Source organism: Kitasatospora sp. NPDC048545 (assembly GCF_040651155.1).
Classification (GTDB): Bacteria; Actinomycetota; Actinomycetes; order Streptomycetales; family Streptomycetaceae; genus Kitasatospora.
The window spans coordinates 1-57,671 of sequence record NZ_JBEZIQ010000058.1 but is presented as its reverse complement, the minus strand read 5'-3'; the positions used below and the strand labels follow the sequence as shown (position 1 = coordinate 57,671).

Genomic DNA, 57,671 nt, shown 5'->3' with positions numbered 1-57,671 from the left:
CGGTGAACTCGACCATGGAGATCCTAAACCTCGAACTGTCCGGCGAGCTGCTCGATCTTGACGATCACGAATTCCGCGGGCTTGAGTGGCGCGAATCCGACCACGACGTTCACCACACCGCGATTGATGTCGTCCTGCGTGGTGGTGTCCTTGTCGCACTTGACGAAATAGGCCGAGCGCGCCGACGTGCCCTGGAACGCGCCCTGCTGGAACAGCGAGTGCAGGAACGCGCCCACGTTCAGCCGGATCTGCGCCCACAGCCGCTCGTCGTTGGGCTCGAACACGACCCATTTGGTACCGCGGTAGAGGCTCTCCTCCAGCATCAGCGCCAGGCGCCGCACCGGGACGTACTTCCACTGCGAGCTGAGCGCGTCGGCGCCCGCCATGGTCCGCGCGCCCCACGCCACCGGGCCCACCACCGGGAACGTCCGCAGGCAGTTCACCGCGAGCGGGTTCAGCAGGCCGTTCTCCCGGTCCGTCAGCGGGACGGTCAGCGCGCGTACCCCGGGCAGCCCGGCCTCGGTGCCCGCGGGTGCCTTCCACACGCCCCGCTGGCCGTCCGTGCGCGCCATCACGCCGGCGATGGTGCCCGACGGCGGGAAGCTGCGCAGCCGGCCGGTGAGCGGGTCGACCAGCTCCAGGTGCGGGAAGTACAGCGCGGCGTGGTCGTTGCGCACCGAGTCGAAGGCGGACAGGCCCGCCCGGGCGGCGTCCAGCGTCGTCCACGCCTGCGGCGAGTCGACGATCAGGAACATCCGCTGCTCCACGCAGAGTGCCTGGGCGGCCGAGACGACCGTGACGGCGTCGTCCACGCTGGCGTAGCCGGCCAGTTCCGGCAGCACCAGCAGGTTGACGTCCGGCACGTCGCGCAGGGCCTGGATGCCGGTCTTGCCGGCCTCGCTACCGATCAGGTCCGTCATGCCGGGGGCTCCGCCGTCCTGGCCGCCGGCGAGGGCGAGGACCGGCGGGTTGACCGAGCCCTCCAGTCCGAGGTTGTTGGCGGCCTCACCGAGGAAGCGCACCACGTCGGCCGGGTCGGTGGAGCCGGCGACGACCTGGAGCTGCCGCCCGAACACGCTCACCCGGGTGCCCGCGAAGGCCCGCTTGCCCGGGGCGTCGGGCAGGGCCCGCAGCTTGCGCTCCAGTAGCAGGGCGAGTTCGGGGACGGTGGTCGGCGCGATGCCGTCCGCGGCCGGGTCGTAGATCTTGACGGTCCGCGAGACGTCGGCGATCTTCACCTGGATCTCGTGGGTGAGGTCCGGCAGGGTGGCCGCGAAGGGCTTGGAGACGGTGCCCACCGGATCCGGCCGGCTCTCCGCGAGCACCTTGACCCGGACGACGGTCGAGCCGCTGTTCACCACCGTCTCGGCGAACCGGGGGCTGGCAGCCCGGACCGACAGGTCCGCGAAGGACTCCCGGACGGCGCCGGAGGTGTCGAAGACCTGGAGGTTGAAGGTCTCGGCCGGGGTCGGCGTCCGGTAGTCCACGGCGACCCGCAGCCCCCCGCCCCAGAGCCCCGGCTCGACGGCCGTGACCTCCAGGGACGGGGTGGCGGTGGAGGTCTCCGTCGAGGTGAGCGTGACGCCCGCGGCGGCGCCGGTGCCGGCCGCCGCGACCCGGACCACGATCCCGACCGAGCCCCCGTTGAGGAAGAACTGCTGGACGGCGTAGCTGACCGGGCTCTGACTCGCGAGTCCGCCGAAACGGCGTTCGAAGTCCGCGAAACTGGTGATGGTGACCGGCTGGTCGAGCGGGCCGCGCCGGGTGGCCCCGACGAAGGCGGTCACCGAGGTGCTCACCGCGGTGATGGTACGGACGCCGCTGGGAAGCTCTTCGATGTAGACGCCCGGGTAGGTCGGTGTCGTCGGCAATTCCCCCTCCGTTCACTTCGTGCATCACGAGGCCGTTGAATGGGATCCGGATGCATTGGTGGCAGACTCAGTTTCGGATTCAGGTGACAATTCGTCAAGGCCTGAACGGGAAAGGCTAATTGTATTACCGGGTCTTTTCGGGGGTTTCGGAATTTGGCATTCCACAACCCCTGTGCCGGTGCCCGTCAGCCGCCTTCGGGCAGGTTCCGGTAGTCGGGTCGGGCCGGCGTGGGGTCCGGCGGCGTCGGTGCGGGTGCGGGTGCGGGTGCGGGCTCAGGAGCTGGCGCGGGCTCAGGCGCCGGCGCGGGCGCAGGCGTGGGTGCAGGTGCGGACGGCGCAGGCGTAGGTGCGGCAGGCGTAGGTGCAGGTGTGGCCGGCGTGGGCGTGGGCGCGGGGACCGGCGGCTGGTAGGACGGCGGCCGGGCGGCCCCCAGGAACCATCCCCAGCTCGCGCCGAACCGGTGCTCCAGGAACCGGAACGCGGCGTAGTAGACCGTGCCGAAGCCGGTGACCAGGGCGGAGGTGACGGAGGCGTTGTCCAGGTGGATGCCGAGCCGCGCGGCCTGCACCACGAGGAACGCCACGATGTAGGGCACGCACGTGCGCCACAGGGACAGGGCGAGTTGGTACATCTGTCCTCCTCGGCCGACGTCAGCCGGCGACAGTGAATCCGTGCGCCTGGCCGAGCCGGGTCAGCGAGTCGATGCCGGGTATGCCGTCCGCCTGCTGCCCGCTGTACCCGTACCGGCGCTGCAGCGCGGAGTAGGCGTCGATGGTCTGGGTGCCGAACGAGCCGTCGGCCCACTGCCGGTCGAGCAGCCCCTCGGCGACGAGGGCCCGCTCCACCGTGTACACGTCGTCGGCGTGCGTGGTGGCGCCCTGGGGCGCGTCCGGGTCCTGGCGGGCCGCCGCGACCACCCGCGACTTCGACACCTCGGCCAGCGGGATCGGCCCGCCGAGCAGCCGGCGCAGCGAGGACTCGCCGGGCACGCCGTCCGCGTCCCCGCCGGAGTAGCCCAGACTGCGCTGGTAGTCGGCGTAGTTGAGGGTGTCGGCGTCGGTCCAGTCCGGTCCCGGGCCCTGGCCGTAGTGCGAGCCGAACCCCGCCGCCACCAGCGCCTCGCCGACGATGGTGACCTGCGGACCGTGCGCGCCGTAGCCGTACGACAGGCCGCCGACGTCCTTCCGGTATCTGGCCGGGGTCGGGTCCGGGGCCGGGTCCGGCTGGGGCGCGGGCTGCTGGGGCGGGGTGACCACCGTGCCGGAGGGGCGCGGCGCACCCGACGTCACCCAGGCGTACAGCGCCGGGCCGGGGCAGTCGGTCGAGTAGCCGTCCTGGTGCCCCTTGATCTCCGGGCCCGCCGGGCCCTGCTGCTCGCAGTACTCGATCGCGTCCCGCAGCCCGTTGAGCTGTTCCGGGGTGGGCTCGGTCGAGCCGGAGGAGCCGACCAACCCGCACACCGCATAGTGCGCCTCGTTGAGCGGGACATCGCCGTTGGCGCTGTTGCGCCGGTTCAGCCCGCGGCCCTCGAACACGTGGCCGTGCTCGCAGACCACGAAGCTGTAGCCGATGTCCGACCAGCCGTCGTCGTCCATGTGCGAGGCCTGGAGGCGTCGTACGTAGGCCGGGCAGGTGTCGTGGGTGTCGAAGGTGTACGCCGTGCCGAGGTAGTGCACCTTCACTCCGGCGCGCGGACCGGCGTACGGGATCGAACCGTTGGGCTCGCGCCAGGGCCGCGCGCCCCACTGGTCCCGGTCCACCAGCTGCAGTCCCGGCCAGTCGGGCGACTGCGGCCCCGGGGTCGGGGTCGGCGCGGGTGGCTCGGGGTCCGGGGCCCGGCCGGCGCCGGCCCACGCCCGCAACTCGTCCAGCGAGCCGTTGAACATGTCCGCGTCGAGCGGGTCGTCGCTGTACTGGTGGAAGCGCCAGGATGCCTGGATGCGCGGCGAACCCGCGGACACGTAGTCCGCTATCCACAGGAAGTCACCGGCGTTGTCGTCCGTCCGGAACCAGTAGTCCCGGTTGGTGTAGAGCCCGACCAGGCGGTCCGGGTAACGCTGCTTGACCGCCGCCAGCCACCGGTTCTTCGCCTCGGTCGCGTCGCCGTCGCCGACCGACTGTCCGTACGGCTCGAAGTCCAGCACCAGCAGCTCGCCTGGGGGCACCTGCCCCACGACCCGGCAGAAGTGCTCCACCTCACCCTCGACCGGGTTCTCCGCGTGCAGGAAGTGGTAGTGCCCGACCACCAGCCCGCGCCCCCGGGCGTCCGCGAGCTTGTCGGTGTACCCCGACTGGCCGGTGTGGCCGCCTTCGGTGGCCTTGATGAAGACGAACTCCGCGTCCCCCGGAATGCCCGACTGGAAGTCGGAGACGTCATAACCCTTCGCGTATGCCATCAGGATGCTCCCCCTTTGCGCCGATGGCAGCCACGGCCGACCGGCCCCAGCCCCCGGGGCACGCGACGCCGGCCAGGGCGTCATGTTCACTCCACAGTACAACTGACTGAACGTCAACTCCCGTGATTTGAAGGTGTTCTGTTGGTTCTGCGTGCCTCCTGCGGCGGCCCGTGCCGCAGGCCTGTGCCACTGGCACATCCACCGGACGACACGCCGTGGCGAGGGCGTTCGGGGGTCCTGTCCGGTGGTCGGGGGCCATGGTCGGGCCCGCAGAGGCGGCGCCCCGGCTGAGCGCCGCCGAGCGGATGTGCTCCAGCGCCCGGGCGTAGTCGGCGCGGCCGGGGTCGCGGCGGGCGGGTGGAGGTGAACCGGGCGATCGAGCTCCGGTTGCCGTGCCGGGGCAGCGGTGGTGCTCTCTCGGCGGGCGGAGATCAGCCGCTGGGACCGCGCCGAGTACGAGCTGTACCGGTCCGGGCTGCGCAGCCTGTGGGGCGAGGCGGAGGCCGCCTGCCGGCGGTGGGGCGAGCGGGGGTCGTCGTCGGTCAGGCGTCGAGCACGCCCAGGGTGTCCCAGAACAGGTGCTCGTAGGACTGGAGCATCGACCCGTACTCCCGGGCGGCGGCCAGGGCCGGCTCGTCGAGCCGGGCCGGCCCGAGCGCGTCGGCGGCCTGCTGCTCCAGTTCCGTCGCCGGCCGGGCGAAGAAGTCGAAGAAGGCGCACGCCTCGTCGGCGAAGCCGTAGTGCCGGCGCAGCGCCTGCGCGATGGTGGCGCAGTAGCTCCCCCAGGCCGCGAAGTTGGCGACCAGGGCGGCGGCCGTGGCATCGGGCCGGCCGTTCAGGGCGAGCCAGGCCAGGTAGCCGGGGTAGGCCTGGCAGCCGGGCAGCGGGGGCCGGGCCTGCGGTGCGGTGCGGCTCGGACCGCAGGCGGCGGCGAGCGCGGGCAGGGTGCGCAGCGCGGCGCTCTCGCCCTCGGCCAGAGTGGCGAACCAGGCACCGACCGGGCGGTCCGCGCAACGGGTGGCGAGCGCGAGCAGACTGCGGCGGTCGGAGCGGATGATCCGGTGCTGCTGGGCAGCGAGTTCGGCCAGTAGCCGGCGCGGGGCGGTGCCGTCGGCGAGCGCCGTGACCACGAAGGGCGGGGCGTCGCCGGGCGCCAACTCGGCGCGCAGCTGCTGGATCTGGTCGAGGATCGGGTGGTTCACCAGTGCCTCCGGGGTGCGGTTCGGTCCGGTGCTCATTCCTATCGGCTGGTGGCATCCGGGCGGCGCCGACAGGCCGAAGGGCGGCGGGGTGGCGCTGAGCGGTCGCGGTCCGGTGGTGCTCCCGGCCCGGTGGTGTGTTCCCCGTTCGGTGGTGGTGCTCCCGGCCCGGGCGGGCCGGGAGCGGTGGATCGCGGTGGGGGCCGTCGAGGCGCGCGGTGCGCGGTGCGAGGCGTACGGCGCGCGGTGCGTGCCGGTCAGGCTCCGGCGCTTCGGGGGCGCCCCGAAGGCGGTAGCGGAGGACCCTGTGGTCGCTCCTGTGGTGCCACCGTCGGGACTGCGTCGCGCGGGGCCCCGATACTCGGGCGATCACCGATCAGGGGGCCGGCAATGCGACCGAAACTGAGGTCCGATTGTGCTGTACGTGCCCACCGGTGACGGGGTACACGTGTTCGGCGCCGGAGCCGATGTCGCGCTGCGCGGCCGGGCCGTCTACCAGTGGCTGGACCGGATCGCGCCGAGGCGCGGCCAGGGACCGGACGATCGCCATCCCCCGAACCGGTGGAGCAGCGGTTGAAGGAGGAGGCTGAGCAGCACAGTAGCGAGGTCGCGGCCGTGCTCGACGAGCCGGAATCGGTGGTGCTCCACCGGCCGGACGGGTCTGGAGGACTGGCACCCGCTCGTCGAGCGCGCGTTGGCGTACGACGGGGATCCGTCGTGATCTTGGTATTTGAGACTTCACAGAACCGCTCTTGCCTGGGCCGACGGCGCCGTGTTTGATCAATCAGTCTTACAATCGTTCAAGGACCTGCCGAATGGCACGTGAGAGGGTCCGAGACAGAAGGTCGCCGGGGGGAGACCGCAGACAGGTCACAGCAGTTGGACGCGGAGATACCGCCGCAACGGGAAGACGCGCAGCCGTGCCACGACGCCGGTGCGCGCGGGTCGGTGCACCCCACCGGCCCCACCGAAGAACCCGGTTCCGAGACCGACCGGGACCGCGTACGCATGGGGGAGTCTTGAGCATCGCCACCGGAACCCGTCCCCGCACGGGCATCGGCGTGGACAGCATCCGATATCTGCACACCCTGGGCCCGCACGGGACCAACCTGGAGACGGCAGCCCACGAGTGGCTCCAGCGCAGGGGCATCGACGGAAGCGTCGAACTCCACGCCTCACTGGAAAGCGCCCTCGAATCCGTTCCCGCCGACGGGCGGCACGCCCTGGCCGCCTGCGCCGTCTACCCGGCGCTGCACACCCTGACCTTCGGGAACCTGCACCGCCTGCACATGGTCGACAGCTTCATCATGCCGACCCACAACATGGTCCTGGCCACGGCCGGTCCGGACATCCCGAGGACCGTGTCCTCGCACCCCGCGCCCGCCGGCCTGATCGCGCCGACAGCCGAGACGCGCATCGTCCTGAGCAACTCCCAGGCCGCCATCGACTGCGCCGCCGGGGAGACCGAGGGCTGCATCACCACCATCGTGGCCGCCGAGCGCCACGGCCTGCGCGTACTGCGGGACTTCGGCCCGGTGCCCATGGTGTTCACCATCCACCAGGTCCTGGCCGTGGACGAGCCGGCCGACCGCACCGGGGACGCGGGGGTCCTGCTGTGACGACGAACGCTCCCCTCAGCGAGGAACTGCGCGCCCGGGCCGCCGAGCTCACCGGTTCGCTCATCCCACGGGTCAACCGCTTCCGGGCCCGCCAGGCCGACGGCGGCACCATCGCCGCACCGACGGTCGAGGACCGCGACCTGCTCACCGCGATCCGCGACGAGGCCACCGCCTGGTACGCGCGCGGCGGCCTCGACCACCAGGCCGACGCGCTCGCCGCCGACGTGGACGACTGGATCGCCGAAGGCCTCGACAGCGCGCCGCACTTCGCACGCTCCAGGGACGCGCTGCACGCCCCCGAGGACGGCGCCCCGGTCTTCTTCCTCGCGCCCGCCCAGAGCACCAACTCGGTTCCCCCGGTGGGCAAGCGGCTCGACTGCTTCTTCGCGGTGCGCAAGGAGCCCGACGCACTGACGAGCCTCGCCGAGACGTACCCCCACCCGAAGAACAACTGCCAGTCGCTGGTGCTGATCGCGGGCAGCGACGGTTTCACGCACGGCAACTGCATCGTCTTCTTCCCCGAGAACGTCGCCGCGCGGGACAAGGTCGTCGACCAGGCTTACGCGATGTTCTTCTACAACAAGATGCGGAAGATCCACGAGACGTACGCCCTGCCCGGCGCCGAAGCCGTGCTCACCGCGGACTCGGTACCCCGCGCCTCGTCCGGGCTCGCACCCGAGGTGTGCTTCGAGGCCCGCGCGATCTGGGGCTACCTGCACGACTCGATGCACTACCAGGGGCGCTGGCCGTTCGACCAGCACATCTCCCTGAAGATGAACTGGTTCGTCGGGCTTCTCGAAGAAATCAAGGTCGACGCCAAGACCGTCCTGGCCTGCGCGGACGGCGACGTGCCGTTCGCCCACGAGCAGATCGACATGATCCTGCTCGAACGCATCTTCCGCTACCCGCAGGCCGAGGACGCCACCCGCAACTTCGACTCGGGCACGGGCGTCTTCCTCTACTCCTGGCTGCGCGAGCACGGCGCGCTCACCGGCTCGCCCGAGAACGGCGCTCTGCTGCACCTCGACCGCGACAAGGCGCTGGACGCACTGCGCGCGTTCGTCTCGACCGTCGAGGAGTTGGAGGAGCAGGTACGGACGGACGACGAGTACCGGGCGGCCGCCAAGGCCCTCGTCCGTACCTACCTGCCCGAGGGGGAGCCCAAGCAGCGCTACCGGTTCACCGACGACCAGAGCGTCCTGCTGAGGGCGAAGCTCCCGCTGGCCGGCCTGCCGCCACTGCGCTTCACGGAAGCGGAATGGTGACGGACGACGGTACGCGCACGACGGTGCGCGGAGACGGACGGCTGGTCGTCCCCGCACTGTCCTGCCTGATGGTGCTCCTGCTGGCGGCGGGGTGGGTCGCGTCCGGGAAACTGGTCAGCGGCACACCGCCGTTGGCAGTCGCCGCGGGCCGCACCGCGGCGAGCTTCGTGACCATCACCGCCGTCGCCGTGCTGCGCCCCCGCACCTGGAGCGCCATCCGGGCGAGCTCCCGCCGTTACAGCGCCGTCGTCCTCCTGGCGTTCCTGGGCTTCTTCGCGTACTACACGGGGACCCTCCTCGGGGTCGAGCAGATCGGCGCGTCCCGGGTCGGCCTCGTCGTGTCCCTGCTGCCGTGCATCACCTTCGCCATCGGCAGCGTCGCCTTCCGCGAGCACGCCACCGTGCGCAAGGCCGCGGGCGCCGTCCTCGCCGTGGGCGCAGCCCTGGGCTACGCGCTCGGCGACGGCCCGGCGAGCGGCGACGCGACCGGGTCACTGACGACGGGCGTCCTGCTCGCCCTGGCCGGGACGTTCACGTACGCGCTGTACGGCTACGTCTACCGCCGCCACATGGCGGACGTGCCGCCGATGGCCGCACTGCCCGCGGTCACCGGCGCGGGCACCGTGATGCTCGGCGTCGCCACCGCCCTCTACTGCCCACTGGGCGGCGTCTCCGCCGCCCAGTGGGCCGGGGTGGCGCTGCTCGGCGCGGTGCTGACCGCGCCCGTCTTCCTCATCTCCCACGAGCTGATCCTGCGCAAGGGGCCGCTGTTCACCTCCGCCGTCGCCCTCACCGTGCCGTTCCTCATCCGGCTCGGCGAGTGGGCGACCGGAGAGGCGGACGCACCCGGCCCGCTCGCCCTGCTGTTCCTCGCGCTGTGCGCGGCGGGCGTCTGGATGACGGTGGCCGCGCAACCGGCCGCCGCAGCCACGGCGGACGAACAGCAGCGGGACCCCGACCCGTCCGAGCAGGCCGTCGGCGCCTCGGCGACGGGCGTCCCGTCCCCGAGCCCAGACCCGTCCGAAAGAAGCACCCTGTGAACCACGCACCCACCGACCGCCCCACCGTCGTCCTGGTCTACCAACGCACCTCGCTGCCCTGGATCTTCGACAGCGCGCTGCGCGCCGGTGTGGACCTCGTCCTCGTCCCTCGCCCGGACGAGGACGTCGACCCCGAACGGCTGCCTCCCGCCGTTGTCGAGGTGCTGCGCCTCGACGTGGAAGGGGCGCCCGCCGAGGCGCTGGCCGCGCTCACCGAACGACACCGTGCCGCGCCGTTCGACGGGATCGTCACGCTGTACGACCCGGCCGTGCCGTTCGTCGCGGACGTGGCCGATGCCCTCGGCCTGCCCGGACTCGGCGGAGACGTCGCCCGGACCGTCCAGGACAAGCGGCTGATGCGCCGCAGGCTGGCCGACGCGGGCCTGAACGTTCCCGGCTTCGCGACCGTGGATGCCCCGGACGACTGGGCCGAAGCCGCCCGCCTCGACTTCCCCGTCGTGGTCAAGCCCGCCAACGGATTCTCCAGCCTGGGCGTGACCAAGGCCGATACGCCCGAGGAGCTGGGCGCCGTCGTCGACGAGGTCTGGCAGGTCTGCGCGAGCAAGCTGGGCCGCGTGACGGGGCTGGTCGTCGAGGAGTACCTGGACGGGCCCGAGCTGGCCGTGGAGTCCCTCGCCCACGAAGGCCGGGTCCACGTCCTGTCGATCGGCTACAAGGGCGAACCGGTCGGCCCCTACTTCGAGGAGGGTGTCTACCGCGCCCCCGCGCTCCTGCCGCCGCACGTCCAGGAGGCCGTCGTCCGCGAGGTCGTCGCCGCGCACGCGGCCCTCGGCGTCACCGACGGCCCCACGCACACCGAATTGCGGCTGCGCGGCGGCGAACGCCCCTACCTCCTGGAGCTGGGCGCCCGCGTCGGCGGCTCCGGCGTCTCCCACTACGTCGCGCACCACGTCACCGGTGTCGACCTGGCCGCCCAGGCGCTGCGCATCGCGGTCCGCCTCGCCCCGGTCCTGCCGCCCACACCGGGGCAGCTCGCACCGGCGGTCGGGGCGGCCGCCAACTACATCGTGCCGTGCGGGGGTTCGGGCCGGATCGTCGCCCTCCACGGCCTCGACGAGGTGGCGAAGGACCCCCGGGTCGACCACGTCGTGCAGATGCTCCACCCGGGCGACGTGGTACGCCCCTACCCGCACTTCACAGGCTATCCGGCGTTCGTGCTGTCCCATCACCCGAGCACGGAGGACGCCGAGGAGTTCCACCGGTTCCTCGCCGACAGCATCCGCATCGACTACGCCCCGGAAGGCGACACCCAGTGAACACCCCGGCCCTGGACGATCGTGACGGCGTCATCTGGTACGACGGCCGCTTCGTGCCCTGGCGCGACGCGCGGCTGCACGTGCTCTCCCACGGACTGCACTACGGCGGGGGCGTGTTCGAGGGCGAACGCGTCTACGAAGGGCAGATCTTCAAACTCACCGAGCACACCGAGCGGTTGCACGCCTCGGCCCGTGAACTGGGCTTCGAGATCCCGTACTCCGTCGACGAACTCGACCGCGCGACCCGCGAACTCGTCGACCGCCAAAAGGTCCGCGACGGCTATGTGCGCCCGGTCGCCTGGCGTGGTAGCGAGCAGATCAGCGTGGCCGGAACGCTCGCCTCCGTACATGTCGCCATCGCCACCTGGGAGTGGCCGCACGTCTTCTCGGCGGACGCCGCGTCGCGCGGCATTCGGCTGGGCACCTCCCGCTGGCGCCGCCCCGCCCCGGACACCGCCCCGGTCCGCGCCAAGGCGGCCTCGCTGTACAACATCTGCACGCTGGCCCGCGACGAGGCGGACCGGCATGGCTACGACGACGCCCTGCTGCTCGACTACCGGGGGTACGTCGCCGAGGCCACCGGCGCCAATCTCTTCCTGGTCTCCGAGGGGACCCTGCACACCCCCACCCCGGACTGCTTCCTGTCGGGCATCACCCGCCGAACCGTGCTGGACCTGGCCGGGGACCTCGGCATCAAGGTCGTCGAACGCCACATCCGGCCCGAGGAACTGGGCACGTTTGACGAGTGCTTCCTCACCGGCACGGCGTACGAGGTCCAGCCGGTGCGCTCGATCGACGCACACGAGTACCGCATCGGCACAACGGTCAGGTCCCTGTCGGAGGCGTACACCCGTTTGGTGCACGCCGGGGGCGCGAGCGGCTGAGCAGGCCCGTCCGAGCGGCGCCTGGACCACAGCAGCCCCGGCCGGCAGTGCGTCCTGCGAGGAGCGGCGCAGGACGTGTGCCTCGTTCCGCCGCGCTCCCGGCAGCGCCGGACTCCGCGAGGCCCTGGAGTCCTGCGTCCGCGCAGTCGCTCCGGCCGGTCTTCCGGCAGGTTGACGCGGGCCGGTGAGCACCGTGTGGTCGAGGGCCGGGACGATGAGGCGTGAGCCGACGTCGAACCCTCGCCGGCGGTCGAGGGGCCCGTCAGCGCTGCTCCTCCGGGCGGCCCGGGACTTCCCAGCGGGTGTGGAAGATCCCGTCCCGGTCGACGCGGTGGTAGGTGTGCGCACCGAAGAAGTCCCGCTGGCCCTGCACCAGCGCGGCCGGCAGGCGTCCTGCCCGAAGGCCATCGTAGTAGGCGAGCGCGGTGGCGAAGCCGGGGGCGGGAACGCCCAGTTGGGCCGCCGCCGAGACGACCCGCCGCCAGGCCGACTGCGCGGAGTTCAGAGCCTCCTGGAAGTGCGCGTCGGTCAGCAGCGTGGGGCGCTCCCGGTCCGCCTCGTACGCGGCCCTGATCCGTTCCAGGAAACGGGCCCTGATGATGCATCCGCCGCGCCAGATCGTGGCCATCGCGCCGGGGTCGATGTCCCAGGAGTGCTCCGCGCTCCCGGCCTGGATCTGGTTGAAGCCCTGGGCGTAGGCCACCATTTTGGAGGCGTACAGGGCCTGTTCGACGTCGTCTGCGAAACGGTCCGCCGCTGCGCTGTCGAGCCAGGTCTCGGTGGGACCGGGCAGGTCCCGGCCGGCCCGCCGCAGCGGCACGCTGCCGGACAACGCGCGGGAGAAGACCGCCTCGGCGATCCCGCTCACGGGCACGCCGAGGTCCAGCGCGCTCTGGACCGTCCAGCGGCCGGTGCCTTTCTGCTCGGCCCGGTCCAGTACGACGTCCACGAAGGGCCTGCCGGTCGCCCCGTCGGTGTGGGCCAGGATCTCGGCAGTGATCTCGATCAGATAGGACTCCAGGCGCCCGCCGTTCCAAGTCCGGAAGACCTCGGCGATCGCGGCGGGCTGCAGCCCGCCTCCGTGGCGCAGCAGGTCGTATGCCTCGGCGATGAGCTGCATGTCGGCATACTCGATCCCGTTGTGGACCATTTTGACGAAGTGGCCGGCGCCGTCCGGCCCGACGTGGGTGCAGCAGGGCTTGCCGTCGACCTCGGCCGCGATGTCCTCCAGTAGCGGGCCCAGGACCCGGTAGGCCTCCGGCGTGCCGCCGGGCATGATGCTCGGCCCCTCCAGTGCACCCTGCTCGCCGCCGGAGATCCCGCAGCCCACGAAGTGCAGTCCGCGTTCCCGCAGGGCGGCCTCACGCCTCCTGGTGTCGGGAAAGTGCGCGTTCCCGCCGTCCACCACCACGTCACCCGCGTCGAGCAGTGGCACCAGCTCGTCGATGACCGCGTCGGTCGGTGCCCCGGCCTTGACCATCATGACGATCAGCCGGGGGCGCTCCAGAGCCGCGACGAACGCCTGCGCGGTCTCGGCGGCCACGAAGTCGCCCTCGTGCCCGAACTCCTCAAGCAGCGCCGCGGTCCGTGCCCATGTCCTGTTGTGCACAGCCACACGGTGTCCGTGGCGGGCGAAGTTCCTGGCCAGGTTGCGGCCCATCACGGCCAGGCCGGTGACGCCGACCCGGGCCGATGACTGTTCGGTCATGGCGGGAACCTCCAAGGCTTTCGGGGGCTTGCGGCCAGGGCCGCCGGGTTCGAGGACGCAGGGTACGCCCGCTGCCTGCTCGTCCGGTGCTCCTGCGTGTCCGGTACTTCTGCTCGTGCTCCTACTCTGCGGAGAGTGCGAGGACCTCGTCCTCGGGAAGCTCGACGTACTGTTCCCCGCCCGCCTCGAACTGCGCCCCGGCGCGCAGATTGAAGAGGATCCGCTCGCCGACCTTGACGTCCACCGGGTGCGGCTTGCCGCTTCCCAGTGGCCGGCCGGGCCCCACCGCCACCACCTCGCCCTTCCACCGGTCCGGGTCCTGCGGGGCCGCCTCGCCGATCGGCTTGACGATCAGGTGGTCGTGCTTCGGGTGGAAGTCGGGCATGACGATTTTCCTCTCACGTGTGCGTCTGCAGAGCAGCGGCAGCCCCCCCACATCGATTCTGCCGGGGTTCGGCGTTCCCGCACCCGAACGGTGCCGGGGCCCGGGGTCCGCCGGGCTTGGCCTACTCCGTTCGGGTTGCAGTGCGGAGGGGCCGCCCCCGGTCCCGCGCCGTCCGCCGGAGCACACCTACCGGCCCGCCTCGGCGCTGGTGCCGCTCGACCTCCGGACCATCCGATCGACGCCGGTCGTGGGCGATTTCGAAGGTGCTCACAGTGCGCACGCCCATCGTCCTCATTGCTTGAGCATTCACGCCACAAGGTGGGACCTGTCGATTTGAAGGCTCGGCTTCCGTCGTCCACGGCAGTGTCGCGACCGTCACCATGACGCTCCGACGCGGCCCGGACGCCTTCACCGGCCTCTTCGTGCTGGTCCGCGACGACGAAGGCCCGGCGGATCGCCATCAGGGCCTGTCACCGGCACTCCTGGGCAGCCGCCTGCCGGATGCGACCCGACGTCACAGACCGTCCTCCCGGAGCGGTGCGGCCGGCAGGCGCGGGTCCGTGACTCCACCGGGGCAGGCGAGGTCGCCGACATCCCAGCCGGCCCGGACGGCTCCGGCCCGGTACGCGCTCTCGTAGAAGGCGAGCACGGCCGCTCGCGGATCGGCCTCGTTCCGCGCCGCCGCGTAGGGCAGGACCGCAAGGTGGCTGCCGCCCAGCTCGGTCCACTTCGCGGAAGCGGGTGCGAGCTGGTCTTCGGCCAGGTGCGCCGGCTCGGGAGCCGTGTACGAGTAGAAGGCCGGTTCGCCCAGGTTGTCGTCCCCGAACCAGAACCCGAAGCTGATCAGCTCCCTGGAGTACGCCTCGCGGGTCACCGGGTCCACCTGCGCCGGCTGGTCCACGGCGCGTCCGGAGAACCGGCTGTGGGCGACGTCGAACGAGTGCCAGAACAGGTGGACCGGGCTGACCTTGCCCGAGAAGCGCGCCGCGAACTCCTCCAGCACCAGCCCGACCTGGCTGAGCACCTGCCAGTAGCGATTCGCCCAGGCGGGATCGTAGGTCGCGTGCTCGACGTCCTCGGCGAACGGCCGGTCGGAGTCGGCCAGCCGGTAGGGCCGGGGGAGCTGGAGCTCCACCCGGATGCCCATCGCCGCCAGCGCCTCCAGGGTCTGCCGGTAGAACGAGGCCACGGACTGGCCGATGAGCGGGAAGGACTCCCTCCCGCCGTCCGCCGCAGCGACGACCAGCCGGTGGTCGACGAAGTCGAAGTCGATGGTGAAGATCGGGTTGCCGTCGACCTGTCCCATGGGCCGCGTGGTGATCCCACGCCCGGTGAGGTGGAAGGGGACGTTCCACCAGTGGTTGCGCCGCACGCTCGCCGCAAGGCGGATCTTGCCCACCACCTGCGCGAAGCGGTGCACGGTCTCCTTCGTGTCCCGCCACTCGGCGAGCGGTATCGCCGGGAACAGCTCCATCGTGTGTCCCTCCTGCCGGTCCGGCCGCAGTTCCATGATGACCACGGTCGTCCGAACGCGCAGACGGAGGCGGGACGGGACCAGCAGTCGCGGCTGACTGCGATGAGTCATGGCACGGGCACCTGATGTAGCCGGATCATCATGGCTCGATGTCGACGAATCGGCCAGCCGTTCCAGCCGGGGGCTCTGCCGGCCCGTGCCGCTCGTCGGAGGAGATGCCCGCGCGAGCGCGAGGTCGACACTCCGTTCGGTGGTGGTGCTCCCGGCCCGGCCCGGGCGGGGCCGGGAGCGGTGGATCGCGGTGGGGGCCGTCGCGGTGCGCGGTGCGCGGTGCGCGGTACGTTCCGGTCAGGCTCCGGCGCAGGCCTTCGTGACGTCGCCGGCGGCGCTGGTGATCGCCCCGAGGTCGGGCTGCTTGTTGTCGGAGACCTTGTCGATGGCGTCGTTGACCGACTTGGAGAGCTTGTCGGCGGCAGTGTCGAGCTTGTCCCCACCGTCCTGGCGGATCTTCTTGGCATCGTCGACGATCTTTTTCAACGCGTTGACGGTGCGTTTGCGGCGTTCGTCGTCGGTGATCTGGCCCACGTTGACCGCCGAGTCCGCGAGGTCCTGGACGTCGCCGGTGAGGCTGATCGCGCGTTTCCCGCAGTCGATGGCCTGGTCGGCGTTCTTGCACGCGGTGAACAGCGGGGCCGCGATGAGCACCGCGAGTGCGGTGGCGGCCAGACGGTACGGCTTCTTTGTCATGTCAGTATCCCTCCCGCCGTGGACAACGCCGTCCTGCCGTGCGGTGGTTCCGGCGGAGCGGGTGAACGGTAGGCAAAGTCTCCTTTCACTACGGAACATGACGTTCCGTCAGATTCCTCGCCCGGTGGGTTTCGTGCAGTTGTTCTCCTGCGGCCCGTTCTCTTCCTCCAAGGCGCCGGAGTCCGGCCGGAGGAGGTCCGTACAGGCCCGCCAGGCGGCGGGCGGCAGCCGGTCGCGGGTACGGGCGAAGAGCTGGTACAGGCCCGGTCCGTAGCGGGCGGCCAGGTCGGTGTTGTGGGCGAGCACGTCGAGTTCGTTGGCGACCGTGATGGCGAGGAAGGCGCGCAGGTCCTCCTCCGGCGGAGTGCGGTCGGTCCCCGTGAACCGGTCACGGAACACCACCGGTTCGTCGATGCCCAGGCGTGGGTACACGGCGGCCCGGTCGCAGCTCGCGTAGAGGTGGACCAGCGATTCGGCGCGGGCGCCGACGAGGTCGACCAGGGTGTCCCGCCGGTCGGGCGCCAGCAGGGCACGGTCGAAGCCGTCGGTCCCGTACGCGGCGTGGCAGAGTCCCGCGGCCCGGACGGCGGGGTCGCAGCCCCAGTCCGCCAACAGGCCTGCCACCCGCTGAAGATGGGCCAGCAGCGTGCCGCCCGGATGGGGGATCCGATCGGCTTCGTGGGCGCGGAGGAATGCTTCGATGCGGTGCCGGGCGTGGCCGCTCGGATACTCGGAAGGCGTCACCCCGCCGGTCCTACCCGTTTCTGCCGGCTTCTCCCCGCTTCCCGCCTCTCCTCCTGTTCGTGCGCGTTCCCATCGCCCTCCCGCCGGTCGGGCGTGGACGCCCCGGTCACCCCGTCACCCCCCGGTGGGCGCCGACAGCTCGTCCACCAGCCGGGTGAGGGCCGGGACGGCCACCCCGTGCGCCTCGGCGGCGCGCAGGACGGCACCGCCGATCGCGTCGAGCTCGGTCGGCCGGCCGGCCTCCACGTCGCGCTGCATCGAGGACTTCATCGTGCCGGGGATGCGGTCGAACATCGTGAGCAGTGCCTGTGCGTCGGCCGGAGCGCCGACCGCGCGGGTGACGGCGGTGATCTCGTCCAGGACGGTGAGGAGTTCGGGCCGGTGCTCGGAGCGCACGGCGCGGACCCCGCCCGGGTGGCGGGTGGTGAGCAGGGCGAACGGGGCGAGGAAGGAGAGCTTGCTCCACAGCATCGCGGTCTCGTCCTCGCACAGTGCCACGGGCAGGCCGGAGCGCCGCAGCTGCTCGGCGAACTCCGGGACGGGCGACAGAGGTTCGCCGGTCGCGGCGAGTTCGACGGCGGCGAACGGACTGGTGTGCTCGATCCGCCCGGGCGCCGTACGGGTCGCCTCGACCCGGATCGTGCCGGCCACGACCCGCGCGGCCGGGTAGCGCAGGCGCAGCACCGCCATGTGGTCCAGGCCGTTGAGCAGCGGGACCACGAGCGCGGAGCCGAGCACCTGCGGCGGCAGCCGGTCGAGCGCGGCCGACAGGGCCGTCGCCTTGACGGTCACGAGGACGGCGTCGACCGGCGCGCGCAGCTCGGTGGCGGCCTCGACCCGGGCGGTGAACTCGCCGAACTGCCCGCTGCGGACGCGCAGTCCGTCGCGGGCGAGGACGGCGGCGGTGTCCTCGCCCGCCAGACAGACGACGCGGTGCCCGTCGCGGGCGAGCAGACCGCCGAGCAGTCCGCCGACGCCCCCCGGTCCGAGGACCGCGACGGTCAGGGGGTTGGTGGTCATGCTGACTCCCGTGGGTGAGTAGGGGGCAGGGCGGGCGGGACGGGACCGGCGGCTACGGAATGTCCCAGTAGAAGCGGCCCTCCGAGCCGTCCGGGCTGAGGAAGCCGAAACCGTCGCCGTAGCCGAAGTCGAGGACGTACGGGTCGCCTTCGTCCGAGGCGTCCGTGAGGGCGAAGAAGTACCGCCACGGCACGGGGACCTCGGCCCGGCCGCTCGGGAAGGACGGGAGACCGCCGACGTGGTCGTGCACGTGGCCGCCGTCGGGGAACCGGACCTCGGGGCCCTCGCCGCGCAAGTACCGCTGGAAGGCCGCCCGTTCGTCCATCGACCGGTCGAGGTCGGCCGGCAGCGGCAACAGGTCGAGGTGGAATTCGACCGGTGTGCCGCCTCCGTCGGGGTCGCGGCGCCACAGCGTCCGACCGCGGGTACCGGGCGGGCCGATGACCGCGAAGGACGGGATCCGCCCGCCCGGCTGCACCAGCAGCACGGCGTCACCCGCCTCCGGGTCGAGCCCGCCCGTGATCTCGCCCTCCTCCAGGAAGAGGTAGGCCAACCGCACCGGATCCTGTGCGCCCTCCTCGCCCTCCTCGCGCTCCTCGCCCCCCTCGCGCTCCTCGCCCTCCTCGCTCGGGACGGCGAACTGGCCGATGAACAGCAGCGGTTCACCGGTGGTGGGGGAGAGCGGCCACGACGGTTCGGCGAGCCAGCAGGGCTCGCCCCCGAGCTTGGGGACGGGCGAGGTGATCGGTTGCTCGGCCTTGCGCAGGGAGACCTGCAGACGGGGGAGGAAGGCGGCGTCGTGCGGGCCGGTGGCGGTGCCGGTCGGGCGTGGGGCCGGCGGGGGCAGGGTCGGCAGGGTTGCCGGGGTCGATGGGGTCATGAGGTCGCCTCGGTGTGGTGGTCGTGTTCGGTGAGGTCGTCGCGCTCGTCGTGGTGGCTGTCGTGGTGGCCGTCGTCGTGGCGGGCGTCGAAGGAGACGCAGTCGAAGGTGAACGGCGGCTCGTGGCGCGGCTTCCGGTCAGGGGCGGTCGGGCGGCGCGCGGCCGGGTGGCGGGAGAGATACAGCGGACCGTGGCGGAGTGTGCCGTGGATGGGATCGGGCACCGAGAGGCCCTCGGCGCGCAGCGCCTCGACCAGCTCGTGCGCCGGCCAGCCGAGGAGGTCGATCCCGCGGTAGCCGACCGGGCAGGCGGGGCGGTCGTCGTTCGGGTTCCGGCCGACCGTCACGCTGCGGAGGCGGTCACGGTCGTCCGAGCAGAGGGTGACGCCGGCCCCGGGCAGCTCGAAGGCCAGTGCCCACCGGCAGCCGCAGACGAAGGCGCTCCGCACGCCGTCGGGCAGCAGGTCGCCGTGCCGGGCCAGCAGCGCGCGCACCGCGGCCTCGGGGAGACCGAAGCGCAGCTCGGGCAGCGGTGCGGGCAGCCGGACTCCATGGCCGGGCAGCAGGTCGATGGTCACCTGGTCATGATTCCTCGTGAGCCGGGCGGAGGGGAGCCCGGGGCGGAAACCGGCGAACCCGTTCGGACCTCGCCGTGCCGGGAGCGCCGGGAGCGCCGGGAGGGCTGGGGAGGGCCGGGAGCGCCGGGGTGCCGGGAGCACAGGGGAGCCGGGCGACAACGGCCGTGCCGCGTGGGGCGCCCGCTCACGGCGGTGGCACGCTCGACCGGCCGGGCCCGGCGGCACCGGCCCGCACCTGCTGGTCGAGTGTGGTCAGGATCGTCCTGGACTCGGCCGTGCAGTGGCGGTGGCGCTGTTGCCGGCGGTGGCGGTGCCCGGGCGTGGTGGTGCTGGTGGTGGGCGAGCGGCTGCCGTCGTGGCCGCGGTGCCCCGGGCGGTCGCGCGACGACGCATCCGGGCCGGCAGCACCTCCCGTCGGGCACCGGCGACCTACCGAGGACGGCGGGATCGTCGGACCGGGGCGACCGGCACCCGACCGGTGCCGGAGCTCCGACCCGGGCGAGTGGCGCCACCTGCGGGGTTCGGTTTTCCGAACCCCGGATTCGGGGGCCAGCCCAATCGATCTCCCGGCCCCGGACGCCCACGATGGAAGGCATGAACGGGATGACGACAGCCGCAGCCTCGGCGGCACATGACGGGGTATCGGGCGCGGCCCTCAGCGGGGAGGGACTGCACCGGGAGTACGGGCGGGGCTCGGCGGGCGTCCGCGCGCTGCGCGGGGTGTCCGTGGCCTTCGCGCCGGGGACGTTCACGGCGGTGATGGGGCCCTCGGGCTCGGGCAAGACCACTCTGCTGCACTGCCTGGCCGGGATGGACCGGCCGACGCGGGGCACCGTCCGGTGGGGCGGGACGGAGGTGTCCGGGCTCCCCGAGCGCCGGCTGGCGGAGCTGCGCCGCACCCGGATGGGTTTCGTGTTCCAGGCCTTCAACCTGATGCCGGCGATGACCGTCGCGCAGAACGTCGAGCTGCCGGGGCGGCTGGCCGGGCGGCCACCGGAGCGGGGCCGGGTGCGGGAGGCACTGGACCGGGTCGGGCTGGCCGGGCGCGAGCGGCACCGCCCGGGGCAGCTGTCGGGCGGCCAGCAGCAGCGGGTGGCGATCGCCCGGGCACTGGTCGCCCGGCCGGAGGTGCTGTTCGCCGACGAGCCGACGGGCGCGCTCGACCGGGCGACCGGGCACGGCATCCTCGACCTGCTGCGCGAGGGCGTCGACGTCGACGGACAGACCTGCGTCATGGTCACCCACGATCCGGTGGCCGCCGGGTACGCGGACCGGGTGCTGCTGCTCGCGGACGGCCTGCTGGTCGACGAACTGGTCAGGCCCACCGCCGCGCAGGTCGGCGAGCGGCTGAGCCGGTTGGGCGGGTGAACGCGATGAGCGGTCCCGTGACGGCCCTGTCGGTCGGACAGATCCGGCGGCGGCCCGCGGCCTTCGCAGGGCTGGCGGCGGCGCTGTTCCTGGCCATGGCGGCGGTGACGCTGTTCGGCTCCCTGGTCGCCGCACAGGTGACGGCCCCCGGGGGAGTGGCACGGGCACCGGTGACCGGGCCGGGCGTGCTGGTGATCGCCGCGGCGTTCGGCGAGATCGCCGTGCTGGTGGCGCTGTTCGTCGTGGTCAACGCGCTCGGCTTCACCCTCCGCCAGCAGCACCGTGACTTGGCCCTGCTGCGAACCGTCGCGGCGACGCCCCGGCAGGTGCGGCGGGTGGTCCGCGCCCAGGTCCTCGCGACCGTCCTGCTGGCGGCCGTTCCCGGCTGCGCGGCGGGCTCCCTCGCCGCCCGTGCCTTCCTCGCCGCCCTGCAGCGGCGCGGGATGGCCGCGCCGGGTCTGCACGTACCCGGGACGCCGGTGCCGATGCTGATCGCGCTCGTGGTGGCGCTGCTGGTCGCCCTTGCGGCCACCGCCGCCGTGGCCCGCCGGATCACCCGGCCCGCGCCGGCCGTCGCCCTGACCGAGGGGACCGGCGGGCCGCGGGGGACGGGCGTTCTGCGGCTGTCGGCCGGGGTGGTGGTGCTGGCGGGCGGTGTGCTGCTGCTGAGGCTGGCTGCGACCAGGCCGGCCGGGGAACTGGACAAGGCGGGGCAGGCGTCCCTGCTCGGTTCGCTGGTGCTGTCGGTCGCGGTCGCCCTGCTCGGGCCGCTCGCGGCCCGGGTGCCGGCCGCCCTGCTCGGCCTCCCGGTGCGCGCACTGGTCCCGCGGGCGGGCTGGCTGGCCGACGCCAACCTGCGCGGCTACGCGGCCCGGCTCTCCTCGGCGGTGGTCCCGGTGGCGCTGCTGGTCGGACTCTCCGGCACGATGTTGATCATGACCAGCACCGCCGAGCGGGTGGCCCGGGCGACCGGCGCCGAGACCAGCGTCACCAAGGCGAGCGACATCTGGCTTCGCCAGGCGGAGCTCGGCCTGCTGGTCTGCTTCGCGGCGGTCTCCACGGTCAACACCCTGGTCGCGCTGACCGCCGACCGGCGCCGCGAGTTCGCGCTCCTGCGCCTGGTCGGGGCCACCCGGCGGCAACTGCTGCGGATGCTTTCCGTGGAGGCGCTGCTGACCACGGCGGTCGGCGTGCTGCTGGGCTCGGCGGTGGCGGCCGCGGCCTCCGGGGCGTTCAGCTGGGCGGTGCGCGGGTCGGCGGTACCGGTGGTGCCGGGCACGGGGTGCGCGTGGGTGGTGCTGGGGGCGGTGGTCCTGACGGTGCCGGGGATCGTGGGCACCGGAGTGTGGGCGACCGGCGGATCGGCGGTCGAGTCGGTGGGCGGGGCACGGACGTGAGGTTCGGGTCAGGGGTGCGGGGGGCGAGGGTGCGGGCCGACGCGGACGTGGACGTGGACGTGGACGTGGACGGCGAGGCGGCTCCTCGCGGGCCGTCCCGGGCAGTGGAGCGGCGCGGTACGGCGGCAGGGCGCGCAGTGCGGCGGCAGGGCCCGGTACGGCGGCAGAGCGGGGCGGATGTGGTGGTTCCGACGGTGCCTGGTGGATGCTGGGGCCGGTCCGCGGGTGAGCGGTGAGGCAGACGGCGGTGCGACGGACGGACGTGCGGAGGCGGGTGGTGATGCGGACGGTGGTGACGCGGACGGCGGCTGAGCGGCGGCGGTTGCCGGCGGTGCGGGGTGACGAGGTCGCGTTCGCCGTCCTCGGGCTGCCGCTCGGCGTGCTCGGCGGTGTCTACGCCGTTGCCGTCCTCTACGCGGGGGTGTTGCTCTCGCTCACCGTGCTGGGGTTGCCGTTCGTGGTGGCCGCGTTGATCGGGGCACGGTGGATCGGTCGGTTCCACCGCCGGCTGGTCGAGTGGCTGCTCGACGAGACGGTGCCCGAACCGCCGCCGCTGCCGCGCCCGTCCGGGGTGCTCGCCCGGGGCCGGGTGGTGCTGACCGATCCGGTGGCCTGGCGGGTGCTGCTCTACCTCTTCCTGCGGCTGCCGGTCGGAGTGCTCGGCTTCCTGGCCGCGGTCGGGCTGCCGCTCGGGTCCCTGTGGCTGGTGGGCTTCCCCGCCTGGGTACGGCTGCTGGAACCCGGCCCACGACCGATCGGCTGGTCGGACGTGCTCGCGGTACCGGTCGGCCTCGCGCTGCTGGCCGTGGTCCCCGCCGTGCTGCGGGCACTGAGCCGCGCCAACCGGGCGCTCGCCCGCACCCTGCTCGGGCCGGTGCGTTCGCAGCAGCGGCTGCGCGAGCTGGAGAGCGCCCGGGTCACCCTGCTGGCCGAGAACAGCGGCCGGCTGCGGCGGCTTGAACGCGACCTGCACGACGGCACCCAGGCGCAGCTGGTCGCGCTCGCCATCACCCTGTCGCTGGCTGACGACGCCCTCACCGACCAGGCCGCACCCGACCTCGGGCGCCTGCGCACCCTGGTCGACCGTGCCCGCGGGCAGACCGACGACACCATCACGGGCCTGCGCCGGCTGACCCGCGGCATCCACCCGGTGGCGCTGGACGGCGGGCTGGCCGAGGCGCTGCCCGGCCTCACCGCCACCGCGCCGGTGCCGGTCACGGTCCGGCTGGACCTGCGGGAGCGGCCGGACGAGGCGATCGAGCGGGCCGTCTATTTCTGCGCGGCCGAACTGCTGACCAACGTGGCCAAGCACAGCGGAGCCCGGTCGACGGAGCTGACCGCGAGCGCGGTCGACGGGAGGGTCCGGCTGACCGTTCGCGACGACGGGTGTGGAGGTGCCTCGATCGGCACCGGCACCGGTAGCGGTACAGGCAGCGGCAGCGGACTGGCGGGCCTGGCCGAGCGGCTCGCGGCAGTCGACGGGGTACTGCGGGTGGACAGCCCGCCCGGCGGACCGACGGTGGTCAGCGCCGAGCTCCCCGTCGGGCTGTGATGGACAGTCGGCGGGGGCCGATCGGGGCGGGGCATGCCATGAACGGGGCTCATGAGCCGGTCATGAGTCACGCTGATGACTGCTCCATGAGTAACGCTCATGTGCCGAGCCCATGAGCACCCCTCAGGTCACGAGCCGACCCATGCGTGGTGCTCATGAATGATCTGCGGGCCTGCCTCAGGACGCGCCGTTCTCCGCGAGGTAGGTGAGCACGGCCTTGACCCGTCGGTTGTCGGCATCGGTCGCGGGCAGGTCGAACTTGGTGAACACGGCGGCCACGTGCTTCTCCACAGCCCGTTCCGACACCACGAGCTGCGCGGCGATCGAGCGGTTGGAGTGGCCCTGTGCCATCAGCTCCAGCACCTCCCGTTCGCGCGGGGTGAGTGTGTCCACCCGGTTGCGCCGCGGGCCCCGGATCAGTCCGTTGACGATCTCCGGGTCGAGGGCCGTGCCGCCGGTGGCGACCCGGTGGAGGGCATCCACGAACTGGGAGGTGCGGGCCACCCGCTCCTTGAGCAGGTAGCCGACGCCGGCGGCGCCGTCGGCCAGCAGCCGGGCGGCCCAGGCGGTTTCGACGTGCTGGGAGAAGACCAGGATCCCGACCCGGGGCATCGTGGCACGGATCTCGACGGCCGCCCGGATCCCCTCGTCGGTGTGGGTCGGTGGCATCCGGATGTCCACCACGGCCACGTCGGGCCGGTGTTCGGTGACGGCGGCGACCAACTCGGGTGCCGTGCCAGCGGTGGCGACCACGGCGCAGCCGCGCGCGGTGAGGAGTTCGACCATCCCGTCCCGGAGGATCACCGAGTCCTCGGCGAGGACGATGCGGAGCTGCTTGTCGGTCATGCCGCCATTATTCCGGGCGACCGAGGCGGGTCGTCCCCGCAGTCCGGTGAGGTCTTCAGTCCAGACGAGACACCAGACCGGTGAAATTGCCGTGGAGCGATGACCGAGAAGCGATGACCGAGAAGCGAGGCGCCCGTCCCGCTGCCGTCGTTGCTGCGACTGCGACTGCGGCCGCGACTCCCGCTGTCGCTTCCGGCTCTGCTCCCGTCGCAGAGCCCGTCGCCCTGGCCGCCCGCGAGCTGCGCTCGCCGTCGCCAACCGGACCGTCGCCGTGGCCGGGCCGACCCTCGGCGGTCTGCTGATCGGTGCGGGCGGCCGGCGGACTGTCCTCGCCGTCAACATCCAGCTGTTCCCGGCCTGCCTGGCGCTCGGGTCGGCCCGCCTGCCCGTGCCCGCCGAGCGCCGCGACCCGGCCGGCCCCATGGCCCGCATGGCCGGCGCGATCTCCGTAGCCCGTCAGGCCGTCAGACCGCCGACCGCCGACCGCCGGATCGGCAGGATCGGCCCGCCCGGCCCGACCGCCTCCTGCCTGCGCCAACTCCTCGGCTGCACCGCCGCCTTCGCCTGTCGCTACGGCCGTACCCAGCGGCTGGAGGAGGGGTGCGGCCTGTCCGCCGGCGGTGCCGGACTGGTCCTGCTGCCGCTCTCGTCCACCACTCTCGCGGTGTCCGGTCTCACCGGCCGCAGTCCGCGGCAAGCTCCTGGTCGGCGCCGTGTGCCGGCTTCCCGCCCGCGCCGCACTGGTGGCGGCGCGCGCGGACAGTCCGGCGGTGCTGCTGCTGGTCGCGGTGGGCGCGGTGGCGGGCATTGCGCGGGGGTTGATCGGGCTCGGAACCCGGACCCCTCTCCACCACCAGGTCGACCCGGCCGCCATGGTCTCCGCGGCCGGGCTGCTGCGCACCTTCACCTGCCTCGGCGCGATGGCCGCTTCCGCCGTGAACGCCGCCTTCCTGCCCCGCGGAGCCACCGGGGACGGGCTGCACCACCTCACGCTGTTCATGCTCGGCGGCGCGGCCCTGCTGTTCCTTCTCGCGCTTCCCGGTCGCTCGCCGGATCGGATGTCAGGTCAAGCCGTAAAAAGCCGTTGACGATCGGTCAGTCGTCCGCGGGCGTCCCGCGCCAGGCCGGGACACCGGGGGCGATCTCCCCGGGCGGGTAGGCGTCCCGGACGAGCGCGAGCAGCGCGTGCTGCTCGTCCAGCCAGCCCGCAGCGGGGGAGAGGACGACCCGGAGGGTGACGCCCGAGTCCTCGGTGTCCGAGACGGTCACCCAGAGCCCGCCTGGCCGCCCGGGTTCGATCCTCAGCTCCGGGCCGTGCTCCTCGTCGAGCCAACGGACCGCGAAGCCCTGGCGCAGCCGGTCCAACGCCGTCTCCCAGCGCTGCAGATGGCGATCGGTCACCAGGGTGACGAACTGTCCGCGCACCGAGTCGGCGGTGACGGTGATCTCGCAGTCCAGCCAGTCGTGCCCGAGCGGGGAGCCCGGCGCGTGCCGTCCGAGCACCCGTACGCGGACCGCGCGGCCACCGGTCCGTCCGTCCCGGCCGGGGGCGTCGTCGGTGCCGGGGCGGTCCGTCAGTCTGATTAACTCGTGCTGGTGCGAAGCGACTTCACTCACGGCGTGCTCCCGTTGGCAGCGGATTCAAGGGCTGACATCCTCGCGCAGGTGTTCGTTCCGGTGCCAGACCGAGGGGGTGGTGCGTTCCCGCTGGGATCCGCCGCGGTGACGTTCGTTCCGGCCGGCACTCGCCGTCCGGGGCGCTCGGCGCCGGCGGTGACCTTTCCCGTCCGCGTCCGCTTCCGACCCCCGTGCGGCTCCGCCGGTGTCCGAGCTCCGCCGGCCCGTCGGCCCGTCGGCCTGAGGACCTACGGACCTCGGTGCCCGGACGAGGACTGCCCACCGGGCCGAGGCTCGGGTCCCGAAGGATGCCGCAACGCCCCCGACCCTGTCCGCCCACCGGGTGCGGTCGCTGACTCGGGACCGGCGCGCGGCCGGGGAGCCGAGGCGGTGGCGCGCGGCGTGGTGCACCCCCGCCGCCGACCTCCTGGTCCGCTTCTGCCGTCCCGTCGGCCCCGGTCGGGCAGCGCGCCTCGAACGAGATCGCCAACGGCTGGCTGCAGCAGTGCTTTCCCCACGGCGCCGACCTGCCCGTCCGGCCTCCGGAGCACTCGGCCGTGGCCGCCGCGCTCGACGGCCGCCCACGCAGGACGCCCGGCCGGGAAACCCGGTCGGGCGTCTGCCTGAACCGATGGCGGCCTGATCGAGCCGACCACGCGGTGCGATGACCACGGGAGGGCGTCGAGGAGGTCGGGTGGGCCGTTCGGGGTGGTGTGGGTCGCTGTGGCGATCCCGGCCGTACCGGCTGCCCGCGCGGTGCGGCGGCGTGGGTCGGGTCAGCGGTGGTCCGGGTGTCCGGTGAGGACGGTGGTGAAGATGGGCTCGCCGTGCTGATGGCCGGTCACGGTGGTGGTGAGGGCGTCCGGGTCCCCGCCGGGGGTGTGCCGGGCGGTGATGATGGTCGGTGCGTCGTGCTCGGCGTAGCGGTGGAACGTGGTGGCGGCGGCGGTCGGCGTGACGGTCGCCGGGTTGGCGAGCGCGTTGGTGGCCTGGCGGGCCGCCTCCAGCAGGACCATGCCGGGGATGTGGTCGTTGGCGTGGTCGAAGAGGATGGGGTGCCAGAAGTCGGGAGTGAGGTGCCAGGTGCCGGGTGCGTCGGCGGGGGTGAGGACGACGTCGCACGGGCGGAGCCGGCCGACCCGGGCCGGCGCCAGCGGCTCGGCGGTCGTGCCGGGCACGGGCAGGGCGTCGACGTCGTGGCGTCCCCGGCGGAGCCGCTGGTAGGTCGAGCCCGGGACGGTGGTGAAGCGGGCGAAGCCGGTGGCGGCCAGGTGCGGGCCGCGCCGGACGACGGTGCTCAGGGTGAAGTCGACCGAGGTGCGGTTGCGGCGCGGCTGGGCGAGGAGTTTCGCCTCGATGGTGAGGTCGGTGGGCTCCGCTCCGATCAGCAGTTGGCGCGGCCGGGTGGTGTAGTCGAGGTTCCACATCATGAACTTGTGGTCGAGCGGGACGCCGAACTGGGTGTGGGCGAGGTAGAGCCCGGCTTGGCGGATCGTTTCAGCAGCCTGGATCGGGTCGTGCCGGGTGCCGTCCGGAGTGCTGAAGAAGGTGTGCGCCCGGGGCCATTGCGCGGAGACCGCGAAGGTGGTCTCGTTCAGCTGCCGGCTGCCGGTCAGGAAGACCTCGGCGTGGCAGGCCCGGTGGACGTACTCCTTGGCGACGGTGCTGGTCAGGCGAGGTGCCGGGCCGGTGGTCGGGCCCGGTCCGGGGATGGTCCCGGGGGCCTCGACGGTGGTGAAGGCGGCGGCAGGCGTGCGGAAGGCAAGCAGAGTCATGGGGAGCGCTCCGAAAGGCCGTGACGGGCGGGGTGGGCTGCTCAGGGCTCGTAAGATACGTACCTACCGGTTTGCTTTTCAAGGAGCCAGAACGAAGGTTCGTCGGCGGCCGAGCATGGGTGTTCGAGCGTCCGGGTAGGGGCTCCGATCCCTTCCACGGGCTGTGTCGGATTGGTGAAGGCCGGTTGACCTGCGGCGATTTGATGACTCGGACTTGACGAGTTCATTATCACGAGGGGGCTCCGCGCGGGAGTGGCGGCCACAAGTAGGAGCTGCTGTTCCGGTTCGGAGGCCTCCAGTGGAGGTCCCGGCCACCTGGGTGACCCATACCGTCCACGCGGTTTTTCATCGCTCAAGGACGGCCCTATGTGACCTGGGACGCAGGGATCATCCACGGGCCCGACGGGTAAGATACGGGGTGTTTGGTTTTGTTTGCCGAGCGTTTCGGGCGGGGTGGTTGCGGTGGTGCGGCAGGAGCGGGCGGTCCGGACGCGTCGACTGATCCTGGAGGCGGCGGCGTCGGTCTTCGACGAGTACGGCTACGAGGGGGCCACGATCGGCGAGGTCGTCGCCCGCGCGGGCGTGACCCGCGGTGCGGTGTACTTCCACTTCGCGTCGAAGCGGGAACTCGCCCAGGGGGTCGTCGAGGAGCAGTTCGGCCGGGACGACCTCCCCGAACGGCACTGCAAGCTCCAGGAGTTCGTGGACCTCGGGATGGTGGTCGCCCACCTCATGCCGCGCGACCCGCTGTTGAGCGCCGGTGCGCGGCTCTCGCTCGGCCAGGACGTGTTCGGTGACTTCAGCGGCGGCGCCGCGCCCGGGTGGATCCAGCGGGCCGAGGGCGTGCTGATGTCGGCCGGCGAGCGGGGTGAACTGCTGCCCCAGGTGATTCCCGCCGAGACGGCGTGGCTGGTGACCGGGGCCTGGACGGGCGTGCAGATCCAGTCCCAGAAGCTGTCCGGCCGGGCCGACCTGGAGCGCCGCATCGCGGCGCTGTACCAGCACCTGATGCCGAGCATCGCGGTGCCCGGGGTGCTCGCCACCCTCGACCTCGGGATGGACCGCGGCGGCCGCGTGGTGGCCGAACTGGAGGCGGCCCGGGCCGCGGAGACCGGCGGAGGCGAGGCCGGGGTCGGGGTCGAGGTCGAGGCGGGCGCAGGCGCAGGCGCGGGCGGGATCGGCTCCGTCTGACACGCCGGGTTCCGCTTCCTCCGCGGCGCCCCGCCCCGATCCGCTCGGTCGGCAGTACCGGTCGCTCCCGGTTTCGCTCCGCTCCGTCTGTTCCGTCTGCTCTGTCCGTTCCATCTGTTCTGTCCGCTCCGTGCGCTCCGCTCGGCGGGGGTGCGGGGGTCGGTTTCGTCTCGTCCCGGTGGGTCGGGCGGGCGGCCGACGTGGATCGGTTGAGGCCGTCGACCCGCTCCAGGGGCGATTGCTCCGCCCAAAAACAAACAGCGCGTTCGGTTTTGTATTGACAAACCGTCCGTCCTGTTTTTGGATAGGCGTCGGGTGCTCAACCGGTCTCTCCGCGGTGTCTCGCGGGAGCGCCGAGCAGCGGAGCATCCGCCCGGTCGGCGGCCGTCGGGGTCGCCGATCCGTCTGGATTTGGGGTGGTCGTCATGGAAATCCGGGTGCTGGGGGCCTTGGGGGTCCGACTGTGCGGGGCGTCGGTGGTACCGACCGCCCCGAAACCGCGGCAGGTGCTCGCCCTGCTGGCCTTACGGGCCGACCAGGTCGTCCCGGCCGGTGTCCTCGCCGAGGAGCTCTGGTGCGGCCGCCCGCCGCGCAGCGCGCGCACCACGGTGCAGACCTACGTCCTGCAACTGCGCGACCTCATCGACCGCGCGCTCGCCCAGGGCGAGGACGGTCCCGGAGCCTCCTGCGCCAAGGACGTCCTGGTCACCTCGGCGGGCGGCTACATGCTGAACAGCGGGGGCGGCCTGGTCGACCTCCAGGAGTTCGACCGCCTCGCCGGGCACGGCTACCGCGCCATGGACGCCGGTGACTTCCCGCTCGCCGCCCGCCAGTTGGGCGAGGCGCTCGCACTGTGGCGCGGCCCGGCCTTCGCGGACATCCCGGTCGGGGGCCAACTCGCGGTCGAGGCCAAGCGGTTGGAGGAGACCAGGCTCTGCGCACTGGACCAGCGGATCGAGGCCGACCTGAGGCTCGGCCGCCACCGCGTCCTGCTCGCCGAACTCACCGTCCTGGTCGACCGCTACCGCACCCACGAGAGCCTGCACGGCCAGTACATGATCGCCCTGCACCGCTCCGGGCGGCGCGGCGAGGCCCTGGAGGCCTACCAGCGCCTACGGAACACCCTGGTAAGGGAGTTGGGCATGGAACCGTCCTCCGCACTGCGCCGCCTCCAACGTTCCATCCTGCTCGCCAACCCCGAACGGCCCGACCAGGACCAGCCGCCCGCGCCGGTCGACGGACCCACCTCCCGTCCCGCCCGCCTCACCCGGGTCGGCTGACCCACAGGCCCCCCCGGCGGCGCGAACCCCGGGCCGGCCGGGGCGCACGGCGGCACGGCGGCCGGTGCACCGGCACGCTCCCGGGCGTCGGTTCGGAGCCTGCCGCACCACGCCCGGCCGGCGGCAGCGGACGCGCTGTCGCCGGTCCCCGCCCGCCGTGTTCTCCCCCCCGGCGCCGTGCGGGCGGGGAACGACCCCGGAGGGTCGCGCACCGTGGCCCCCACCGGCACGCCCGGTCTCCCCAGCTGCGGGACGGGCGAGGACGAGGTGCCATGGAAGGGGGAATCCAGCGAAGGAGAAGCGCCATGACGAGGAGCGAGCACGTCCGCGACCACGTCCGCGACCGCGCGCGCAACCTGCAGCCCACGCGCCGCCGGGCCAGGCGGTTACCGCGCGGCGGGCGGTTGACGGCGCTGGCCGCCGCCCTGGCCGGTGCGGCCACACTGCTCTGTGCCACACCGTCGAGCGCCGCCGCCACCGGGGTCCCGTTCTACTCCCAGCAGCTGGCCAACGACTGCGAGGCGGCATCGCTGCGCATGGTGCTGGCGGCTCGCGGCGTCCAGGTCGGGGACCAGGCCGTGCTCGCTCGGATCGGCGTCGACCGGGTGCACTACCAGGTGGGCGTCTCCGGCCCGCTCTCCGGCGATCCGTACCGTGCCTTCGTCGGCGATCCCAACGGCTCGGAGGCGGCCGGCACCGGCTACGGCGTGTACTACCCGCCGGTTGCCCAGGCCGCGCGGTCCTACGGCCTCTCGGTCGTGCAGGCGGGACAGGGCGTCAGCCCGTCCCAGGTGCGCGCGCAGGTGGCTGCGGGCCATCCGGCGATCGTCTGGGTCAACTACGGCTGGCGCGATGTCGCGGCAGGCTCGTACACCGCCTACGACGGCCGCCAGGTGCTCTATGCGGGGCCGTCCGAGCACACCGTGGTCGTCTCCGCCGTCCGTGACGGCCAGCTCCTGATCGACGACCCGAACCGCGGGGAGTCCTGGATCAGCGAGGCCACCTTCGACGCCGGCTACGCGACGTACCAGGACATGGCGGTCATCGTCCAGTGACCCCGCGCCGTCTGTTCACCCCAGGCCGCCCGACGTCGTGAGGGCGACCTGGGGTGACGGGCCCCGGCAAGCGGGGCAGACCGCGGAGGCGGCCGGAACAATGCGGCAGCCACGCGGCCACGCAGCCACGCAGCCACGCAGCCACGCGGGCACGCGCGCACGGACCCCGGAGGGCGGAAATTCACTGGCCCCCGGGCGGGGGCACCTGCCATGCTCCCGCACTGTCGAGGTCGTCTGTGACACGGGGTGAGGGTGATGGCGCGGGCCAGGAAACAGCGGCTGTCACCTGGCGGACCTGCCCCCTACCGAGGACCGGGATCCCGTCAGGCACCCCCGACGCTCGGGGTGGACGTCGGCGGAGTGATCGTCGACCGGATCGCCGCCGGAGAGGACACTTCGTTCTTCGGCTCCCAGCCCCTGCTGACCCCGGCCGTGGACGGCGTGTTCGAGGCCCTCGCCCGACTGGTGGCGGATCCCTTCGAGGGGCGGGTGCACCTCGTGTCCAAGGCGGGGCCCAAGGTGGCTGGTAGGACCCGGGCGTGGCTGCATCACCACGAGTTCTTCCTCCGTACCGGTGTCCCGGCGGAGAACGTGCACTTCGTCCGGGAGCGCGCGGACAAGGGACCGGTCTGCAAGCGGCTGGCGGTCACCCACTTCGTGGACGACCGCCTCGATGTCCTCGGCCATCTGGACACGGTCACCCACCGACACCTGTTCATCGGCGGACTGGGTGACGAGCGCCCCCCGGCGGAGGTGCCACCGTGGGCGGCGGTCGCGCAGACATGGAGTGAACTCGTCGACCGGATCCGGCTGTCCACCCGGTCATCCGGAGCCCCGGGCCAACCCGGGCCAACCCGGTGACCTGACGGTCGAGACCGTCGAGAGCATCGAGTCCGCCCAGTCCGCCGAGCCCGTCGAGCCCGTCGAGCGACCGGGGTGACATCGGGATCGTGCTCCACCGGTCGCCAGATGCGGGTGCGGACCGTCTCCCGGTCGGGGGCCGCCCGGACCCCGCCGCCGTGCCTGACGGGGCGCTACCGGTCTGTCTTCACCTCGGTGTTCTGGCAGGCGTGCAGCAGCCACCGGCCGTCGTCCTGCTTGGTCATGATGTAGAGCGGGGCGCCTTCCGAGCCGCCCGTCGGGTCGTCGGCCGGTGGCTGGTAGACCTGGCGGACCTTGACGGCCGCCACGTCGGGCCGCAGGAAGCCGATGTGGGCGGGCTCGTAGGTGACTCGGCCGTCCCAGGTCGCGGCGGGCAGGACGGCGCGGGTGAACTCGGCGATGGCGTCGAGGCCGACGAGGACCTTGCCGTGGGCCGTGGTCCAGATGGCCTCGGGGTGGAACAGGGCGAGGAACGCGTCGGGATCCTTGGCGCGCTGGGCGCGTTCGACGGCGGCCACGACCTCCTCGACGGCGCGGATGTCGGCGTCGGCGGCTTCGGGGCCCGTGCTCACGGTGTGCGTGGTCGCGGTGTGCGTGGTCTGAGCAGGAGTCACTTCGGTGCGGTCCGATTCGGTGGTCATGGGGATGATTCTGGTCCCTCAAGTCCGCTTGAGGTCAAGCGGTTCGGGGTTCGGAGCGCAGGGTCAGATAGTCGTCGAGGCGGGCGGCGGCGGTGAGCATGGCGAGGCCCCGGGCGGTGAGGCGGTGCTGCCAGCCGTCGAGGGCGGCGGCCAGTTCCTCGGTGCCGCCCGCGGTGCGGACCTGTCCCACCACGGTGGCGATGTGGTCCAGTCGGTAGCCGCCCCGCCGCAGCAGGTGGGCGAGTTCGGCGTCGCGGACGTCGGCCGGGTCGTACGCGCGGTGCCCGGTGGCGCGGTCGCGGGCCGGGGCGAGGATGCCGGCGGCCTCCCAGGTGCGCACGGTCGCGGGGGTGATGCCGAGCCGGCGGGCGACGTCGCCGATGGCGAGGGGGCCGGTCGGCGTCGGGCGGTTCGGTGTCGGGCGGTTCCGCGCGGTCCCCGGCGTGGTGGGGGTGGAGGAGGACGCGGCCGGTGCCGCGGTGAGGTGCCCGACGGCCTCCCGGACGGCGGTGAGGGTCTCCCGGTCGCGCAGCAGTTGGGTGTGCCCGCGGTCGAGGGCGGTCAGGGCCCGGTCGAGGCGGTCGGTGTGGACTCCGGTCATGACGAGGCCGGCGGTCGTGTGCCCGCAGGCTGTGACGAGGGCGAGGTAGGCGCGCAGGGCGGCGGCGTGCCGCTCGGTGTAGATCCGGTAGCCGGTGGGGGTGCGGCCTGCGGGCGGGAGGCAGCCGTCGCGCTCGTAGTTGCGGACCGCCTGGGTCGAGATGCCGTGCTCGCGCGCGAGGTCGGAGGGGCGCAACTGTCGTCTTCCGTTCGGGCCTGTTTGAGACTTCCGTGGCCGTGATCGCGGCAGTCTGCGGGCTGGTGCGGGCAAAGTCTCAACCGTTCTTTCAAGGATACGCTTGAGGCTCATGAGTCAGGACATTCACGACTTCGTCACCCCGATGTGCGAGTTGCTGGGCCTCGGCGAGCCGACGCACCAGGAACCGGCCTTCGGGTGGGTCCGCAACGAACTGTTCGCCGGGCTGGTCGACCGGGGCTTCCGGTCGATCGCCCTGGAAACCGACCGGGTGGCCGCGCTCGCGGTGGACGACTACGTCCGGGAGGGTGTGGGCTCCCTGGACGCCGCGATGGCCGGGGGCTTCTCGCACGGTTTCGGAGAGCACGGCGCCAACCGTGAACTCGTCGTCTGGATGAGCGAGTTCAACCGCGACCGAGCACCCGTTGAGCGGTTGTCCTTCCACGGCTTCGACGCCCCGACCGAGAACTACAGCGCTCCCAGTCCGCGCCGCTACCTGGAGCACGCCCGCGACTACCTGCGAACCGGCCGTGAACCCGGCCGTGAACCCGACCCGGATCCTGCTGCACCGGACACCGCCGGACCGGACATCGCCGGACCGGCCGGCGCGGACGAGCGCTGGAGCCGGGCCGAGGCGGTGCTGGACCCGGCGCAGTCGCCCGGTGCCACCGCCGAGGCGGCGCGGCTGCGCTGCGCCGCCGACGACCTCCTCGTCCGACTCCACGCGAGGGCGCCGGAGTTGATCGCGGCGACCTCCCACGCCGAGTGGTCCAGGGCCAGGACGTGGCTGACCGCGGGCATCGGGCTGCTGCGCTACCACGCGCAGTCGGCGGTCCCGGGCCTCACTCCGGGCGAGCGGCTGAGCGGGCTGCTCGGACTGCGGGACGCGCTCATGGCGCAGAACCTCCTCGACATCCGAGACCTCGAAGCGCGGCGCGGGCCGACCCTGGTCTTCTCGCACAACCGGCACCTGCAGCGGAACCCGAGCGCCTGGGCGGCGGGGGAGCTGGACTGCGGCTGGAACGGTGCGGGGCGGATCGTCGGCGCGCTGCTCGGCGAGCGGTACGCCTTCGTCGCCGGGAGCCTGGGGCGCAGCGCGGCGATCGGGCTGGGCGAGCCGGCGCCCGGAACGTACGAGGCGTCTCTGCAACAGTCCGTCGAGGTCTGGGAGTTGACGGAACCAGTGCTGCCTGCGGGAGGCCGGACCCGCACCGACGCCACGCCGCCGCAAGGCTACTTCCCGCTGGACCGGGAGGCCGTCGCCGGCGCGGCCGCGCTTCTGCACATCCCCGAGGGAGCGGCGGCAACGGCGGTCGCGGCTGCGGCCGCAGGGGCACGGGCAGGGGCGGGCGCGGGGGCGGCGTCGAAGGCGACGCCGCCGGAACCCGCGGACCGGGGGGCCGCCGGTCCCGGGTAGGCCGTCCGCAGGTGGGCGACCAGGGCGGCGGTCGGCGGCCTGACGGGTCGGCCGCCCGGCCAGGCCAGCGCTATCCGCACCAGCGGGACGGGGTCGGCCAATGGGCGGACCCTCAGCCCGGGGACGGTACCCGGGTCCGGCAGGACGGCCACGCCCAGTCCGTGCGCGGCGAGTTCGGCCAGCTGCGGTGGCGCGGCCGCCTCGACGCCGATGGCCGGGCTCGTCCCGGTCTCGGCCAGGGCGCGCTCCAGCGCGGTGCGCATCCCGGTGCCGCGCGGGGTGCTGACCAGGGCGTGACCGGCCAGTGCGGCGACGGGGAGCGGGTCGCCCCGGCCGGCGGCGTGCGGGGAACCGTGCGGGCCGGCGGTGGCGGTGCCGGTGCCGGTGGCGTCGGCGGGGGCGGCGGCGCGGGCCGGGGCGGCGGCGAGCGGGTGCTGTTCGGGGCAGGCCGCGACCAGCGGCATCTCCAGCACGGTGTGCAGGGCGATTCCGGCCAGTGTCGTCCAGCCGTCGTCGCCCTCGTGTCCGCTCGCGGCGGCGGGCAGTCCGATCACGGCGAGGTCCAGTCGTCCGTCGCGCAGGGCGGCGATCATCGCCGCGGTGGAGTCCTCGGCCAGGGAGAAGTCGATGCCGGGGTGGTCCTGGCGGAACGCGGCGAGGGTGGTGGCGAGCCCGGGGAACGTACCCAGTCCGGGCGGCGGGGTGAACGCCGCCCCGGCGACCATGCCCAGTCGTACGTGTCCGCGCCGCAGTCCGTCGAACTCCTGGGCGGTCTGCCGGACCGCCGACGCGGAGGCGAGCGCCGCCCGGGCGTGCGGGAGCACGGCCTCGCCCGCCGGGGTGAGGCGCACGGTGCGGCCCGAGCGGTCGAGCAGCCGGTGGCCCAGCTCGCGCTCCAGCTGCCGGATCTGGGAACTGACTCCGGGCTGGGTCAGGTGCAGCAGCTGTGCCGCCCGGGTGAAGCTGCCGTGCTGGGCGACGGTGACGAAGTACTGGAGCTGCCGCAGTTCCATGACTCCTGATCATAGGTGGCAGAACCAGCCGGTCTTGGACGGGTGTGCGGTTCCGGCCGCAGGCTGGACGCATGGGAACCGTGCCGAAGGACCAGGACACCGGGCAGACCGAGTGGATCCGTGAGCAGATCGCGGCCGAGCGCCGCGAACTCGCCGCCGTGTTCGCCGCTTTCACCCCGGAGCAGTGGAACTCGCCGTCGCTGTGCGGTGGCTGGCGGGTGCGGGAGGTCGCCGCGCACATGAGCACCGGCTTCCGGCATTCGACGGCGCGCACGGTCCTCGAACTCGCGCGCTCCGGCGGCCGGGTCCACCGGATGGCCGACCGGATCGCCCGCCGCGATGCCGCCGCCATGACCGAGCGTGACCTGGCGGCCGCGCTGTCCGACCACGCCGACCACCCGTGGCGCCCGCCGGTCGGCGGCCGGATCGCGGCGCTCGCGCACGACGTCGTGCACGGCCTCGACATCACCGTCGCGCTCGGCCTGCCGGGGCGGCTGCCGGTGGCGCGCGCCTACGCCCTGCTGGCCGGCGTCTCGCCCCGCACCCTGCGGTTCTTCGGGGCGCGCCTGGACGGTGTCGCGCTGCGGGCGACGGACACCGCGTGGTCGTACGGGCGGGGCCCGCTCGCGGTGGAGGGGAGGGCCGAGCACCTGTTGCTGGTCGCCTACGGGCGCCGGGTGCCGGAGGGACAGCTCACCGGGCCGGGTGCGGGGCGTTTCACCCGGGACGGCTGAGCGGGGCGGCTTCGCCTCGTGCCGGTGGGGGATCCCGACGGGTGCTCGGTGCTCGGTGCTCGGTGCCCGGTCGCGACCCGGTCGGGCCCCGATCGCCGGGTACGGACGGGTGCGGTCGGTGCGGTCGGTGCGGTCGGTGCGGTCGGTGCGGTCGGTGCGGGCGGTCAGGCGGTCAGGCGGTCAGGCGGTCAGGCGGTCAGGCGGTCAGGCGGTCAGGACGTCGGGCAGTCGGGCGGTCGTCGTGCGAGCTCCGGGGGCCCGTGACTACGATCGGAAGACGTTCTTCCGGATGGTGGTGAGACGGAAGCCAGGTCGCCGATGCCCCCGAGGTCCGTGCAGTGGCCGCCGTACGTGCGGGTCGCGCCGTGGTTGTTGATCGTCGGCGGGCTGGTCTGGAACTCGCTGGACCCGGCGGACTACTGGGGCGATCCGATGCTGGCGGCCGCCGCCGTGCTGTCCGGGGCGCTGCTGCCCCTGCGGGACACCGTCGCGGTCGCGGTGGCGATCGTGGCCGGGATCCTGGTGCTCTCCGCCCGGGACGGCTCGATCGGGACGGGCAACGGCTACCTGGAGCTGGTGAACACGACCTTCGCCGCCCTGCTCGGGATCGGGGTGAACCGCGTGGTGGCCCGGCACGGGCGGCGGCTGGAGCGGATGCGGTCGGTCGCGGAGGCGGCGCAGCGGGCGGTGCTGCCCGAGCCGCCCGCCCGGGTGGGGGAGCTGTCGGTCGCGGCCTCGTACCACGCGGCCCAGGACGAGGCGCTGATCGGCGGGGACGCCTACGCGCTGCAGGTGACCCCGTACGGCGTGCGCGCGCTGATCGCGGACGTGCGGGGCAAGGGGCTGCACGCGGTGGGGGCGGTCTCGGTGCTCCTGGGTGCTTTCCGGGAGGACTCGCACCGGGTGCCGGACCTGGCGGGGCTCGCGGACGCGCTGGAGGACTCCCTGCTCCGGGAGGCCGATCAGCTGAGCGAGGAGCTGCGGATGGAGGGGTTCATCACGGCGCTGCTGGTCGAGTTCCCGCCGGGGGAGGGGACGGTGCGCACGCTCGACTGCGGGCACCCCGGACCGTATCTGCTGGGCCCCGGCCCGGTCCTGCGGGACCCTGGCGCTTCCGCGCGCGGCGGCGGGCCGGCGGTGCGGCGCCTGGACGCAGCCGATCCGGGACTGCCGCTGGGGATGGGCGGGCTGGGGATCGCGCGGCCCGCGTCGGAGGTCCGGCCGTTCCCGGCCGGGTGCACGCTGCTGCTGGTGACCGACGGGGTGACCGAGGCCCGGGACGCGGCGGGGGAGTTCTACGACCCGGTGCTCGGGCTGGCCCCGCTGGGTCCGTTCGCCGGGCCGGGCGAGGTGCTGGACGCGTTGGTCGCGGACGTGGCGCGGTGGACCGGCGGGCCGCGGGACGACGACATGGCGGTGCTGGCGATCACCCGTCGGGCGGGCGGGTGAGGGGTCGGTGTGACGGCTCGCCCGGGGCGGCGGTCCGGGTGGCGCCCCCTGGGTCAGTTCGACGGCCACGGATGGTCACGCCGATATCACGATGAGGTGACGGTCGAGCTGCACTCCACGGGATCCGGCCAAGTTGACTGGTGTCGTCCGGTGGCCGGAAAAGTGACGTCCGAATATCGGACGGTGAAATGGACGGGTGGCGCCGGCGGCGGCCCGGGTGACGCCCGGCCGGTGACGCCTTGGCCGACCGGCGGCGCGGACGGCGTGGCCGGCCCATAAGGGGCCGTAAGAGGCGCGCAAGGGGTGGTCGGGGGAGTGGCGGGATCCGGCCGACCGGCGGTTCGTCCGGAAACGGACCCGGTGCTTGCCCCCTGTCGAAGGGGTGACAGAGAGTCGAACCGATGAACGAGAAGCCTCACCCCCGCCAGGCCCGTCTGCTCGGCCACCGCGACTTCCGGCTCCTGTTGACCGGAGCTGCGGCAGCCCAGACGGGCAGTCAGGTCACCCTGGTCGCCCTGCCCTTGGTGGCGGTGGTGGTGCTGGACGCCACCCCGTTCGAGGTGGGTCTGCTGACCGCCGCCGAGACCGCGGCCTTCCTGCTGGTCGGCCTGCCGGCCGGCGCCTGGCTGGACCGGATGCGCAAGCTGCCGGTACTCATCCGCGCCGACGTCGTGCGCTGCCTGGCGGTGGGATCGATCCCGCCGGCGGCGGCGCTCGGGGTGCTGACCATGCTGCAGCTCTACCTGGTGGCACTGGTCACGGGAGTGGCGACGGTGTTCTTCGACGTTGCCCACCAGTCCTTCCTGCCCGCCGTCCTGCCGCGCGAGCAACTGGTCGGCGGGAACGGCGCGCTGGAGACCGTCCGCTCCTCGGCGCAGATCGCCGGCCCCGGCCTCGGCGGCGGGCTCGTCCAACTGCTCGGCGCGCCGCTCGCCATCGTCGCCGACGCCTGCGGCTACCTGCTCTCCGCGCTGCTGCTCACCCGGATCCGGGTCGAGGAGCAGCTGCCGGAGCCCGAACCCGGGCGCTCGCTGCGCGCCGAGGTGGCCGAGGGAGTCCGGTTCGTGCTGGGGCACCCGCTGCTGCGGGCGATCGCGACCGCCACCGCCGTGTCCAACCTGTTCGCCGCCGTGCTGATGGCCGTGCAGACCGTCTTCTGGGTGCGGGTGCTCGACCTCGCACCGGGAGCCATCGGCGTGCTGCTGTCGACCTCCGCCGTCGGCGGGCTGGCGGGCGCGCTGTGCGCCGGCCACCTGGCGCGGTGGGTCGGGCAGGCCCGGCTGATCTGGCTGTCCACCGTCGTGACGGCGCCGTTCGCGGTGCTGTGGCCGCTGTCCGGCGGCGGCGCGGGCGTGGTGCTGTTCGGCCTCGCGTCCGGTGTGGTGCTGTTCGGCGCGGTCGCCTACAACGTCGCCCAGGTCAGCTTCCGGCAGAGCGTCTGCCCGCCCGAGCTGCTCGGCCGGATGAACGCCACCATGCGCTTCCTGGTGTGGGGCACGCTGCCGATCGGCGCGCTGGGTGGCGGGATCGTCGCCGACGCCGCCGGGCCGCGTGCCGCGCTGTGGCTCTGCGCGGTCGGGTTCCTGCTCGTGCCGGTGCCGCTGCTGCTGTCACCGCTGCGACGGATGCGTGACCTGCCCGGCGGCGTCGCGCCGGCTGCCGGGGAACCGGCCGCCGACGGGCGGGCCACGGTTCGAGCAGCCGCAGCCGGCCCCGCCGCGGCCGAACCCGCTGGAGCCACCATCGGAGCCACCGCCGGAGCCACCACTGCCGAGGGCGCCGACGGGCCGACCGCCACCGCGGAGCCCGCCACGAGCCCCACCACCTCCTGACCGACCCCACACCTGCCGAGCCGCGACCGGAAACCGGAGACCGTTCCCGTGCACGCCAGCATCACCTCCGCCTACCTCGCCCGGTACCGTTCCGCCGCCGCCGCGTCCCCGGTGGAACTGCTCCCGCTGACCGGAGCCCAACGGCGGTTCCTGATCAGCCGCCGACTCGCGCCGCAGAGCCGCTCCGACGTCGTCCCGCTGTTCTTCGCCTACCCGCGCGGCACCCTCGACCAGGAGCGGCTGGCCCGTGCCGCGGCCACCGTCGCCGCCCGGCACCCGGCCCTGTGCGGCGGATTCGCGACCGTGCGCGGCACACCCGTCCTGCGGGTCGGCGGCCCCTCCGCCGAGGCCGCCCGGATCACCGTCGCCCCCGGCGGCACGGCCCGCGAGGCGCTGCGCGCGGCCCTGCTGGACTGGCCCGCCGACGGGCCGGCGCTGCGCCTGCTGGTCGCCGGGGAGCCGGCCGGCGACGAGGAACTGCTCGCCCTCGCGCTGGACCACGCGGCCTGCGACGAGCAGTCCCTCGGGGTGCTGACCGCCGAACTGACCGAGGCGTACGAGAAGGACGAGGCGTACCGCCGGGGCGAACCGCCGGCGGCCGGGCCCGCTCCGCAGGCCCTCGCCGACTACCGGCAGGCCGTCGAACTCCAGCTCGCCGCGGAGGACGCCGCCGGCGGACCCGCCGCGCAGGCCCACTGGGGCCGTCGGCTCGGTGGCCTGACCGGGACGGGCGGCGGCGCGGCCACGTCCACCGGGATGCTCGCCGAGCGGCTGCCGGCCGCCGGCGGCGCCGCCCGCAGCGCCGTCTTCCCGGCCCTGCTGGACGCCGTCGGGGTCGCCGCGCACCGGCTGCACCGGACACCGGGGGCGTCCGGCGCGCCCGCCGGGGGAGGACAGCTCGCCCTCGGCTACCCGTGGGGCGGTCGGCCGCCCGGTGCGCCCGCCGTACTCGGCTGCTTCCTCAACACCCTGGTGCACCCGGCCGGTCCGGCCGCCACGGACGATCCGGAGGCCCTCGCCGACGCGTGGTGGGACGACCTCGACCACGCCGGAACCCCGTTCGACGAGGTGGTCCGCGCGGCCCGCACCGCCGGGGCGCCCTGGACGGGCGACCTGGAAGCCATGCTCACCCTGGAGGACCTGCACCGCCGCCCGCCGCTGGTGCTCGGCGGCACACCCGGCCGGGAGACCCACCTGGCCGGCCGCCCGCTCGCCGCCCCGCTGGCCGTCTCCGCCTCGCACGGCGACGACCTGCTGGTCCGGCTGGCCTGGGACAGCGACCGCTTTCCCGAGGCCGACGCCCGCGCCGCCTTCGACGACCTGCTCGCCGTGCTGCGCCGACACCTGCACGCCCGGCCGGGCACGGACAGCACGGACAGCACGGACGACCGCGGCTGACCGCAGCGGCCGGACGCGCCCGCCCCCCGACCGACCCGACCGACCCGAACGCCCTCCCCGACGGGCCCGCCCCGAGCGGGCCCCGGGCCGGACGGCCCCGCGCCCCACCCCGCGGGCCTGAAGCCCCACCCCGGATCCGCCTCGCCGGATCCGCCGCGCCCGTACGCGCGAGCCCCGAGCGGCCCGCCCGTGCGGACGCCCGGACTCCGGGCCGCACCGTCATCCCGGTGCGCTCCGGTTCTCCGGCCGGAGCGGGACCACCCCACGCCCGTCCCCGGCCACCGCAGTGCCGACACGCCCACCACACAAGGGAACCGACCATGTTCGCACTCTCTCCGTCGCAGGAGATCGTCTGGCTGCACGAACAGATGCTGCCGGGTAGCCGCGCCTACAACTTCACCGCCGTCCTCGACCTGTGGGGCACCCTCGACCGCGAGGCGCTGCACGCCGGCCTCGCCGCCGTCCTGGACCACCACCCGGGCCTGCGGCTGGAGTTGGTGCCCCGGGCGGAGGGCCTGCCCGGACAGCGGGTCGCCGAGGGATGTCAGCCCGAGCTGCGCCACAGCGACTTCACCGGCGAGGACGACCCGGAGGCCGCCTTCCGACGCCTGCTGGCCGCCGAGGCCGAGGAGCCGGTGGACACCGAGCGGGCGCCGGTGCTGCGCTGGCACCTGGTCAGGATCGCCGAGGACCACCACCGGCTGATCCACGTCGAACACCACCTCGTGCACGACGGCCACTCCTTCGCGATCCTGCTGCGCGACCTGTTCACCGTCTACCGCGCCCGGGTCCTCGGCGAGTCGTACGAGCTGCCCACCGCGCCCTCGTACGAGGAGCACGCGCGCTCCGCCGCCGACGTCTCCCGCGAGCGGGCACTCGACTTCTGGACCAGGGAACTGGCCGACGCGCCGCGCGAGGTCACCCTTCCCGGGCTGGCCCGGCCGGGCGCCGAACGCCGCCACCGGGGTGGCCAGCTGCGCCAGTCGATCGGTGCCGACCTCGCCGAGCGGCTGCGCGAGCGCAGCAAGGCCGACGGCCACACCCCGTTCAGCACCCTGCTCGCGCTGCTCGCCGAGATGCTGCGCCGGCACAGCGGGCACCGCGAGGTCGTGGTCGGCACCGCCGTCGGAAACCGCCCCGAGGGTTTCGAGGGCACCGTCGGCATGTTCGTCAACACCGTCCCGCTGCGGCTGCGGCTCGACCCGCAGGCGCCCGGCACCGAGGCCGTGGACGAGGTCACCGACGTCCTGATGCGCGCGCTGCCGTACCAGGACCTGCCGGTGCAGGAGCTGACCCGCCGCCTCGGCCTGCACACCAGCGGAGCCGACAACCCGCTGTGGAACGTGATGTTCAGCGCCCACGACGCGGCGCTGCCCGACGTCCAGGCGCCCGGACTGGAGGTCTCGCTGTACGAGGGCTTCAACACCGGCACCACCCGCTTCGACCTCGACCTGGTGCTGCTGCCGGACGACCGCCGGGTGGTCGGCGAGAAGCACGGCGTCGCCGGGATGACCCTGGTCTGGGACTACGACGCGGACCTGTTCCGGGAGTCCGACGCCGTGCTGCTGTCCGAGCGGCTGCTGGAGCTGCTGCGCTGCTACCTCGACCGGCCGCAGGCACCGATCGCCGAACTGGCCCCCGCGTCCGAGGCCGGCGCGTCCGAGGCCGGCGCCTCTGGGGCTGCCACGTCCGGGGCTGCCACCTCCGAGGGCGGCGCGACCGCCCTGTCCGCCGGCGCCCCGGCGCTGCTCGACCCGGCCGCCGCCCACGACCCGACCGCGCTCGCCCTGCTGGTCGGCACCGAGCGGATCAGCTACGGCGAACTCGACCGCCGCGTCACCGAGTTGGTCGAGCGCCTGCGTGCCGCCGGAGTCACGCCGGGCCAGCCGGTGGCCACCGTCCTGCCGCGCGGCGCGGACAGCGTGGTCGCGCTGCTCGCCTGCCTGCGCCACGGCGCCGTCTACGCGCCGCTGTCCACCGAGGACCCGGCCGCCCGGCTCGGCCTGCTGCTGGAGCGGCTGAGCCCGGCGCTCGTCCTGGCGACCCGGCAGAGCGCCCTCGCCCTGCCCGCCGAGGGCGTCACCCCCGCGCTGCTGGACGGCCCGGCGTTCCCGAAGGCCGAGCCCGCCGCCGTCCTGGACGGCGCCGCCTACCTGATCCACACCTCCGGCTCCACCGGTGTGCCCAAGCCCGTGCAGGTCGGCCGCGAGGCGCTCGCCGGGTACGTCGCGGCGATCGGCGCCCGCTACGGACTCACCTCCGCCGACCGGGTGCTGCTGTTCGCCCGGCCGTCCTTCGACGTGGCGCTGGAGGAGGTGCTGCCGGCTCTCGCCGTCGGCGCCGCCCTGGTCGTGCCGCAGCGCGAGGTGCCCACCGGCCCCGAGCTGGTGGCCGTCCTCGCCGCCCGCGGCGTCACCGTCGCCAACCTGCCGACCAGCTACCTGCTCGCCGTCCGCGAGGACCTGCGCGAGGCGCTGCGCGACGGCCGCTGGACGCCGCGGCTGCTCGTCCTCGGCGGCGAGCGCCTGCCCGCCCGGGCGCTCGCCGACCTGACCGAGGCCACCACCGTGCTGAACGCCTACGGCGTCACCGAGGCCACCGTCACCTCCACCGTGCACCGGGTCACCGCCGCCGACGTCGACGCGGACGGTGAGATCCCGCTCGGCACCGAACTGGACGGCGTGCGGATGCACGTCCTCGACGACACGCTGCGCCCGCTCCCGGCCGGCTGCGTCGGCGAACTCGTCGTCGGCGGAACGATGCTGGCCGACGGCTACTCCGGCCTGCCGGAGCCGACCGCCGCCCGCTTCGTCACCGTCCCCGCGCTCGGCGGCGCCCGGGTCTACCGCACCGGCGACCGCGGCTACCGCGACCTGGACGGCCGGCTGTGCTTCCTCGGCCGCGCCGACAACCAGGTGAAGCTGCGCGGCCACCGGATCGAGCTGGAGGAGATCGAGGCCGCGGCCTCCGCCGAACTCGGCGGCCGCTCCTGCGCGGTGGTGCTGCACACCGACCCGATGACCGGGCCGCGCCTGGTCGGCTTCCTGGAAGGCGCCGACCGCCCCGACCAGGCCGCCCTGCACGAGGCGCTCGCCCGCCGGCTGCCCGGCGGACTCGTCCCGGCGAGCTGGACCGCCGTCGCCGCGATGCCGACCCTGCCCGGCGGCAAGCCCGACCGCGCCGCCCTCGCCCGGCTGGCGAACGAGGCCGCCGAGGCGGCCACCGAGGAGACCACCGCGCCGAGCGCCTTCGCCGACCCCGGACAGGAGCTGATCGCCGCGGCCTGGCGCGAGGTGCTCGGCCACGACCGCTTCACCGCGGACTCGCACTTCTTCGAGGTCGGAGGCCACTCGCTGCTCGCCGCGCAGCTCGCCGCCCAGCTGGAACCGCACCTCGGCAGCCGCCCCCCGCTGCGCACCCTGTTCCGCCACGCCGTGCTGGCCGACCAGGCCCGCGCCCTGACCGGCCAGAACTGAAAGGCAGAGTAGACGTGACCGCCCCCTCCGCCGTCCTGGAAGCCGGCCACCGCGAACTCGTGGAGGCCTTCGAGAGCTTCATCCGCCGCGAACTCGTCCCGCTGGCCGCCGAGTTGCCCGAAACCGCCGACCAGGTGCCGGGCGACCTGCGCACCTACGTCCGCAAGCGCTCCGCCGCACTCGGCTTCTACGCGGGCGACTACCCCGAGGAGCTCGGCGGCTCCGGCATGCCCTTCACCGCCGTCGTCCTGCTGCACCACGCCGCCGGGCGCAGCGGCTGCGTCCTCGCGCCGTACGCGCTGGCCGGCTCCGACGGCCCCAGCCCGCTGCTGCGCAACGGCACCCCGGAGCAGGTCGAGCGCCACCTGATCCCGCTGGTGCGCGGCGAGCAGACCCGTTGCCTCGCCCTCACCGAGCCGCACGCCGGCTCCGACGCCTTCCGCCTCACCACCACCGCCGTGCGCGACGGCGACCGGTGGGTGCTGAACGGGCGCAAGACCTTCGTCAGCAACGCCGAGCACGCCGGGCTCGCGCTGGTCGTCGCCGCCACCGACCTCGGCGACGGCGCCGGCCCCACCACCGGGTCCACCGCCTTCGTGCTGCCGATGGACCAGCCCGGGCTGCGGATCGGCCAGCGCTACGAGGGCATGTCCGGCGAGCCGCTGTTCGAGCTGCTGCTCGACGGGGTCACCGTCGGTCCGGAGGCCGTGATCGGCGGCGAGGAGGGCGTCGGCGCAGCCACCGCCCTCGCCATGGACAGCCTCTCCCGCGGCCGTCTGGTGGTCGCCGCGATGTGCAACGGCATCGCCGAGTACGCCCTGCGCGCCGGCGTCGAGTACGCCAAGGACCGGCGCGCCTTCGGCCGGGTGATCGGCGAGTACCAGCACGTCCAGGAGCACCTGGTCTCCACCCGCGCCGAGGTCGAGGCCTCCAAGTTGCTCACCCTCGCCTGCGCCCGGCTGGTCGACGAGGGCACCGAGTCGCCCGAGAACGCCGCGCTCGCCAAGCTGACCGCCTCCGAGACCGCCGTCCGCGCGGTCGACCGCTCGCTCCAGGTGCACGGAGCCACCGGCTGGGTGCGCGGCCACCCGCTGGAGTTCCTGTACCGCTACGTGCGGATGACCACGATCATCGAAGGGACCTCCGAGGTCCAGAAGGTGATCATCGCCCGTTCCATGGGCCTGAACTGATGGTTCGTCATGACTTTGGAGACGACGATGGAATCCCAGACCACGGACATCCGGAGCATCGGGTACGGCCGTCCGCACCAGGACGGCGCGGTCCTCGACCTGTTCACCGGCTGGGCGCACCGCACCCCGGACGCCCCCGCCCTGATCGACGGCGAGCACACCTACAGCTACGCCGAACTCGACCGCCTCGCCGACAGAACCGCCGAGGCCCTGCGCGGCAAGGTCGGCCCGGGCGACCTGCTCGGCGTCTGCCTCGGCCACTCGGTGTCGCTGGTGGCCGTCACCCTGGCCGCCGCCAAGCTCGGCGCCGTCCACCTGCCGCTCGGCCCGCGCCCCGGCGAGCGCCGGCTGCGCGCCGTCGCCGAACAGCTGCGCCCGGCCTGCCTGGTCGGCGAACCGGACCTGCTGCCGCCCGGCGGCGAGCAGTTGGCACTGGAGCTGCCCACCGGGGGCGCGGTCGCCGTGCTCACGTCCGGCGAGCAGGCGGTCGTCCCGGCCGGCACCCACTACGCGGTGCTCACCTCCGGCTCCACCGGCACCCCGAAGGCCGTCGCCGTCACCGAGCCCGCCCTCGGCGCGCTGCTGCAGTGGTACCGCGACCTGATCGGCCTCGGCCCCGGCGAACGGCACAGCCTGCTGATCGGCGTCGCCTTCGACCCGCACCTGATGGAGCTGTGGGCCGGCCTCACCTCCGGCGCCGCCCTGGTCATCGCCCCCGAAGCCGTCCGCTGGGACCCCGGGGCGCTCACCGACTGGTGGCGCGACGCCGGCGTCACCGTGTCCGTGCTGCCCACCCCGCTCGCCGAGCCGGTGCTGAACCGCCCCTGGCCCGCCGGGCTCGCGCTGCGCCACCTCACCGTCGGCGGCGACCGGCTGCGCCGCGCCCCCGGACCCGACGTCACCGCGACCGTCCACAACGCCTACGGCCCGGCCGAGGCCACCGTCACCACCACCGTGCACACCATGGCGCCCGGCGTCGACCACGGCGACGGCGCCCCGCCGATCGGGCTGCCGATCGCGGGCGCGGTCGTGCTGGTCACCGACGAGGACGGCCGGCCGGTGCCGCACGGCGTCGCCGGCGAACTGCGGATCGGCGGCCGCGGCCTCGCCGCCGGGTACCTCGACCCCGAGCTGACCGCCCGCCGCTTCGTCGACGCGCCCGAAGGCGTGGACGGCACCGACCGGGTCTACCGCACGGGCGACCGGGTCGTCATGCGCCCCGACGGGGTGCTGGAGTTCCACGGCCGGCTGGACGACCAGGTCAAGGTCAGTGGCGTGCGGATCGAACCGGCCGAGGTGGAGGCCGCGTTCGAGCGCGACCCGCGGGTGCGCAGGGCGGTGGTCGCGGCCGAGCAGGCGCCGGCCGGCGGCGTCCGGCTGCTCGCCTTCGTCCAGACCGAGGACGGGGCCGGGGACGGCACCGGGGCGGGCGCGGACTCCGGCGTCGACCCGGCACGGCTGCTCGACGCCGTCCGGCCCTGGCTGCCCGAGCAGGCGGTGCCGTCGGCCGTCCGACTGGTGGACCGCTACCCGCTGGACGCCAACGGCAAGGTGGACCGCCGGGCGCTGCTGGCCGCCGAGCCGTCCGAGCCCGCGGGCGAGGAGGGCGACACCCCTGTCGAGCGCGTCGTGCTGAAGCTGTGCCGCGAGCTGATCGGCCGTGCCGACCTCGGGCCCACCGACAACTTCCTGGCGTCCGGCGGGAACTCGCTGGCCGCCGCCCGACTGCTGGAGGCGCTGGAGAGCGAGTACGGGATCCGGCTGCGCGCACCCCTGGTGCTGCGCCAGCCGGACCTGCGGGCCGTCGCCCGACTGGTCGAGGAGCGGACGGCCGCCCTGACCGCGACCGCCTGACCTCCCCGCACCTCCGCACTGGGGCGCCCCGGCCCGTACCGCCGGGGCGCCCGGAAGGGAACCATCATGACCACCGCGACCCTGCCCGCGCTGATCGCCCGGCAGGCCGAACGGCAGCCGAACGCGCTCGCCGTGACCGACGGCTCCACCATCCTCACCTACCGCGAACTCGTCGACGCCGCAGGCCGGTTGGCCTCCGTGCTGGCCGCCCGGGGGATCGGGCCCGGCAGCGCCGTCGGCCTGCTCTGCGCCCGCTCCACCCGCCTGGTCGTCGCCCAGCTCGCGATCTGGCGCACCGGCGGGCACGTCCTGCCGCTCGACCCTGCCTACCCCCGCCCGCGCATCGCCGAGATGACCTCCGACGCCGGCGTCCGGCTCGTCCTCGGTGACAAGGCGCTGCTCGCCGAGGCCGGACTCGCCGAGGAACAGACGCTCGTCCTGACCGAGCACGGCACCGACATCACCGGGCACGACGCCGACATCACCGGGCACGACACCGGCGCCACCGGCTACGACGCCGACGCTGCCGGGCACGACACCGGTGCCGCCGGGCCGGAGGCGCCGGACGCCGCCGATCCGGCCGGGCCCGCCCTGCTCTTCTACACCTCCGGCTCCACCGGCCGGGCCAAGGGCGTCGTCGTCCCGCACGGCGCCGTCGCCGACCTGGTCACCGCCCCCGATGCCATCGCGGTCGGCCCCCGCGACCGGGTGCTGTTCCACTCCGCCGTCACCTTCGACGCCTCCACCTTCGAACTGTGGGCCCCGCTGGCCCGCGGCGCCGCCGTCGCCGTCTCCCCGGCCGACCGGCCCACCGCCGAGGAACTCGGCCGCGACGTCGAGCGGTTCGGAGTCACCACCCTGCTCCTCACCAGCGCGCTCTTCCACCACCTGGCCGCCCGGCAGTCGCGGATCTTCGGGGTGCTGCGCACCCTGGCGGTCGGCGGCGAGGTGCTCTCGCCCGAGCACGCCGGCGCGGTGCTGCGCGCCTTCCCGTGGCTCGAACTGGTCAACGTCTACGGACCGACCGAGGCCACCACCTTCACCACCCTGCACTGGGTCACCCAGGCCGACTGCGCCGGTGCGATCCCGATCGGCCGCACGTTCGGCGGCGCCCGCGCCCTGGTCCTGGACGAGCAGCTGGCGCCGGTGGCGCCGGGCACGGTCGGCGAGCTGTGGATCGCCGGCGACCGCCTCGCCCTGGGCTACCTCAACCGGCCCGAGCTGACCGCCGAGCGCTTCCGCGAGCTGCCGGACGTCGGCCGCGCCTACCGCAGCGGCGACCTGGTCCGCCAACTCCCGGACGGAACGCTGGAGTTCCACGGTAGGACGGACGAGCAGGTCAAGCTGCGCGGCTTCCGGATCGAACCGGGCGAGGTCGAACACGCCCTGCTCCGGCTGCCCGAGGTCGCGGAGGCGGCGGTCGTGGTCCGTCACGCCGGACAGCCCGATGCCGCCCTCACCGCCTGCCTGGTCCTCGCCGACGGCGCCGGCCCGGCAGCCGGGACGCTGCGCGACCGGCTCGCCGAGCGGCTGCCCGCGCACCTGGTGCCCACCGCGTGGACCGTGCTCGACGCGCTGCCGCTGACCGGCTCCGGGAAGGTGGACCGGCGGGCCCTGGCCGCCGACGCCCCAGTCGGGCAGCGCCCCGCCGGGGGCGGCGTGCTCACCCCGATCCAGCAGGTCGTCGCCGAAGCCTGGAGCCGGGCGCTGGAACGCCCGATCACCGACCCGGCCGCCGACTTCCTCGCCGAGGGCGGGCACTCGCTGCTCGCCATGTGGGTCGTCGACGACCTGCGCGAGGACCTCGGGGTCGAACTCTCGCTCGCCGACTTCCTCGGCCACCCCACCGTCGCCGGGCAGGCGGACCTGCTCGAACGGGCGCTGCAGGCCGCCGAGGGCCCGGACAAGCAGGGAGGCCCGGACGTGGCAACCGCCCCGACCGCCGTCGCCCCGACCGCCGCCGTCGCCCCGGGAGGCGTCCGATGACCGCCGTCGACCAGGCCGACCTGCTGCGCCGCGCCCGCAGCCGGCGCAGTGCCACCCCGGCGGAGCCGCAGCGCCCGGCCGAGGCCGACGGCCCGGCCCCGCTCTCGCACGCCCAGCAGCGGATGTGGCTGATGGACCACCTCGGCCAGGGCGGCGCCCTCTACAACGTCCCGATCGCCGCCCGGCTGCGCGGCCCGCTCGACCGGGTCGCCCTCGCCGCGGCGGTCACCGGGCTCACCGAGCGGCACGCCGTCCTGCGGACCCGCTACCCGCGCCGGGGCGGACAGCCGTACCAGCAGGCCGACCCGGTCACCCCGGTGCCGCTGCCGGTCGTCGACGCGAAGACGGACGCGGCGGCCACCGAGCAGCTCGCCGCCGAGGCCGCCCGGCCGTTCGACCTCGCCACCGGACCGGTGCTGCGCGCCCTGCTGCTGCGGCACGGGCCGCAGGACCACACGCTGGTGCTGACGATCCACCACATCGCCGTCGACGGCGGCTCGCTGCCCGTCCTCGCCGCCGACCTCGCGGCGCTCTACGCCGCCGCGCGCGACGGCGTGGCGCCGCAACTCCCGCCGCCCGGGCCCGCCTACGCCGACTACGCCCGCCAGGAGCGCGCCCGGGACGCCGAGCTGACGGCGGCCGCCGACACGCTCGCCGCCCGGCTGGCCGGCGCCCGCCCGCCGGCCCTGCTGCGGCCCGCCCCGACCGGCGCCCGCGAACGCCGGGCCGTGCTGCACGCCGCCCCGCTGGCCCCCGCCGTCGTCGACGGCCTGCGCGCACTCGGCGCCCGGCACGGCGCGACCCTGTTCACCGTCGTCCTGGCCGCCGCGTTCGCCACCCTGCGGACCGCCTCCGGGCAGGACGACCTCGTCCTCGGCTGTGCCAGCGGCCACCGGGCCCGGCCCGACCTGCGACACACCGTCGGCCTCGCGGTCAACACGCTCGCCGTACGGACCGGTCCGGCCGGGGACCCGTCGTTCGCGGAACTCCTGACGGAGGTCCGCGGCGCACTGCTCGACGCCCAGCAGCACCACGACGTGCCGTTCGACCTCGTGGTCGAGCGGCTCGGAGCGGCCGCCCGGAGCGCCGACGGCACCCCGCTGCTCTCGGTCACCTGCGACCTCGTCCAGCCCGTCGCGCCGCTGACGCTGCCGGGCCTCGACTCCACGAACGTGGAACTCGACCTGGGGCTCGCCAAGTTCGGCCTGGCGCTGCTCCTGGAGGACGGCCCGGCGCCGCGCTGCCTGGTGCAGCACGACCGGGACGTGCTCGACGAGTCGACCGCCGGGCAGCTGCTCGACGACTTCGCCGCCCTGCTCACGGCCGTCGCGGGGGAGACCGACCCGCGCCTGTCCGAGCTGCCGGGCCGGCTCCTGGTCGCCGCCGAACACCCGGTGGCGGCCGCCCTGTCGACCGAACCGGGGGTCGTCGAGGCGGCCGTGATCGAGCGCGCCGACGGCCCGCCGCTCGCCTACGCGGTGGTCGGCGGGCCGGTCGCCCCGAACGGCGCCCAGCTGCGGGCCGCCCTGCGCGGGCGGGTCCCGGCCGGCGAACTCCCGCTCGCGGTCACGCTGGTGGACCGGATCCCCCGCCACCCCGACGGCACCCCCGACCCGGGCCCACTGCCCGGCGCCGCGCCGCACGGGCCCGCCCCGGACGGCCCGCACGGGGACGGCCCGGTGGACGACGTCCGGGAGGCCTTCGGCGAGTTCCTGGGCACCACCCCGCCCGCCGACGGCGACTTCTTCGCCCTCGGCGGTCACTCCCTGGTCGCCGTCCAGCTCGCCGAACGGCTGCGCACCCGCACCGGGCTGCCGCTCACCGGCCTCGACATCCTGGAGCAGCGCACTCCGCGCGCCCTCGCCGCCGTGCTCGCCACCCGCGCGGACGAGCGCCGCACCGCCCTCACCCGGACCGGCGCCCGCCCGAGCACCCGCACCCGCACCGGCACCGTCCTGCTCACCGGCGCCACCGGCGGGGTCGGCGCGGCGGTCCTGCAGGAGCTGATGGCCCAGGGCAGGCCGGTCCGCACCCTGGTCCGGCCCGAGTCCGCGCACCTGCCCGCCCTGAACGGCGCCGAGGTGGCCGAGGGCGACCTCGCCGACCTGGACAGCCTGCGCCGCGCCGTCGAAGGCGTGGACGCCGTCATCCACTCCGCCTGCACCTTCACCGACCATGCCACCGACCTCGCCGCGATGCGCACCCTGGTGGACGGCTGGCAGGGCGGCCCGTTCGTCTTCGTCAGCAGCATCGACGCGTACGGCCGCCCGGCCGGCACCGAGGTCGTCGAGGGCAGCCCGAGCGGCGAGGCGGTCACCCCGTACGGGCAGGCCAAGCTGGACTGCGAGCGGATCCTGTTCGAGGCCGCCGCCGGCGGTCGCGGCCCGGCCACGTCGGTGCGCGCCCCGATCGTCTGGGGCCCGCACCACCGCCTGCGCGACCAGCTCCGCTGGGGCTCCACCGGCGCCCTCTACCAGGCCGCCCTGGCCGGCCGGCCGATCGCACTCCCGGCCGCCGACGACTGGTACGGAGCCTCCTGGGTCCACGCCGCCGCCCTCGCCCGGGCGCTCGCCGCCTGCGTCGCGCCGGACCACCCGGCGGCCGGGCGCGTCGTCAACGCGGTGAGCGGACACGTCTCCTGGGCGGACTTCACCGCCGAACTGGTCCGGCTGCTCGGCTCCGCGAGCCCGCTCGTGGTCGGCCCCGACGCCGACGAGGAACTGCGCCGCCCCTGGCGCTACCGGGCCGAAGCGCTGGCCGGCCCGCTCACGCCGGAACCGGGCGAGGACTGGCGCAGCGTGCTCGCGGCGATGGTCGGCTGAGCCGGCCCCGGGCGGAGGGGTCCCCGGGCAGCGGACCCCTCCGCCCGGCCGCCCCGGCGGCCGCACCGTGCGCGGTCGCCGCCGCCCCGGGACGCTCCTGACCTCACCGGCCGGACACGTCGGAGCGAAACCCGGTACCGGTGCGGCCGACCGGGCATCCAGCCTGTGGTGCATGCGCCGGGCCCGCAGACACGACCGGCGCCCGGCTCACCGCGCCCCCTTGGCCGAACGCCGACGGCGAACGCCGACGGACCTGCTCGGCTGCCCCGCCGTGAGCCTCCCCGACGTCCTCGCTGCCGACCGACCGCCCAGGTGAAGCGGCGCGTCCACACCGCCCGTCGAGCCTCAGGACCTCGCCGGGCGGCCGTGCTCACCCGATGGTGACCACCCGCGCCCAGTCCGGCGGGGCTTCCGGGCGGTAGTCCGGGTCGTCCTCGTCGTACCTGGCGGGCCGGGGGAAGAGGCCGACGACCGTGCGGCACGGCGGCGGGGCCGACGGCCACGGGGTCTGGCCGTCCGTCAGGACCACCACGACGTCCGGACGGGGGCCGGACCGCAGAGCGGCGCGGAAACCGGTGCGCAGGTCGGTGCCGCCACCGCCGAGGAGCGGAATGCCCGCCGACGTGCAGAGCCGGTGGACGGCCTGGGCGGCCGCGTCGCAGGGGACCACGCTGACCTGGTCCCGGCGGCCGCCGACCGCCCGGCCGATCGCCGCGACCTCCAGCAGCGCGCTGCCCAGCTCGTCGTCCGAGACCGACCCGGAGGTGTCGATGACCACCGCCACCCGGGGCGGCCTCCGCCGCAGGCTCGGCAACAGCACGCCCGGCACCCCGGCCGAGCGGCGGGCCGGGCGGCCGTAGCTGTAGTCCTCGCCCGCACCGGGCCCGGCGACCGCCGAGCGCACCGCCGCGCCCAGCAACTGCCGCCAGGGCTGCGGCGGGTGGAAGGCCTCCTCGGCCCAGCGCCGCCAGCCCGCCGGGGCGCTGCCGGGCCGGCCCCGGATGCCCTCGGCGACCCGGAAGCGGACGGCGTCGCGTTCCTGCGCGCTCAGCCCGTGGGCGCCGTCGGGGCCCAGCTCCCAGGGCCGGTCCGTGCCGTCGGCGCCGCTGCCGCAGTCCAGCCAGGCCGCGTCCAGGGTCCGCGGGTGGAACCGGTACTGGCGCAGGTACTCCTCCATGAGCAGTCCCTCCGGCAGCTGCAGGCTGTCGGGCCGCAGTGCCCCGGACGGCCGCACCAGACCGTCCCCGTACACGTCGTCGTTGATCTCGCAGTCGGCGGCGATGTTCGTCCGCAGCTGCGCGGCGGGGCCCTCCAGGCCGAGTTCGCGGGCGATCCGGTTGCCGCGCCGGTGGTGGTCGCGCAGGAGGTGGGACACCTCGTGGACCCAGACGCCGGCGAGTTCCTCCACCGGGGTGCGGTCGACGAAGACCGGTGAGGCGTAGCAGCGCCAGTAGCGGTCCACCGCCATGGTCGGTACCTCCCGCGACTCCACCAGGTGGAGCGCGAACAGGGCGGTCGCCAGGTACGGCCGGGCCCGGACGGCCTGCAGGCGGGCGGCGTAGAGCTTCTCCAGGTCCAGATTCCCGGGGACCGGATACCGGGTGTCCGGCTTCCCGGGAACCGGACTTCCGCTGCCCGGCTTTCCGCGGTTCGGCTCAGCGGGGTCCGGGTTCCGGGCGTACGGCTTCCCGAGGCCCGGCTTTGCGGGGCCCGGCTTTGCGGGGCCCGGCGCTGTGGGGCCGGGCTTTCCGGGGCCGGGCGTGACGGCCGTGCTCATCGGCCCGCCTTCGCCGCGACCCGGGCGGCGGCGACGTCGGCGCGGCGGGAGAGCGCCAGCGCCGGGGCGAGCCGCTCGATCGACTCCGGAACGTCCCAGTCCTCCCGGCGCAGCGAGGCCAGCGTGGTGGCCGGGACGACCAGCAGGTCCGGGGCGCCGGTCTCCATGGCCCGGGCCAGCAGGGCCCAGGCCGAATCCCAGCGCTGCCGGTCCGGCCGGTTGCGCACGGCCGCGACCACCCCGTCCAGCACGGCCTGGCGCAGGTCCCCGCGTTCGGGCAGTTCCGCGCCCGCCGGGTCGGCGAGCAGGTCCTCCGGGTCGGGCAGGTCCATCCGGTCCATGCTCGCCATCAGCTCCAGGCCCGGTCCGTCCCCGACGGTCCCGCGGACCAGCAGCGACAGCACCTCGCGGGAGGAGCCGGCGGCGGTCGCGAAGGCGACCAGCCGCAGCGTCATGTCCCAGCTGCGCGGTGACGGCCAGGCGCCGCCGCGCCGGGTCTCGGTGGTGGGCAGCCGGTGCACCAGTTCGGGGCGCGCGGTCAGCAACCCGCACACCGCGCGCCGGGCGAGCGCGACGGCCTCCGGCAGCGCCCGCGGGTCGAGCCGCGGCAGGGTGGCGACCGGCCAGACGCCGCCGAGGCCGCGCACCACCACCTCGTGGTCGTGCACCCATTGCAGGTGGACGAAGCGGTTGGCCAGCGGCGGGCTCAGCTCCCAGCCGTCGGCCGCCGACGACCGCGGGTTGGCGGCGGCCACGATCCGTACGCCGGGGGGCAGCCGGAGCGTCCCGATGCGCCGTTCCAGGACCAGCCGGAGCAGTGCGGCCTGGACGGCGGGAGGCGCGGTGGACAGCTCGTCCAGGAACAGCAGTCCGCGGCCGGCCCGCACCAGCCGCACCGCCCAGTCCGGCGGGGCCATCGGTACGCCCTGCTGTGCCGGGTCGTCGCCGAGGATGGGCAGCCCGGAGAAGTCGGAGGGCTCGTGGACACTGGCGATCACCGTGGTCAGCGGCAGTTCCAGGGTTTCGGCGAGCTGGTTGAGCGCGGCGGTCTTGCCGATGCCCGGCTCGCCCCAGAGCAGGACGGGCAGGTCGGCGGCGACGGCCAGGGTGAGGGCTTCCAGCTGGGGGTCGGCGCGGGGTTCGGTGGTGGTGTCGCCGAGCAGGTCGAGCAGCCGGCGGGCGACGTCGAGGCGGGCCTCGGAGCGGGTGGCCTCGGGGCGGGGGTCGGTGGCGGGTGCGGGCATGGAAACAGGCATGGAAACGGGCATGGGTGATCACCTCAAGTGGTCAGGTACGGACAATTGTTCAGCGTGCAGTGTTCGGTGGCCGACGTTCGGCGGCCGGCGACGGCCTCAGGGGTAGAAGGCGCGACAGAGGTCGGCGAGGCGGGAGGAGCGGGAGACCCGGGAGGGGCCTGAGTGGGGCGGGCGCGGGCGGCGGAACGGGACGCCGGCGGCCCCGGGCCCGGTCAGCCCGGCCCGGTAGAGGCCGTAGGCGATCCGCCGCTCCGCGGCCGCCCGCAGTTCGTCCCGCAGCGGTCCGTCACGCAGCACCGCCTCCCGGCCGAGTAGGTCCTCGATCACGGCCAGTGCCCCGGCGGTGTCGCCGTGGTCCAGCCGCTCGCGGACACCGTCCAGCGCGTTCGGACGGAGGTGCGCCAGGTCGATCGCGCGCAGGCAGGGCAGCGGGGTGCCCGAGAGGGCGGTGAGCAGCTCCTCGCGGCGCAGTTCGGCCGGATCGTGGTCGAGCGGGGTGAGCACCCCGTCGACCAGGCCGATCCGGTGCCGCGCCCCTCGGCAGTCCACCAGCCGCTGGGACCGGGGCGGATCGTGGGGGTCCGCCCGGGACGGGTGTCCGGGTGCCAGCGCGGCGGCCACCAGCGGGTGCAGCCGGTCCGGCGCGATCGCGCCGGTGCGCAGCAGGTCGACGTCGGGCGGCGCCCAGGTCGCGGCGTCGGGCAGCAGGGGCAGTGCCGAGGTGTCCCCGGTGGCCTCCGTCGTGCCTCCGTCCGGCCCGAGGAGCAGGCGTCGCCGGCGTTCGAGCCGGACGACGACGGGCCCGTCGGGGTGTGCGTCGGCACGCCGCAGCAGCGCGGCCTCGGCGGCCCACCGGTCGACGGCGCTGCGCAGCGTCGTGCCGCCGACTCCGGTGTCCACCAAGCCGGTTGACGTTCCGGTTGACGTTCCGGCTGACGTTCCGGTGCCGGCCCGTTCGGCCAGTTCCCCGCTGCGCCCGGCGTCCCAGAGGTGCCGGTGCAGGTCGTAGCGGAACCGGCGACTGGGGTGCGGATGCGGGTGCGGGTACCGTCCGTCGCCGCCGGAGCCGTCCCAGAGCGCCAGGGCGATCCGCTGGCCGTACTCCGCCCAGGCAGGCGGCGTGCGGACCACCAGGAACACCGGACGCTCGCCCGGGTAGCGGGCCAGGGGCATGGTGAGCCCGGGCCGCAGCAGCCCGTCGGGTGCGGATCTCGGCAGGTGCCAGCGCAGCAAGTCCGGTGCGAGGCACCGGAGATCGGCGCGCAGTCGGTCGGCGAGCTCCCGGCCGTGGGCGTGTGCGACGTCCCCGAGGCGGAAGTCGACCTCGACGTTGGCGGCGGCGCAGGCCCCTGACCAGTCCCCGGCCAGACGGCGGGCGGTGGCGGTTTCGATCATGGTGGGCGGCACGGCGTACTCGCGTACGCGCCGCCAGAAGTGGAGTCGGGAGTCGTTCCCGTTCGCGGTGGGAGTGAGCATCAGCACTCACTCTTCGCGGACGGGACCCCCATTCTGTGATCAGCGTGAGTGGTCATCGGCGGGAGCATAGCGCTCGTGCGCGCCCGCCCGCCACACCGTTTCGCCGCGCGGTGGCGCCACCGCCGCCGGGTGCTCAAGAGCCGCTGGAAGCCCGGTCGAGACGGGTGGTTCATGGTGGCTTGGGTGTGTTCTGGTGGTGGGCGGAGGAAACGCGGACCCGGGACGGCCGGGTCCGTGCGGGGCGGCGCGAGGGCGTGTCAAGGGCGTAGACGCTCGCGCATGGAGCTGAGTGCGGAGGCTATGGTTCGCCGGCCCGGAGTGGCATTGACTGGTGGACACGAGGACGGACGCGAACGGATCGCAGGATCCGGGACGCGTGCGGCCGGTCCGACTGGTTCTACTCCGAGCGAGGGTGATCGTGATGGCTGGTGTGGTGGATCTTTCGACGGATGCCGGTGTCGTGCTGGTGGTGGGTGGTACGGGCAAGACGGGTCGTCGGGTGG

Annotated in this window: 45 protein-coding genes and 1 pseudogene (1 of these 46 running past the window's edge); 24 read left to right on the top strand and 22 right to left on the bottom strand. The window is 74.3% G+C overall.

Annotated features, from left to right (window positions below; genetic code table 11):
• From AB0D10_RS37275 to AB0D10_RS37255, 5 genes are all read right to left on the bottom strand, one after another.
• A protein-coding gene (locus tag AB0D10_RS37275) for a phage tail protein (RefSeq protein ID WP_360264547.1) crosses the window boundary here: on the bottom strand, nucleotides 1-16 show its 5' end (the start). Its footprint begins 509 nt before the window's first position; only the first 16 of its 525 coding nucleotides appear in the window; its start codon is at nucleotides 14-16; the stop codon falls past the left edge of the window.
• Between the two features lie 7 nt (nucleotides 17-23).
• Nucleotides 24-1,871, bottom strand: coding sequence for a phage tail sheath C-terminal domain-containing protein (locus AB0D10_RS37270; RefSeq protein ID WP_360264544.1), 1,848 nt, complete (start codon nucleotides 1,869-1,871; stop codon nucleotides 24-26).
• A gap of 185 nt (nucleotides 1,872-2,056) precedes the next feature.
• A complete protein-coding gene (locus tag AB0D10_RS37265; RefSeq protein ID WP_360264541.1) occupies nucleotides 2,057-2,503 on the bottom strand; it encodes a hypothetical protein in 447 nt (148 codons plus the stop codon).
• A 19-nt stretch (nucleotides 2,504-2,522) separates the two neighbouring features.
• The gene (locus AB0D10_RS37260) at nucleotides 2,523-4,268 is read right to left on the bottom strand and encodes a peptidoglycan-binding protein (protein ID WP_360264538.1); all 1,746 of its coding nucleotides are present in this window, start codon (nucleotides 4,266-4,268) and stop codon (nucleotides 2,523-2,525) included.
• 542 nt (nucleotides 4,269-4,810) lie between these two features.
• A complete protein-coding gene (locus AB0D10_RS37255) occupies nucleotides 4,811-5,506 on the bottom strand; it encodes a transcriptional regulator (RefSeq protein ID WP_360264536.1) in 696 nt (231 codons plus the stop codon).
• Between the two features lie 385 nt (nucleotides 5,507-5,891).
• Between AB0D10_RS37255 and AB0D10_RS37250 the strand changes: the two genes are divergently transcribed.
• The 6 genes from AB0D10_RS37250 to AB0D10_RS37225 all read left to right on the top strand — a co-directional run bounded on the left by AB0D10_RS37250 (nucleotide 5,892) and on the right by AB0D10_RS37225 (nucleotide 11,552).
• Nucleotides 5,892-6,044 (top strand): hypothetical protein, encoded by a 153-nt coding sequence (locus tag AB0D10_RS37250; protein ID WP_360264533.1) that lies wholly within the window; start codon nucleotides 5,892-5,894, stop codon nucleotides 6,042-6,044.
• A gap of 442 nt (nucleotides 6,045-6,486) precedes the next feature.
• Complete coding sequence (locus tag AB0D10_RS37245; protein ID WP_360264530.1) at nucleotides 6,487-7,086, top strand: bacilysin biosynthesis protein BacA; 600 nt, start codon at nucleotides 6,487-6,489, stop codon at nucleotides 7,084-7,086.
• Entirely contained in the window at nucleotides 7,083-8,351 is a 1,269-nt protein-coding gene (locus AB0D10_RS37240; RefSeq protein WP_360264527.1) for a DUF6421 family protein, read from the top strand. The genes AB0D10_RS37245 and AB0D10_RS37240 overlap by 4 nt, the downstream gene beginning before the upstream one ends.
• Nucleotides 8,345-9,391 (top strand): DMT family transporter, encoded by a 1,047-nt coding sequence (locus tag AB0D10_RS37235; RefSeq protein ID WP_360264524.1) that lies wholly within the window; start codon nucleotides 8,345-8,347, stop codon nucleotides 9,389-9,391. The genes AB0D10_RS37240 and AB0D10_RS37235 overlap by 7 nt, the downstream gene beginning before the upstream one ends.
• Nucleotides 9,388-10,668, top strand: coding sequence for an ATP-grasp domain-containing protein (locus AB0D10_RS37230; protein WP_360264521.1), 1,281 nt, complete (start codon nucleotides 9,388-9,390; stop codon nucleotides 10,666-10,668). The genes AB0D10_RS37235 and AB0D10_RS37230 overlap by 4 nt, the downstream gene beginning before the upstream one ends.
• On the top strand, nucleotides 10,665-11,552 hold the full coding sequence (locus AB0D10_RS37225) for a branched-chain amino acid aminotransferase (protein WP_360264518.1): 888 nt from the start codon (nucleotides 10,665-10,667) through the stop codon (nucleotides 11,550-11,552). Before AB0D10_RS37230 ends, AB0D10_RS37225 begins: the two co-directional genes overlap by 4 nt.
• Nucleotides 11,553-11,814: 262 nt before the next feature.
• On the opposite strand, the gene gndA is transcribed toward AB0D10_RS37225, so the two are convergent.
• The 8 genes from gndA to AB0D10_RS37185 all read right to left on the bottom strand — a co-directional run bounded on the left by gndA (nucleotide 11,815) and on the right by AB0D10_RS37185 (nucleotide 19,088).
• Complete coding sequence (gene gndA, locus AB0D10_RS37220; RefSeq protein WP_360264516.1) at nucleotides 11,815-13,260, bottom strand: NADP-dependent phosphogluconate dehydrogenase; 1,446 nt, start codon at nucleotides 13,258-13,260, stop codon at nucleotides 11,815-11,817.
• Between the two features lie 121 nt (nucleotides 13,261-13,381).
• Nucleotides 13,382-13,645 carry a hypothetical protein gene (locus AB0D10_RS37215; protein ID WP_360264513.1) on the bottom strand — a complete coding sequence of 88 codons (264 nt, stop codon included), beginning with the start codon at nucleotides 13,643-13,645 and terminating at the stop codon, nucleotides 13,382-13,384.
• A gap of 514 nt (nucleotides 13,646-14,159) precedes the next feature.
• A complete protein-coding gene (locus AB0D10_RS37210) occupies nucleotides 14,160-15,119 on the bottom strand; it encodes a DUF5996 family protein (RefSeq protein ID WP_360264562.1) in 960 nt (319 codons plus the stop codon).
• 348 nt (nucleotides 15,120-15,467) lie between these two features.
• Nucleotides 15,468-15,866, bottom strand: coding sequence for a hypothetical protein (locus tag AB0D10_RS37205; RefSeq protein ID WP_360264511.1), 399 nt, complete (start codon nucleotides 15,864-15,866; stop codon nucleotides 15,468-15,470).
• Nucleotides 15,867-15,974: 108 nt separating this feature from the next.
• On the bottom strand, nucleotides 15,975-16,610 hold the full coding sequence (locus tag AB0D10_RS37200) for a DUF6817 domain-containing protein (protein ID WP_360264509.1): 636 nt from the start codon (nucleotides 16,608-16,610) through the stop codon (nucleotides 15,975-15,977).
• A 114-nt stretch (nucleotides 16,611-16,724) separates the two neighbouring features.
• Complete coding sequence (locus tag AB0D10_RS37195) at nucleotides 16,725-17,630, bottom strand: 2-dehydropantoate 2-reductase (protein ID WP_360264506.1); 906 nt, start codon at nucleotides 17,628-17,630, stop codon at nucleotides 16,725-16,727.
• A 52-nt stretch (nucleotides 17,631-17,682) separates the two neighbouring features.
• Nucleotides 17,683-18,510: a hypothetical protein gene (locus AB0D10_RS37190; protein WP_360264503.1), complete on the bottom strand. Its 828-nt coding sequence runs from the start codon at nucleotides 18,508-18,510 to the stop codon at nucleotides 17,683-17,685.
• Nucleotides 18,507-19,088 carry a hypothetical protein gene (locus AB0D10_RS37185; RefSeq protein ID WP_360264500.1) on the bottom strand — a complete coding sequence of 194 codons (582 nt, stop codon included), beginning with the start codon at nucleotides 19,086-19,088 and terminating at the stop codon, nucleotides 18,507-18,509. Before AB0D10_RS37185 ends, AB0D10_RS37190 begins: the two co-directional genes overlap by 4 nt.
• A 603-nt stretch (nucleotides 19,089-19,691) precedes the next feature.
• Between AB0D10_RS37185 and AB0D10_RS37180 the strand changes: the two genes are divergently transcribed.
• From AB0D10_RS37180 to AB0D10_RS37170, 3 genes are all read left to right on the top strand, one after another.
• Complete coding sequence (locus tag AB0D10_RS37180) at nucleotides 19,692-20,456, top strand: ABC transporter ATP-binding protein (RefSeq protein ID WP_360264559.1); 765 nt, start codon at nucleotides 19,692-19,694, stop codon at nucleotides 20,454-20,456.
• Between the two features lie 5 nt (nucleotides 20,457-20,461).
• Entirely contained in the window at nucleotides 20,462-21,853 is a 1,392-nt protein-coding gene (locus tag AB0D10_RS37175; RefSeq protein ID WP_360264497.1) for an ABC transporter permease, read from the top strand.
• A gap of 331 nt (nucleotides 21,854-22,184) precedes the next feature.
• The gene (locus tag AB0D10_RS37170; protein WP_360264494.1) at nucleotides 22,185-23,405 is read left to right on the top strand and encodes a sensor domain-containing protein; all 1,221 of its coding nucleotides are present in this window, start codon (nucleotides 22,185-22,187) and stop codon (nucleotides 23,403-23,405) included.
• 177 nt (nucleotides 23,406-23,582) lie between these two features.
• On the opposite strand, the gene AB0D10_RS37165 is transcribed toward AB0D10_RS37170, so the two are convergent.
• Nucleotides 23,583-24,251 carry a response regulator transcription factor gene (locus tag AB0D10_RS37165; RefSeq protein ID WP_360264491.1) on the bottom strand — a complete coding sequence of 223 codons (669 nt, stop codon included), beginning with the start codon at nucleotides 24,249-24,251 and terminating at the stop codon, nucleotides 23,583-23,585.
• Between the two features lie 770 nt (nucleotides 24,252-25,021).
• Between AB0D10_RS37165 and AB0D10_RS37160 the strand changes: the two genes are divergently transcribed.
• The gene (locus tag AB0D10_RS37160) at nucleotides 25,022-25,339 is read left to right on the top strand and encodes a hypothetical protein (protein ID WP_360264488.1); all 318 of its coding nucleotides are present in this window, start codon (nucleotides 25,022-25,024) and stop codon (nucleotides 25,337-25,339) included.
• A gap of 7 nt (nucleotides 25,340-25,346) precedes the next feature.
• Here the strand turns inward: AB0D10_RS37160 and AB0D10_RS37155 are convergent, their stop codons facing one another.
• Nucleotides 25,347-25,868 (bottom strand): DUF5959 family protein, encoded by a 522-nt coding sequence (locus AB0D10_RS37155; protein WP_360264485.1) that lies wholly within the window; start codon nucleotides 25,866-25,868, stop codon nucleotides 25,347-25,349.
• A gap of 776 nt (nucleotides 25,869-26,644) precedes the next feature.
• Nucleotides 26,645-27,643 (bottom strand): ScbA/BarX family gamma-butyrolactone biosynthesis protein, encoded by a 999-nt coding sequence (locus AB0D10_RS37150; protein ID WP_360264482.1) that lies wholly within the window; start codon nucleotides 27,641-27,643, stop codon nucleotides 26,645-26,647.
• A 462-nt stretch (nucleotides 27,644-28,105) separates the two neighbouring features.
• On the opposite strand from AB0D10_RS37150, the gene AB0D10_RS37145 reads away from it, so the two are divergent.
• The 4 genes from AB0D10_RS37145 to AB0D10_RS37130 all read left to right on the top strand — a co-directional run bounded on the left by AB0D10_RS37145 (nucleotide 28,106) and on the right by AB0D10_RS37130 (nucleotide 32,030).
• Nucleotides 28,106-28,834: a ScbR family autoregulator-binding transcription factor gene (locus AB0D10_RS37145; protein ID WP_360264479.1), complete on the top strand. Its 729-nt coding sequence runs from the start codon at nucleotides 28,106-28,108 to the stop codon at nucleotides 28,832-28,834.
• 425 nt (nucleotides 28,835-29,259) lie between these two features.
• On the top strand, nucleotides 29,260-30,114 hold the full coding sequence (locus AB0D10_RS37140) for an AfsR/SARP family transcriptional regulator (RefSeq protein ID WP_360264476.1): 855 nt from the start codon (nucleotides 29,260-29,262) through the stop codon (nucleotides 30,112-30,114).
• 305 nt (nucleotides 30,115-30,419) lie between these two features.
• Complete coding sequence (locus AB0D10_RS37135; protein WP_360264473.1) at nucleotides 30,420-31,169, top strand: C39 family peptidase; 750 nt, start codon at nucleotides 30,420-30,422, stop codon at nucleotides 31,167-31,169.
• Between the two features lie 345 nt (nucleotides 31,170-31,514).
• Nucleotides 31,515-32,030, top strand: coding sequence for a hypothetical protein (locus AB0D10_RS37130; RefSeq protein ID WP_360264470.1), 516 nt, complete (start codon nucleotides 31,515-31,517; stop codon nucleotides 32,028-32,030).
• A 173-nt stretch (nucleotides 32,031-32,203) separates the two neighbouring features.
• Here AB0D10_RS37130 and AB0D10_RS37125 read toward each other — a convergent pair whose 3' ends face one another.
• A complete protein-coding gene (locus AB0D10_RS37125; protein WP_360264467.1) occupies nucleotides 32,204-32,692 on the bottom strand; it encodes an SgcJ/EcaC family oxidoreductase in 489 nt (162 codons plus the stop codon).
• 34 nt (nucleotides 32,693-32,726) lie between these two features.
• A complete protein-coding gene (locus AB0D10_RS37120; RefSeq protein WP_360264464.1) occupies nucleotides 32,727-33,488 on the bottom strand; it encodes a TioE family transcriptional regulator in 762 nt (253 codons plus the stop codon).
• Nucleotides 33,489-33,600: 112 nt separating this feature from the next.
• Here AB0D10_RS37120 and AB0D10_RS37115 point away from each other — a divergent pair, with 112 nt between their 5' ends.
• Nucleotides 33,601-34,905, top strand: coding sequence for an erythromycin esterase family protein (locus AB0D10_RS37115; protein WP_360264461.1), 1,305 nt, complete (start codon nucleotides 33,601-33,603; stop codon nucleotides 34,903-34,905).
• An 11-nt stretch (nucleotides 34,906-34,916) separates the two neighbouring features.
• Here AB0D10_RS37115 and AB0D10_RS37110 read toward each other — a convergent pair.
• A pseudogene (locus tag AB0D10_RS37110) lies at nucleotides 34,917-35,918 on the bottom strand (LysR family transcriptional regulator); the annotation flags it as partial.
• A gap of 71 nt (nucleotides 35,919-35,989) precedes the next feature.
• Between AB0D10_RS37110 and AB0D10_RS37105 the strand changes: the two are divergent.
• The 9 genes from AB0D10_RS37105 to AB0D10_RS37065 all read left to right on the top strand — a co-directional run bounded on the left by AB0D10_RS37105 (nucleotide 35,990) and on the right by AB0D10_RS37065 (nucleotide 52,659).
• On the top strand, nucleotides 35,990-36,652 hold the full coding sequence (locus AB0D10_RS37105; protein WP_360264458.1) for a maleylpyruvate isomerase family mycothiol-dependent enzyme: 663 nt from the start codon (nucleotides 35,990-35,992) through the stop codon (nucleotides 36,650-36,652).
• 318 nt (nucleotides 36,653-36,970) lie between these two features.
• On the top strand, nucleotides 36,971-38,101 hold the full coding sequence (locus tag AB0D10_RS37100; RefSeq protein WP_360264455.1) for a PP2C family protein-serine/threonine phosphatase: 1,131 nt from the start codon (nucleotides 36,971-36,973) through the stop codon (nucleotides 38,099-38,101).
• A 401-nt stretch (nucleotides 38,102-38,502) separates the two neighbouring features.
• Nucleotides 38,503-39,933, top strand: a complete 1,431-nt coding sequence (locus AB0D10_RS37095) for an MFS transporter (protein WP_360264452.1) — start codon at nucleotides 38,503-38,505, stop codon at nucleotides 39,931-39,933.
• A 48-nt stretch (nucleotides 39,934-39,981) separates the two neighbouring features.
• The gene (locus AB0D10_RS37090; protein ID WP_360264449.1) at nucleotides 39,982-41,331 is read left to right on the top strand and encodes a non-ribosomal peptide synthetase; all 1,350 of its coding nucleotides are present in this window, start codon (nucleotides 39,982-39,984) and stop codon (nucleotides 41,329-41,331) included.
• 320 nt (nucleotides 41,332-41,651) lie between these two features.
• Nucleotides 41,652-44,807, top strand: a complete 3,156-nt coding sequence (locus AB0D10_RS37085; protein WP_360264446.1) for an amino acid adenylation domain-containing protein — start codon at nucleotides 41,652-41,654, stop codon at nucleotides 44,805-44,807.
• 14 nt (nucleotides 44,808-44,821) lie between these two features.
• A complete protein-coding gene (locus AB0D10_RS37080; protein WP_360264443.1) occupies nucleotides 44,822-45,997 on the top strand; it encodes an acyl-CoA dehydrogenase family protein in 1,176 nt (391 codons plus the stop codon).
• 27 nt (nucleotides 45,998-46,024) lie between these two features.
• On the top strand, nucleotides 46,025-47,851 hold the full coding sequence (locus tag AB0D10_RS37075; protein WP_360264440.1) for an amino acid adenylation domain-containing protein: 1,827 nt from the start codon (nucleotides 46,025-46,027) through the stop codon (nucleotides 47,849-47,851).
• Between the two features lie 66 nt (nucleotides 47,852-47,917).
• The gene (locus tag AB0D10_RS37070) at nucleotides 47,918-49,837 is read left to right on the top strand and encodes a non-ribosomal peptide synthetase (RefSeq protein WP_360264437.1); all 1,920 of its coding nucleotides are present in this window, start codon (nucleotides 47,918-47,920) and stop codon (nucleotides 49,835-49,837) included.
• Nucleotides 49,834-52,659 (top strand): condensation domain-containing protein, encoded by a 2,826-nt coding sequence (locus AB0D10_RS37065; RefSeq protein WP_360264434.1) that lies wholly within the window; start codon nucleotides 49,834-49,836, stop codon nucleotides 52,657-52,659. Before AB0D10_RS37070 ends, AB0D10_RS37065 begins: the two co-directional genes overlap by 4 nt.
• 370 nt (nucleotides 52,660-53,029) lie before the next feature.
• Here the strand turns inward: AB0D10_RS37065 and AB0D10_RS37060 are convergent, their stop codons facing one another.
• The 3 genes from AB0D10_RS37060 to AB0D10_RS37050 all read right to left on the bottom strand — a co-directional run bounded on the left by AB0D10_RS37060 (nucleotide 53,030) and on the right by AB0D10_RS37050 (nucleotide 57,168).
• The gene (locus AB0D10_RS37060; RefSeq protein ID WP_360264431.1) at nucleotides 53,030-54,436 is read right to left on the bottom strand and encodes a VWA-like domain-containing protein; all 1,407 of its coding nucleotides are present in this window, start codon (nucleotides 54,434-54,436) and stop codon (nucleotides 53,030-53,032) included.
• The gene (locus AB0D10_RS37055; RefSeq protein WP_360264556.1) at nucleotides 54,433-55,680 is read right to left on the bottom strand and encodes a MoxR family ATPase; all 1,248 of its coding nucleotides are present in this window, start codon (nucleotides 55,678-55,680) and stop codon (nucleotides 54,433-54,435) included. Before AB0D10_RS37055 ends, AB0D10_RS37060 begins: the two co-directional genes overlap by 4 nt.
• Nucleotides 55,681-55,788: 108 nt before the next feature.
• Complete coding sequence (locus AB0D10_RS37050) at nucleotides 55,789-57,168, bottom strand: hypothetical protein (RefSeq protein ID WP_360264428.1); 1,380 nt, start codon at nucleotides 57,166-57,168, stop codon at nucleotides 55,789-55,791.
• Between the last annotated feature and the right edge of the window lie 503 nt (nucleotides 57,169-57,671).

Bases quoted from the DNA above. Each gene is read 5' to 3' on its own strand.
- AB0D10_RS37195 (WP_360264506.1), bottom strand. From the start codon at position 17,630: ATGACCACCAACCCCCTGACCGTCGCGGTCCTCGGACCGGGGGGCGTC.
- AB0D10_RS37060 (WP_360264431.1), bottom strand. From the start codon at position 54,436: ATGAGCACGGCCGTCACGCCCGGCCCCGGAAAGCCCGGCCCCACAGCG.
- AB0D10_RS37260 (WP_360264538.1), bottom strand. From the start codon at position 4,268: ATGGCATACGCGAAGGGTTATGACGTCTCCGACTTCCAGTCGGGCATT.
- AB0D10_RS37100 (WP_360264455.1), top strand. From the start codon at position 36,971: ATGCCCCCGAGGTCCGTGCAGTGGCCGCCGTACGTGCGGGTCGCGCCG.
- AB0D10_RS37115 (WP_360264461.1), top strand. From the start codon at position 33,601: ATGAGTCAGGACATTCACGACTTCGTCACCCCGATGTGCGAGTTGCTG.
- AB0D10_RS37190 (WP_360264503.1), bottom strand. From the start codon at position 18,510: ATGACCCCATCGACCCCGGCAACCCTGCCGACCCTGCCCCCGCCGGCC.
- AB0D10_RS37165 (WP_360264491.1), bottom strand. From the start codon at position 24,251: ATGACCGACAAGCAGCTCCGCATCGTCCTCGCCGAGGACTCGGTGATC.
- AB0D10_RS37105 (WP_360264458.1), top strand. From the start codon at position 35,990: ATGGGAACCGTGCCGAAGGACCAGGACACCGGGCAGACCGAGTGGATC.
- AB0D10_RS37135 (WP_360264473.1), top strand. From the start codon at position 30,420: ATGACGAGGAGCGAGCACGTCCGCGACCACGTCCGCGACCGCGCGCGC.
- AB0D10_RS37175 (WP_360264497.1), top strand. From the start codon at position 20,462: ATGAGCGGTCCCGTGACGGCCCTGTCGGTCGGACAGATCCGGCGGCGG.
- gndA (WP_360264516.1), bottom strand. From the start codon at position 13,260: ATGACCGAACAGTCATCGGCCCGGGTCGGCGTCACCGGCCTGGCCGTG.
- AB0D10_RS37180 (WP_360264559.1), top strand. From the start codon at position 19,692: ATGACGACAGCCGCAGCCTCGGCGGCACATGACGGGGTATCGGGCGCG.
- AB0D10_RS37215 (WP_360264513.1), bottom strand. From the start codon at position 13,645: ATGCCCGACTTCCACCCGAAGCACGACCACCTGATCGTCAAGCCGATC.
- AB0D10_RS37205 (WP_360264511.1), bottom strand. From the start codon at position 15,866: ATGACAAAGAAGCCGTACCGTCTGGCCGCCACCGCACTCGCGGTGCTC.
- AB0D10_RS37095 (WP_360264452.1), top strand. From the start codon at position 38,503: ATGAACGAGAAGCCTCACCCCCGCCAGGCCCGTCTGCTCGGCCACCGC.
- AB0D10_RS37235 (WP_360264524.1), top strand. From the start codon at position 8,345: ATGGTGACGGACGACGGTACGCGCACGACGGTGCGCGGAGACGGACGG.
- AB0D10_RS37050 (WP_360264428.1), bottom strand. From the start codon at position 57,168: ATGCTCACTCCCACCGCGAACGGGAACGACTCCCGACTCCACTTCTGG.
- AB0D10_RS37055 (WP_360264556.1), bottom strand. From the start codon at position 55,680: ATGCCCGCACCCGCCACCGACCCCCGCCCCGAGGCCACCCGCTCCGAG.
- AB0D10_RS37265 (WP_360264541.1), bottom strand. From the start codon at position 2,503: ATGTACCAACTCGCCCTGTCCCTGTGGCGCACGTGCGTGCCCTACATC.
- AB0D10_RS37125 (WP_360264467.1), bottom strand. From the start codon at position 32,692: ATGACCACCGAATCGGACCGCACCGAAGTGACTCCTGCTCAGACCACG.
- AB0D10_RS37210 (WP_360264562.1), bottom strand. From the start codon at position 15,119: ATGGAGCTGTTCCCGGCGATACCGCTCGCCGAGTGGCGGGACACGAAG.
- AB0D10_RS37085 (WP_360264446.1), top strand. From the start codon at position 41,652: ATGTTCGCACTCTCTCCGTCGCAGGAGATCGTCTGGCTGCACGAACAG.
- AB0D10_RS37075 (WP_360264440.1), top strand. From the start codon at position 46,025: ATGGAATCCCAGACCACGGACATCCGGAGCATCGGGTACGGCCGTCCG.
- AB0D10_RS37140 (WP_360264476.1), top strand. From the start codon at position 29,260: ATGGAAATCCGGGTGCTGGGGGCCTTGGGGGTCCGACTGTGCGGGGCG.
- AB0D10_RS37065 (WP_360264434.1), top strand. From the start codon at position 49,834: ATGACCGCCGTCGACCAGGCCGACCTGCTGCGCCGCGCCCGCAGCCGG.
- AB0D10_RS37150 (WP_360264482.1), bottom strand. From the start codon at position 27,643: ATGACTCTGCTTGCCTTCCGCACGCCTGCCGCCGCCTTCACCACCGTC.
- AB0D10_RS37255 (WP_360264536.1), bottom strand. From the start codon at position 5,506: ATGAGCACCGGACCGAACCGCACCCCGGAGGCACTGGTGAACCACCCG.
- AB0D10_RS37070 (WP_360264437.1), top strand. From the start codon at position 47,918: ATGACCACCGCGACCCTGCCCGCGCTGATCGCCCGGCAGGCCGAACGG.